General features: G+C 64.3%; 50 protein-coding genes (1 of these 50 only partly in view). 32 read left to right on the top strand and 18 right to left on the bottom strand.

Annotation, left to right across the window (positions count from 1 at the left end; translation table 11 throughout):
- The 3 genes in view from K3725_RS19715 to K3725_RS19705 are tightly spaced (at most 1 nt apart) and all read right to left on the bottom strand, a layout consistent with a single transcriptional unit that may run on beyond the window.
- On the bottom strand, window positions 1-1151 hold the 5' portion of the coding sequence (locus tag K3725_RS19715) for a chemotaxis protein CheA (RefSeq protein WP_260018654.1). Its footprint begins 1018 nt before the window's first position; 1151 of the gene's 2169 nt are visible here — the first part of the coding sequence; the start codon lies at window positions 1149-1151; its stop codon lies beyond the left edge, outside the window.
- Between the two features lies 1 nt (window position 1152).
- Window positions 1153-1527, bottom strand: coding sequence for a response regulator (locus K3725_RS19710; protein ID WP_019297430.1), 375 nt, complete (start codon window positions 1525-1527; stop codon window positions 1153-1155).
- Complete coding sequence (locus tag K3725_RS19705; RefSeq protein WP_039186441.1) at window positions 1524-1811, bottom strand: STAS domain-containing protein; 288 nt, start codon at window positions 1809-1811, stop codon at window positions 1524-1526. Before K3725_RS19705 ends, K3725_RS19710 begins: the two co-directional genes overlap by 4 nt.
- Window positions 1812-2224: 413 nt before the next feature.
- Between K3725_RS19705 and K3725_RS19700 the strand changes: the two genes are divergently transcribed.
- The 7 genes from K3725_RS19700 to K3725_RS19670 all read left to right on the top strand — a co-directional run bounded on the left by K3725_RS19700 (window position 2225) and on the right by K3725_RS19670 (window position 9933).
- Entirely contained in the window at window positions 2225-4591 is a 2367-nt protein-coding gene (locus K3725_RS19700; RefSeq protein WP_260018732.1) for a methyl-accepting chemotaxis protein, read from the top strand.
- Between the two features lie 164 nt (window positions 4592-4755).
- Entirely contained in the window at window positions 4756-5700 is a 945-nt protein-coding gene (locus tag K3725_RS19695; protein WP_260018731.1) for a CheB methylesterase domain-containing protein, read from the top strand.
- A 24-nt stretch (window positions 5701-5724) separates the two neighbouring features.
- The gene (locus K3725_RS19690) at window positions 5725-6288 is read left to right on the top strand and encodes a chemotaxis protein CheD (RefSeq protein ID WP_260018730.1); all 564 of its coding nucleotides are present in this window, start codon (window positions 5725-5727) and stop codon (window positions 6286-6288) included.
- 99 nt (window positions 6289-6387) lie between these two features.
- Window positions 6388-7191, top strand: coding sequence for a molybdate ABC transporter substrate-binding protein (gene modA / locus K3725_RS19685; protein ID WP_260018729.1), 804 nt, complete (start codon window positions 6388-6390; stop codon window positions 7189-7191).
- A complete protein-coding gene (gene modB / locus K3725_RS19680) occupies window positions 7188-7892 on the top strand; it encodes a molybdate ABC transporter permease subunit (protein WP_409201602.1) in 705 nt (234 codons plus the stop codon). Before modA ends, modB begins: the two co-directional genes overlap by 4 nt.
- A complete protein-coding gene (modC, locus tag K3725_RS19675; RefSeq protein WP_260018728.1) occupies window positions 7892-8977 on the top strand; it encodes a molybdenum ABC transporter ATP-binding protein in 1086 nt (361 codons plus the stop codon). Before modB ends, modC begins: the two co-directional genes overlap by 1 nt.
- A 125-nt stretch (window positions 8978-9102) precedes the next feature.
- The gene (locus K3725_RS19670) at window positions 9103-9933 is read left to right on the top strand and encodes a bifunctional allantoicase/(S)-ureidoglycine aminohydrolase (protein ID WP_260018727.1); all 831 of its coding nucleotides are present in this window, start codon (window positions 9103-9105) and stop codon (window positions 9931-9933) included.
- Between the two features lie 57 nt (window positions 9934-9990).
- Here the strand turns inward: K3725_RS19670 and K3725_RS19665 are convergent, their stop codons facing one another.
- A complete protein-coding gene (locus K3725_RS19665; RefSeq protein WP_260018726.1) occupies window positions 9991-10359 on the bottom strand; it encodes a helix-turn-helix domain-containing protein in 369 nt (122 codons plus the stop codon).
- A gap of 210 nt (window positions 10360-10569) precedes the next feature.
- Here K3725_RS19665 and K3725_RS19660 point away from each other — a divergent pair, with 210 nt between their 5' ends.
- Window positions 10570-11733 (top strand): glutathione S-transferase N-terminal domain-containing protein, encoded by a 1164-nt coding sequence (locus tag K3725_RS19660; RefSeq protein ID WP_260018725.1) that lies wholly within the window; start codon window positions 10570-10572, stop codon window positions 11731-11733.
- Between the two features lie 12 nt (window positions 11734-11745).
- Here the strand turns inward: K3725_RS19660 and bhcR are convergent, their stop codons facing one another.
- Complete coding sequence (bhcR, locus tag K3725_RS19655) at window positions 11746-12561, bottom strand: HTH-type transcriptional regulator BhcR (RefSeq protein ID WP_260018724.1); 816 nt, start codon at window positions 12559-12561, stop codon at window positions 11746-11748.
- A 198-nt stretch (window positions 12562-12759) separates the two neighbouring features.
- Here bhcR and bhcA point away from each other — a divergent pair, with 198 nt between their 5' ends.
- The 5 genes from bhcA (at window position 12760) to K3725_RS19630 (ending at window position 17745) form a co-directional block, all read left to right on the top strand.
- Window positions 12760-13950 (top strand): L-aspartate--glyoxylate aminotransferase BhcA, encoded by a 1191-nt coding sequence (gene bhcA, locus K3725_RS19650; protein ID WP_260018723.1) that lies wholly within the window; start codon window positions 12760-12762, stop codon window positions 13948-13950.
- Window positions 13950-14918 carry a beta-hydroxyaspartate dehydratase BhcB gene (bhcB, locus tag K3725_RS19645; protein WP_260018722.1) on the top strand — a complete coding sequence of 323 codons (969 nt, stop codon included), beginning with the start codon at window positions 13950-13952 and terminating at the stop codon, window positions 14916-14918. The genes bhcA and bhcB overlap by 1 nt, the downstream gene beginning before the upstream one ends.
- Before the next feature lie 16 nt (window positions 14919-14934).
- Entirely contained in the window at window positions 14935-16098 is a 1164-nt protein-coding gene (bhcC, locus tag K3725_RS19640) for a 3-hydroxy-D-aspartate aldolase BhcC (protein ID WP_260018721.1), read from the top strand.
- 73 nt (window positions 16099-16171) lie between these two features.
- A complete protein-coding gene (gene bhcD / locus K3725_RS19635; protein ID WP_260018720.1) occupies window positions 16172-17137 on the top strand; it encodes an iminosuccinate reductase BhcD in 966 nt (321 codons plus the stop codon).
- 95 nt (window positions 17138-17232) lie between these two features.
- On the top strand, window positions 17233-17745 hold the full coding sequence (locus K3725_RS19630) for an AmiS/UreI family transporter (protein WP_260018719.1): 513 nt from the start codon (window positions 17233-17235) through the stop codon (window positions 17743-17745).
- Window positions 17746-17808: 63 nt separating this feature from the next.
- On the opposite strand, the gene K3725_RS19625 is transcribed toward K3725_RS19630, so the two are convergent.
- The 3 genes from K3725_RS19625 to puuE all read right to left on the bottom strand — a co-directional run bounded on the left by K3725_RS19625 (window position 17809) and on the right by puuE (window position 21254).
- Window positions 17809-19281, bottom strand: coding sequence for a uracil-xanthine permease family protein (locus K3725_RS19625; RefSeq protein ID WP_260018718.1), 1473 nt, complete (start codon window positions 19279-19281; stop codon window positions 17809-17811).
- 69 nt (window positions 19282-19350) lie between these two features.
- Complete coding sequence (locus K3725_RS19620) at window positions 19351-19842, bottom strand: ureidoglycolate lyase (RefSeq protein WP_260018717.1); 492 nt, start codon at window positions 19840-19842, stop codon at window positions 19351-19353.
- Window positions 19839-21254 carry an allantoinase PuuE gene (gene puuE, locus K3725_RS19615; RefSeq protein WP_260018716.1) on the bottom strand — a complete coding sequence of 472 codons (1416 nt, stop codon included), beginning with the start codon at window positions 21252-21254 and terminating at the stop codon, window positions 19839-19841. Before puuE ends, K3725_RS19620 begins: the two co-directional genes overlap by 4 nt.
- 149 nt (window positions 21255-21403) lie before the next feature.
- On the opposite strand from puuE, the gene uraH reads away from it, so the two are divergent.
- The gene (gene uraH, locus K3725_RS19610; RefSeq protein WP_260018715.1) at window positions 21404-21760 is read left to right on the top strand and encodes a hydroxyisourate hydrolase; all 357 of its coding nucleotides are present in this window, start codon (window positions 21404-21406) and stop codon (window positions 21758-21760) included.
- A gap of 79 nt (window positions 21761-21839) precedes the next feature.
- On the opposite strand, the gene K3725_RS19605 is transcribed toward uraH, so the two are convergent.
- On the bottom strand, window positions 21840-22748 hold the full coding sequence (locus K3725_RS19605) for a LysR family transcriptional regulator (protein ID WP_260018714.1): 909 nt from the start codon (window positions 22746-22748) through the stop codon (window positions 21840-21842).
- Between the two features lie 104 nt (window positions 22749-22852).
- Here K3725_RS19605 and K3725_RS19600 point away from each other — a divergent pair, with 104 nt between their 5' ends.
- Both K3725_RS19600 and K3725_RS19595 read left to right on the top strand, forming a co-directional pair.
- A complete protein-coding gene (locus K3725_RS19600; RefSeq protein ID WP_260018713.1) occupies window positions 22853-24112 on the top strand; it encodes a urate hydroxylase PuuD in 1260 nt (419 codons plus the stop codon).
- 316 nt (window positions 24113-24428) lie between these two features.
- Entirely contained in the window at window positions 24429-24632 is a 204-nt protein-coding gene (locus K3725_RS19595; protein WP_260018712.1) for a hypothetical protein, read from the top strand.
- 59 nt (window positions 24633-24691) lie between these two features.
- Here K3725_RS19595 and K3725_RS19590 read toward each other — a convergent pair whose 3' ends face one another.
- Window positions 24692-25609 carry a LysR family transcriptional regulator gene (locus tag K3725_RS19590; RefSeq protein ID WP_260018711.1) on the bottom strand — a complete coding sequence of 306 codons (918 nt, stop codon included), beginning with the start codon at window positions 25607-25609 and terminating at the stop codon, window positions 24692-24694.
- Between the two features lie 206 nt (window positions 25610-25815).
- Here K3725_RS19590 and xdhA point away from each other — a divergent pair, with 206 nt between their 5' ends.
- The 6 genes from xdhA (at window position 25816) to K3725_RS19560 (ending at window position 36225) form a co-directional block, all read left to right on the top strand.
- Entirely contained in the window at window positions 25816-27279 is a 1464-nt protein-coding gene (gene xdhA, locus K3725_RS19585) for a xanthine dehydrogenase small subunit (protein ID WP_260018710.1), read from the top strand.
- A 12-nt stretch (window positions 27280-27291) separates the two neighbouring features.
- Window positions 27292-29610 (top strand): xanthine dehydrogenase molybdopterin binding subunit, encoded by a 2319-nt coding sequence (gene xdhB, locus K3725_RS19580; RefSeq protein WP_260018709.1) that lies wholly within the window; start codon window positions 27292-27294, stop codon window positions 29608-29610.
- Between the two features lie 3 nt (window positions 29611-29613).
- Window positions 29614-30507, top strand: coding sequence for a xanthine dehydrogenase accessory protein XdhC (gene xdhC / locus K3725_RS19575; RefSeq protein WP_260018708.1), 894 nt, complete (start codon window positions 29614-29616; stop codon window positions 30505-30507).
- Between the two features lie 31 nt (window positions 30508-30538).
- A complete protein-coding gene (locus tag K3725_RS19570; RefSeq protein WP_260018707.1) occupies window positions 30539-32131 on the top strand; it encodes a xanthine/uracil/vitamin C permease in 1593 nt (530 codons plus the stop codon).
- A 74-nt stretch (window positions 32132-32205) separates the two neighbouring features.
- A complete protein-coding gene (gene guaD, locus K3725_RS19565; RefSeq protein WP_260018706.1) occupies window positions 32206-33504 on the top strand; it encodes a guanine deaminase in 1299 nt (432 codons plus the stop codon).
- Between the two features lie 183 nt (window positions 33505-33687).
- Window positions 33688-36225 carry an AMP-binding protein gene (locus tag K3725_RS19560; protein ID WP_260018705.1) on the top strand — a complete coding sequence of 846 codons (2538 nt, stop codon included), beginning with the start codon at window positions 33688-33690 and terminating at the stop codon, window positions 36223-36225.
- Here K3725_RS19560 and K3725_RS19555 read toward each other — a convergent pair.
- The 3 genes from K3725_RS19555 to K3725_RS19545 all read right to left on the bottom strand — a co-directional run bounded on the left by K3725_RS19555 (window position 36222) and on the right by K3725_RS19545 (window position 39379).
- A complete protein-coding gene (locus K3725_RS19555; RefSeq protein WP_260018704.1) occupies window positions 36222-37430 on the bottom strand; it encodes a pyridoxal phosphate-dependent aminotransferase in 1209 nt (402 codons plus the stop codon). The genes K3725_RS19560 and K3725_RS19555 overlap by 4 nt on opposite strands.
- A gap of 169 nt (window positions 37431-37599) precedes the next feature.
- Window positions 37600-38487, bottom strand: a complete 888-nt coding sequence (locus K3725_RS19550; RefSeq protein WP_260018703.1) for a LysR substrate-binding domain-containing protein — start codon at window positions 38485-38487, stop codon at window positions 37600-37602.
- Between the two features lies 1 nt (window position 38488).
- Window positions 38489-39379: a LysR substrate-binding domain-containing protein gene (locus K3725_RS19545; protein ID WP_260018702.1), complete on the bottom strand. Its 891-nt coding sequence runs from the start codon at window positions 39377-39379 to the stop codon at window positions 38489-38491.
- Between the two features lie 153 nt (window positions 39380-39532).
- Between K3725_RS19545 and K3725_RS19540 the strand changes: the two genes are divergently transcribed.
- Window positions 39533-41035, top strand: a complete 1503-nt coding sequence (locus K3725_RS19540) for an aldehyde dehydrogenase family protein (protein WP_260018701.1) — start codon at window positions 39533-39535, stop codon at window positions 41033-41035.
- Window positions 41025-42296, top strand: a complete 1272-nt coding sequence (locus K3725_RS19535) for an FAD-binding oxidoreductase (RefSeq protein ID WP_260018700.1) — start codon at window positions 41025-41027, stop codon at window positions 42294-42296. Before K3725_RS19540 ends, K3725_RS19535 begins: the two co-directional genes overlap by 11 nt.
- A gap of 29 nt (window positions 42297-42325) precedes the next feature.
- Here K3725_RS19535 and K3725_RS19530 read toward each other — a convergent pair whose 3' ends face one another.
- A complete protein-coding gene (locus K3725_RS19530; protein ID WP_409201601.1) occupies window positions 42326-43447 on the bottom strand; it encodes a zinc ABC transporter substrate-binding protein in 1122 nt (373 codons plus the stop codon).
- A 100-nt stretch (window positions 43448-43547) separates the two neighbouring features.
- On the opposite strand from K3725_RS19530, the gene K3725_RS19525 reads away from it, so the two are divergent.
- From K3725_RS19525 to K3725_RS19515, 3 genes are read left to right on the top strand one after another with little or no spacing between them, the layout of a single operon-like run.
- Window positions 43548-44030 carry a Fur family transcriptional regulator gene (locus K3725_RS19525; RefSeq protein WP_260018699.1) on the top strand — a complete coding sequence of 161 codons (483 nt, stop codon included), beginning with the start codon at window positions 43548-43550 and terminating at the stop codon, window positions 44028-44030.
- Entirely contained in the window at window positions 44027-44779 is a 753-nt protein-coding gene (gene znuC, locus K3725_RS19520; protein ID WP_260018698.1) for a zinc ABC transporter ATP-binding protein ZnuC, read from the top strand. The genes K3725_RS19525 and znuC overlap by 4 nt, the downstream gene beginning before the upstream one ends.
- The gene (locus tag K3725_RS19515; RefSeq protein ID WP_260018697.1) at window positions 44776-45582 is read left to right on the top strand and encodes a metal ABC transporter permease; all 807 of its coding nucleotides are present in this window, start codon (window positions 44776-44778) and stop codon (window positions 45580-45582) included. The genes znuC and K3725_RS19515 overlap by 4 nt, the downstream gene beginning before the upstream one ends.
- Before the next feature lie 78 nt (window positions 45583-45660).
- Here K3725_RS19515 and K3725_RS19510 read toward each other — a convergent pair whose 3' ends face one another.
- Together K3725_RS19510 and K3725_RS19505 are read right to left on the bottom strand one after the other, a co-directional pair.
- A complete protein-coding gene (locus K3725_RS19510) occupies window positions 45661-47946 on the bottom strand; it encodes a response regulator (RefSeq protein ID WP_260018696.1) in 2286 nt (761 codons plus the stop codon).
- A gap of 17 nt (window positions 47947-47963) precedes the next feature.
- Window positions 47964-48860 (bottom strand): PhnD/SsuA/transferrin family substrate-binding protein, encoded by an 897-nt coding sequence (locus K3725_RS19505; RefSeq protein ID WP_260018695.1) that lies wholly within the window; start codon window positions 48858-48860, stop codon window positions 47964-47966.
- Window positions 48861-49270: 410 nt separating this feature from the next.
- Between K3725_RS19505 and K3725_RS19500 the strand changes: the two genes are divergently transcribed.
- The 5 genes from K3725_RS19500 (at window position 49271) to K3725_RS19480 (ending at window position 55276) form a co-directional block, all read left to right on the top strand.
- On the top strand, window positions 49271-53128 hold the full coding sequence (locus tag K3725_RS19500) for a PEP/pyruvate-binding domain-containing protein (RefSeq protein WP_409201603.1): 3858 nt from the start codon (window positions 49271-49273) through the stop codon (window positions 53126-53128).
- A gap of 142 nt (window positions 53129-53270) precedes the next feature.
- Window positions 53271-53507 carry a type II toxin-antitoxin system ParD family antitoxin gene (locus K3725_RS19495; protein WP_260018693.1) on the top strand — a complete coding sequence of 79 codons (237 nt, stop codon included), beginning with the start codon at window positions 53271-53273 and terminating at the stop codon, window positions 53505-53507.
- The gene (locus tag K3725_RS19490) at window positions 53500-53802 is read left to right on the top strand and encodes a type II toxin-antitoxin system RelE/ParE family toxin (protein ID WP_260018692.1); all 303 of its coding nucleotides are present in this window, start codon (window positions 53500-53502) and stop codon (window positions 53800-53802) included. Before K3725_RS19495 ends, K3725_RS19490 begins: the two co-directional genes overlap by 8 nt.
- A 49-nt stretch (window positions 53803-53851) precedes the next feature.
- Window positions 53852-54763, top strand: coding sequence for a MurR/RpiR family transcriptional regulator (locus tag K3725_RS19485; protein ID WP_260018691.1), 912 nt, complete (start codon window positions 53852-53854; stop codon window positions 54761-54763).
- Window positions 54764-54856: 93 nt separating this feature from the next.
- The gene (locus tag K3725_RS19480; protein WP_260018690.1) at window positions 54857-55276 is read left to right on the top strand and encodes a DUF3291 domain-containing protein; all 420 of its coding nucleotides are present in this window, start codon (window positions 54857-54859) and stop codon (window positions 55274-55276) included.
- A 17-nt stretch (window positions 55277-55293) separates the two neighbouring features.
- Here K3725_RS19480 and K3725_RS19475 read toward each other — a convergent pair whose 3' ends face one another.
- On the bottom strand, window positions 55294-55728 hold the full coding sequence (locus K3725_RS19475; protein ID WP_260018689.1) for a GFA family protein: 435 nt from the start codon (window positions 55726-55728) through the stop codon (window positions 55294-55296).
- A 66-nt stretch (window positions 55729-55794) separates the two neighbouring features.
- Window positions 55795-57069 (bottom strand): Vi polysaccharide biosynthesis UDP-N-acetylglucosamine C-6 dehydrogenase TviB, encoded by a 1275-nt coding sequence (gene tviB, locus K3725_RS19470; RefSeq protein ID WP_260018688.1) that lies wholly within the window; start codon window positions 57067-57069, stop codon window positions 55795-55797.

Genomic DNA, 57069 nt, shown 5'->3' with positions numbered 1-57069 from the left:
GCCATGACGCCCTCCTGGATGTCGCGTGCCAGGTTCTTGAAACCCTCCAGCTCAGTCTCGACGTCGCGGGTATCCGAAACATTGAGATTGGCGATCTGCTGGGCCAGCATCGAATGGTTGATGATAAGCTCCCCGACAGCGTTGATCAGCCGGTCCACCCGCTCGAGCTCGACGCGGAGCGTCGGCTTGGGACCGCCGCGCTGCTCCTGCTTGCCGCTCTCGGCTTTCGGGGCCGAGGCCTTTTCTTCGGCAACTGCCGGCTTGGCTTCGGGTTCAGGTGCGGGGACCGGCGGCTCAAAAGGGGCTGCAGGCGCCTCCCCCTCAGGGGCAGCTGCGGCATCTGCGGCTGGCGGTGCAGCGAACATCGCATCCAGCGCGGCCAACGCATTGGCTTCCGCCTCAGCATCGCCATCACCGTTGATCGACAGCTCGCACAGGCCCTCGACGAATTCGAACACGGCCTCAACCTTCGAACGCGTCTCCTTGGTGACCAGCACCAGATCCCAGGCCAGATAGGCTTCGCCCATGTCCATGGCATCAAAACCGGGCAGCTCATTCTCGTCCATTGTGACGGTCAGCTCACCCAGATCCTTGAGCGCCTGGAACAGGAAGAACGGCTCGTTGCCGGTGCCATACATTTCCTTCAGCGGCTGGAAGCGGATCCGGTAGGTCTCTTCCTGCGGTTCCGCCGGAGCGCCGCCCAGATCGCCCAGATCCATCATGGGCGCCGGGCCGCCGAGCCCCATCGGCTCGAAGGTGAGGTCTTCCTCTTCTTCCGGAATGTATTCATCCAGCGCCGCCAACAGCGTATCATTGTGCGCTTCGTCTATTTCGCCGCCGTCCCGGGCAGCCTCGACCAGTGCTGACAGTTGATCGCTGGAGCGCAGCAGCAGCTGGATCAGCTTCTCGTCCAGCTCCAGCCGGTTGGACCGCACTTCGTCAAAAACGGTTTCGAACCGGTGGGCGAAAGCCACCAGATCATCGAGGCCAAAGGCCCCCGCGCCACCCTTGATCGAGTGCACGGCGCGGAAGATCGCATTGACCACCTCAGAATCGTGATCGCCTCCTTCGATGGCGGTCAGACCCTCATCCGTTGCTTCAAGGAGTTCTTCGCACTCCTCAAAGAAGGTATCCTGAATAGACCCCGACATCTTAGGCCGCGGCTCCGGTCACGCGCTTGAGCGCAAAAATCAGCGAGGCATCGTCAAACGGCTTGGTGATCCAGCCGGTGGCGCCTGCACCGCGGGCGCGGGCCTTCAGTTCAGGCGCGCTTTCGGTGGTCAGAACCAGGATCGGCACCTTGGAATTGATGCCGGTGCCGCGCAGCTCCTCGATCACGCCGAACCCGTCCAGGTTGGGCATGTTGATGTCAGTGATCACCACATCGGGATCCACGTCGGGGTACATGTCCACACCCTCGCGGCCATCAACCGCGCAATGGTATTCAAAACCCGCTTCTTCCAGGGTCGCGGCCAGAAGATTCCTGATCGTGCGGGAATCGTCGATTGCCAGAACTTTGGTTTTCATGCTGTTTCCTCGTCTTCAAAACGGTTGGGCTCCAGCCCCAGAAGCGTCAGGGACTTGCGGCAGGATTCGGTGATATTGGTGACTGCGAAGCCCACCCCCTCGGACCGCCATTGCTGCTCTGCACCAAGCAGAAGCTGCAAGCAGCGCGAGGGCATCAGGGCGACACCGCTGCAGTCGATTTCGACCGCCTTGGCGCGGGCCCCTTGCAGGAAGGCGATCAGCGGATCCAGCTCCGCGAAGGCGTTCGGCAGATCCAGATTATGCTTTTGCGTTTCCGTAGTCATTGTCGGCGATTCGCACCCCCGTTGTCGGCGATCAGTTCGAGTTCGATGAGGCAATTCTTAGGGGGCGGGCCTTAACATTTGATTGCCGCCACGCCCGCGCAGAGGGGGATTCATAAGGAGACGGCCGGAATTTTCGCGGCAGAAATCCGATCAATTTTTATCTGTGTTCTGACGGTCGGAGAATCACCCGGCAGCTTGAGACCAAGCGTATTTTCAGCGTCTGAAACAACCTGTGGCCGCATCTTTACCCGGCCTTCAGAAAGTGACGCCGGATCGCAGCAGGTTTTGGCAGGAATCTGCTGCGAAATGCGGCAGAGCCCCTGCGCCGTAAGCGGCAAATTAACATCTGCGCCGCATTCTGACTGGCATCACTATTGCGGTGGCCTAGACCGCACTGCTCTTAGGAGGACGGAATGAAAGCGTTCAAATCGCTCAAGCTGGCACATAAATTGCCGCTGTTTGTTGTTGGGTTCGGTGTGCTTGTGACGGCGATTCTCGTCACCATCAGCACGATCAGCTTCCAGAAAAGCGCCGAAAAAACTGCGGAAGACCAGTTCCGCTCGATGGTGGCGGACCGGAAGTTCTCGGTGCAGACGCTGCTGGACGGCATTCACGCCGATGTGCAGACCCTGGCGGCGGTGCCATCGACGGCCACGGCCATCGAATGGCTGACGATGACCTGGAACGATCTCGACGGCAACCCGGGCCAGATTCTGCGCCAAGCCTATATCGACGACAATCCGAACCCGATCGGGCAGAAGCATCTGCTGCTGCGCGGCACAGGCGAATCACCCTACCATATGCATCACGAGACCTTTCATCCGGCCTATAAGACGCTGATCGAAAGCAAGGGCTACTATGATGCCTTCCTGATCAACCTGGCGGGCGACATCGTCTACTCGGTGTTCAAGGAAAACGACTACGGCACCAACATGATGACCGGCCCGTTCAAGGAGTCCGGCCTGGCCGATGTTTACCGTGCGGCGCTGGAAGGCAGCCGTGGAGAGGTGTTCTTTGCTGACATGGCGCCCTATGCGCCCTCCGGCGGCGCAGCCGCGGCCTTTGCCGCCTCGCCGGTGGTGAACGATGCCAATCTGACCGTCGGCGTGCTGGCCGTGCAGATCCCGGTGGACCTGCTGGGGGCCATCGTCAACAACGAGCAGGGCATGGGGCAAACCACACAGGTTTATCTGGCCGGCGCAGACATGCTGGCGCGGACCAATTCCCGGTTTGAGGGCGGTTTTGAGGTGCTTTCCCAGCTGCCTGAAACGGAACAGGTGCGAACTGCCTTTGACGGCGAATCACATGTTCTGCAGGGTGTAACCGGCCTCAATGGCCAGAAAGTGCTTGCCTACTCGGAGCCGCTGCCGCTGGCCTTTGCCAACTGGGCGATCATTGCCGAGCAGGACTGGGCGGAACTGATGGCGCCCGCAGCCGAGAAACGCAATATGCTGCTTCTGGCCTCTCTGATCTGCGCGGGCGGCATGTCCATCTTCGGCTGGCTTTTCGCGCGCTCTGTGACGCGTCCGATTGACCGGATCTGCGCCGACATGGAGGCCGTGTCCTCCGGCGATCTCGACACTGAGGTCGCGGCGGCCAGCCGCGGCGACGAGATCGGCAAGATCGGCAAGACGCTGGTTTCCATGCAGGACGACCTCAAGCTGGCCCGCGCTGCCGAAGAGGAACGCGCCGAAATGCAGCGCTTGCAGCAGCAGGTGGTGGAGAAACTGAGCAGCGGCCTGGTGCAGCTCGCCGACGGCGATTTCTCGCAGCCGATCACCTCTGCCTTCCCGGAGGAATACGAGCAGCTGCGGCAGAACTTCAACAGCACCGTCAGCAACCTCAGCACCACCGTGCAGCAGGTGATCGAAGCCTCCGGCAGCATCCGCAACGGCGCCGCCGAGATCAGCCAGGCTTCCGACGACCTGTCGCACCGCACCGAAAGCCAGGCGGCAACGCTGGAGGAAACCGCGGCGGCGCTGGATGAGCTGACGGCCTCGGTGAAATCCGCCGCCGACGGCGCCCGCAGCGTCGAGGCCACCATGGCCGAGGCCCGCACCGAGGCGGAGAACAACCGCGAAGTGGTGCAGAGCGCGGTCTCGGCGATGACCGAGATCGAGCAGTCCTCGAACCACATCAGCCAGATCATCAGCGTGATCGACGACATCGCCTTCCAGACCAATCTGCTGGCGCTCAATGCCGGCGTCGAGGCGGCGCGGGCGGGCGAGGCCGGCAAGGGCTTTGCAGTGGTCGCCAGCGAGGTGCGCGCCCTGGCGCAGCGCTCCTCGGATGCGGCGATGGAGATCAAGACGCTGATCTCCGACAGCTCCAAACAGGTGGAGCGCGGCGTCGATCTGGTCGGCAAGGCCGGCGAGGCGCTGCAGAGCATCGTCGAGCAGGTGACCCATATCTCGCAGCTGGTCTCCGGCATTGCCGAAGGCGCGGCGGAGCAATCCACCGGCCTCAACGAGATCAACACCGGCGTCACCCAGCTGGACCAGGTCACGCAGCAGAACGCGGCGATGGTCGAGGAGGCCACTGCGGCCGGCCACATGCTGAACACCGATGCCGGCAAGCTGGCCGAGCTGGTGGCGCATTTCCGGGTCTCCGGCGGTGCGGCCCCCGCCCGCCCGGCACCCGCGGCGGCCCCGGCTGCCAAGCCTGCCAAGCCCGCCCCTTCGGCGCATGGCGAGGACGACTGGCAGATCGAAGCCAGCCCGGCTCCTGCAGCGGCGGCCAGCAGCGGCAACGCCGCCCGCGACCTCTGGCAGGACTTCTGAGAACTCACCGGAGGCGCCGCAAAAAACCGCGGCGCCTTCAGACTATGGCAACCTGTGCCTGCAATCCTGCAGGCACTGCAAATTGACTGGGGAACCCATTGTCTTCGCGAAACTTATTGATCATCACCACGGACCGGAACTTTGCCCGCACGCTGCAGGGTTACATGGAGTCCGCCTATCCAGGCATGAAAGTGCTGTTGGCCAACAACCTGATGATGGCCTACAATCAGGCAGAGGCCGCTCAGCCGGTTTTTGCCTTTGTCGAGGACGGGTTCACCAAACTGCCCGAATTTGAAATGATGATGGCGCTGTTCTCTGCCATGGATACCCGCTGGGTTTCCGTGATGGATACCCAGGGCGCCACACCGGCCCGCAAATCCTCGCCGCTTCTGGATGTTGGCGCGGGTATTTTCGAACTGACGAAATCCGATCACCCCAGCCAGTTCGCCCAGTATCTGGACATGATGCTGAATGCGCCGCGCCGCAGTGCCCGGGCCACCGCAAGCGCAGCGCCGGCACGCCCGTCCGCCACCGCGGGAAGCGTCAAGAAGCTGATCCTGATCGGATCTTCGACCGGCGGTGTGGAAGCGCTGCGCAATGTTCTGGTCGGCTTTCCTTTTGACTGTCCGCCGACCCTGATCGTGCAGCACACCGGCAAGAATTTCGGTTCCGGCCTTGTATCCTTGCTGGACCGCATCTGCCCGGCCCGCGTGCGCGCGGCCGAAGACGGAATCACTCTGGAACCGGGCCATGTCTACATCGCTGCCGGCCAGCGCCGCCACATGGGGATAACCAGCCGCAAACCGCTGCGCCTGCGGATGAAGGAAGGCCCGGATATTTCTGGCCACACGCCCTCTGTTGACGCTCTGTTCACCTCTGCCGTGCCATATGGAAAGGACGTTGTTGCCACCATTCTGACCGGCATGGGCCAGGACGGGGCCAGGGGGCTCCTGGAGCTGCGCAAGGCCGGCGCCAAGACCTTTGCCCAGGATGAGAAATCCTCGGTGGTCTACGGCATGCCCCGGGTGGCCTGGGAAATGGGAGCTGCCCAGCAGCAGGTGCCTCTGACCCGGATGGCCAATACACTACTACAGGCCAGCAAGGTCTGATCGAACCGCAGGAAGGACCTGACTTTGACTACTGTTTTCGCCAATTCGAAATCCGTTACGGTTCTGCAAGGGGAATACCGGGTAAGCACGGATCCGAAGATCATGTTTTCCACGGTCCTTGGTTCGTGCATTGCTGCCTGTATTTACGATCCGGAAAATGGTGTGGGTGGAATGAATCATTTCCTGCTTGCCAATGCCCGTCAGGGCGGGGCGGCCAATGCCCGCTATGGCATCCATGCGATGGAGCTGCTGATCAACGGGATTCTCAAGAAAGGCGCGATCCGCTCCAATCTCAAGGCCAAGGTGTTCGGCGGCGCCAAGATGTCGGCGAACCTGTCGGACATTGGCGCTTCAAATGCTGATTTCGTGCAGCGCTTCCTGCGCGACGAAGGCATCCCGGTGATCTCTTCCAGCGTTGGCGGCACTTCGGCCCGCCGGGTGCGTTTTCACGCCTGTTCCGGCGCGGCCCAGCAAACCCATGTGAAGGACGACCGCAAGCTTGGCGAAATGGAGCTGCGCGCCGCGGCACGCCCTGCACCGGCCCCGGCACCCGCGGCCGCTGGCGCTGGCGCCGTCGATCTGTTCTGACCGGCAGCTTGGACCGGCACCCGGCCGGCAAAGCCGCTGACACCGGACGAGAATTTCCGTTTGCCCGTTCCGGCCGGCGGAGGTAGTCCCTTAGGGGACATGAGCGCAAACCTGGCTTCATTTTTGAACCCCCTGGCTTCGCCGGTATTCCGGCGGAGCCTTGCGGCTGCCGGGGTTTTCCTGCTTGCCCTGGCTGGTCAGTTGCAGGCCGGGATCACCGTCTTTGCCGCCGCCAGCACCAAAACCGCGTTGGATGAAGCAGCGGCATCCTACCAGGCAGGCACCGGCCGGAACGTCACGCTCTCTTATGCAGGCTCCCCCGCGCTGGCCCGCCAGATCCAGCTGGGCGCACCGGCGGACCTGTTCATCTCAGCCAATCCCGGCTGGATGGATGTGCTGCAGCACGAGGGCCTGATCGATGAAGCATCGCGCCGCGACTTGCTGGCAAACAGCCTGGTTCTGATCGCGCACGGGCCCAAGGCACCTCAGCTGGATCTGGAGACTGCAGACTTGGCCGGGCTGCTGGGCGAGGGCCGCCTTGCCATGGCGCTGGTGGATGCGGTGCCTGCGGGCATCTACGGCAAGGCCGCGCTGACCGCATTGGGGCTGTGGCCAGACCTTGCCCCTAAAGTGGCGCAAACCGCCAATGTGCGCGCGGCGCTGGCACTGGTCGCCTCCGGCGAAGCGCCGATCGGGGTGGTTTATGCCACCGATGCCCGTGCAGAGGCGCGCGTCTCGGTCATTGCCGTCTTTCCGGCGGACAGCCACCCGCCGATCCTTTACCCTGCTGCCGTGGTCGCGGATGGCAACATGACCGAAGCCAAGGCCTTTCTGGACTACTTGCAAAGCCAGCCAGCCAGAGAGATTTTCCTCCAGCACGGATTTGGGGTGCCGGGGCCGTGAGTGCTGAAACCGCATGGCTGGGCCCGGAGGAGTGGCAAGCGGTGATGCTGTCGCTGCGAGTTTCTGTCTGGGCAACATTGGCGGCGCTGCCGCTGGCGGTTTTTGTGGCTTACGCGCTGGCGCGATGGCAATTCCCCGGCAAGCAGATCGTCAACAGCCTGGTTCATTTGCCGCTGATCCTGCCGCCGGTGGTGACGGGATACCTGCTGCTGATGGTGTTCGGCACCAAGGGACCGGTTGGCGGCGCATTGCAGCAGATCGGCATCGTCTTTGCCTTCCGCTGGACCGGGGCCGCGCTGGCTGCGGCCATCATGGCCTTTCCGCTGATGGTGCGGGCGATCCGCCTGTCGGTTGAGGCAGTGGACCCCAGGCTGGAACAGGCCGCCGCTACCCTGGGCGCGTCGCGCCTGATGTGTTTTGCCACCATTACCCTGCCGATGATCCTGCCCGGGGTGATTGCCGGCGCGGTTCTGGGCTTTGCGAAGGCGATGGGCGAATTCGGCGCCACCATCACCTTTGTCTCCAGCATTCCCGGCCAGACCCAGACGCTGCCATCGGCGATCTATACATTCCTGCAGGTGCCGGGCGGCGAGACCGCAGCGCTGCGGCTGACGCTGGTGTCGATTGCAATCGCCCTGACCGCGCTGCTTCTGTCGGAACTGCTGGCGCGCCGGGCCGCAGACCGGACCGGGGGGCGCTGATGCTGACCGTGTCGCTGCAACATGCGCTGCCGGGGTTCGGTCTGGACGTGCAGTTCGAGGCGCCGCCGGGCGTTACCGTGCTGTTCGGCCGCTCCGGCACCGGCAAGACGACGGTGATCCAGGCGGTGGCCGGGCTGCTCAGGCCGGATCAGGGCCGGGTGGCGCTGGAGGGCGAGGTGCTGTGCGATACCTCCCTTGGCCAATGGCTGCCGCCGCACAAGCGCCGCATGGGCTATGTGTTTCAGGAGGGCCGGCTGTTCCCGCATCTGACAGTGCAGCAGAACCTGCTGTTCGGACAATGGTTTGCGCCGCGGGCTGCCAAGCGCGAAGGCCTGGACCGGGTGGTGGATCTGCTGGGCATTGGCCCGCTGCTGCAGCGGCGTCCCGGGCACTTGTCTGGCGGCGAGAAACAGCGGGTCGCTATCGGCCGGGCGCTGCTGTCTGCGCCGCGGATGATCCTGGCGGATGAACCGCTGTCGGCCCTGGATGAGGACCGCAAAGCAGAGATCCTGCCCTATTTCGAGCGACTGAGGGACGAGATCGGCATTCCGATGCTCTACGTCAGCCACTCCGCCGCCGAGGTCGCCCGGCTGGCAACAACCGTGGTTGTGCTGCAGGACGGCAAGGTGCAGCGGCAGGGCACTGCAGCAGAGGTTCTGGGCGATCCCGCGGTGATGCCCGCAGGCGTCCGCGCGGCAGGCGCCTTGCTGCAGGCGCGGGTGGCCCGGCATCACAGCGACGGGCTGACGGAACTCGATGCAGGCGGCGTGCCTCTATTCCTGCCGCAAATTGCCAAGGCGCCCGGCAGCCCGGTGCGGATCAGGATCTCGGCCCATGAGGTGATCCTGTCGCGCCAGCGCCCCGAAGGGCTGTCAGCGCTCAATATCCTGCCGGGCACGGTCGAACATATCCGCACCGGCGCAGGACCGGGCGCGATGGTCTCGCTGACGACGCCTGCGGGTCGGGTGCTGGCGCGCATCACCCGCCGTTCAGCCCGGGCGCTTGGGCTGGAACCGGGGGCGGACTGCCATGCGGTGGTCAAAACCGTATCCATCGCGCCAGAGGATATTGGCAGCGGCGGCTAGTGCCGGCCAGCCTGCCTTCAAAATTACCAAGATAATCCTTCAGGTATTCTTGATACGGAAATAAGTTCGGTTGCGCCGGGCAGGCGGGTATCAATGGGGCAGCACTTCAGCAGGAAAGGCAGCCGATGACCCAACGATCCTATTACGCACCGGAAGGCGGGCTGCCGCCGCAGACCCAATTGCTGACCGACCGCGCCATGTTCACTGAGGCCTATGCGGTAATCCCCAAGGGCACGATGAGCGATATCGTGGCGAGCCTCCTGCCGTTCTGGGACAAGGCCCGTTTCTGGGTGCTGTCGCGGCCCCTGTCCGGCTTTGCCGAGACTTTTTCCCAGTATATTGCAGAGGTGCAGCCCGGCGGCGGCAGCGACCGTCCGGAAACCGAACCGGGCACCGAGGCGGTGCTGTTCGTGGTCCAAGGCGCCATGACCCTGACCATCGACGGTACCGCGCATGAGATGGAAGAAGGCGGCTATGCCTTCCTGCCGCCGCAGGCGGAGTGGAGCCTGCGCAACAACGGCGATGCGCCGGTGCGTTTCCACTGGATCCGCAAGGCTTATCAGCCGGTTGCAGGTCTGGACGTACCAGAAGCCTTTGTCACCAGCGACAAACATGTCGAGCCGACCCCGATGCCGGAAACCGACGGCAAATGGGCGACCACGCGGTTCGTGGACCCCAATGACCTGCGCCATGACATGCATGTGACCATCGTCACCTTTGAACCCGGCGCGGTGATCCCCTTTGCCGAAACCCATGTGATGGAGCACGGGCTCTATGTGCTGGAGGGCAAGGCGGTCTACCGGCTGAACCAGGACTGGGTTGAGGTCGAGGCCGGTGATTACATGTGGCTGCGCGCCTTCTGCCCGCAGGCCTGTTACGCGGGTGGTCCGGGCAAATTCCGCTATCTGCTCTACAAGGACGTGAACCGTCACATGCCGCTGGCGCCGCTGCGCTGACGGGCAGGGGAGCACCCGCCGGTTCCGGCTGACGCTAAGGCTAGCTGACCTGAGAGGTCAGCTAGCCTGTTCTTCGTTGTGAAGAACCCACCATGCATGCATTGCATGGAACATATCTGTCAGGGCCAGCGCCTTGGCGGTCGCCGTGTATTCCACCCTCGGCGGAACCTCTGGGAAGATCTCCCGGCTGACAAGGCCGTCTTTCTCCAGCGCTCTCAGCTGGCTGGTGAGCATAGTCTGGGTGATGCCGTCCACTTCCCGCTTCAGCTCGCCAAACCGTTTCGTTCCCTGAAAGATCAGCACCTGAAGAATAATCAGCTTCCACTTGCCGCCAATGAGCTGGGCAATCTCCGGCATCGGGCAGCGCGTGCCAAATGCCCCGCCAGTTTGCGCGGTCTGGAAATTTTCCGGCGGCCCGGCGTTCATCGCAAATACTCCTTAGTACAAAAATCATACTAACATGAATTCAAGACGTTTCGCGGAAAATCAGAGTTGCGGATGCGCTTCAGCCGGAACCCGTTACCGGAGGCAGCTGGGCAATAGTATCGTTTTCCTGACTAAGTAAGAAATTTCTGCCTACTTTTCAATTATTTAACAGCCATTATCCTCCTCTGAGACAAATGAAGGAGGTTCAGTATGACACTCACGATTCACACGATCAGTGGCGCGCCTCGCGCCTGGCGGGTTCTTGTGGGAATGGCGCTCAAGGGTCTGAACTGGGAACAGAACGTGCTCTCAGCATCTGATGGCGCGCACAAGTCGGAACCCTTCCTGTCGCTCAACCCGCGCGGCACGGTTCCGGTGCTCCAGTCCGGCGGCTGCGTTATCCGGGATTCCATCGCCGCTCTTGCCTGGCTCGACCGAATCTATCCGGAGCGTCCGCTGTTTGGCGCAACCCCGGAAGAAGCCGCGGAAATCTGGCAGATCACGATGGAGGCCAGCAGCTATCTGCGCGATGCCTGCCATGATGTGCTGGCGCCTGTCCTGGTGCAGCGCATCGCTCCGGCCCCCGGCAGCCCCGAAGAAGCAGCGCTGAAGACCGCGGCAGAGACCCTGCACAAAGAGTGCCGCTGGCTGGAAGGGTTGCTTGACGGCAGGCCGTATTTGGCCGGAGCTGCGCCGAGTGCCGCAGACGCGGTGGCGTTTCCGGAAATCCGCCTGATCCAAAGGGCCGTCGAAACACGCCACGAGGTGATGGAGAGGCTCGGGTTCGGCTTCCCTCCCGATCAATATCCCCGTCTGGCGGACTGGAAGGACCGGATGAACGCGCTGCCCGGCATGGCCGAAACCCTGCCGCCGCACTGGAACGAGCAGGCCAGCAGCCCTGACGCTCGGAACTACAAGCGCAGCATTTCCGCCGCCGCCACGCCAGATCAGGCGTTTAAGGCCCTAACCCAAGGGTTTGGAGATTGGTGGACGGAACCGGACAATCCCATTCTGCAACCCGGCGACCGCGCCAAATTCACCTTCCCTCCGGGACGCTCCTTCTGGACCTTTGAAGCCAAACGCCTTGTCCCAGGCGAACTTGTCGAGCTGGAATGCGTCGAGGCGCTGCATCTGCACGAAGGGCAGCCCAGCGGGATCCAGACAGAGTGGCTCGGCACCCGCGCGATCTGGCGGATCTGCCCGGACCCGCTGGGCTGCCGCATCCGGTTCGAGCATGACGGCCTCCGGCCCAGCCTGCTTTGCTACGGCATCTGCGAGGCCGGCTGGGACCATTTCTTTGTTTCAAGCCTGAAGGCGTTCCTGGATACCGGTCAGGGCACTCCGCACCGCGCTGCAGAGACGATACAGCTCTAGGGGCAGGGGGCGTCAGGCTGCCGGCGCCCCCATCCCTTGCGACAGTTTCTGCGCGGCGTCCTTGACCAGGGCGCCGATACCGTCGATGCCGCCGTCGGGCATCCGTGCAGTGGGGCCAGAGATGGAGATCCCCGCCAGAACCTCGCCCTGCATGCCAAAGACCGGCGCCGCGACGCAGCGCATGCCCGGCGCCTTTTCTTCGTCATCAAACGACCAGCCGCGGCTGCGGATCTGCGCCAGATCTGCGCGCAAAGCATCTGCGGAGGTCAGGGTTTTTTCCGTGAACTGCTCCAGCCTGCGCCCGCGCAGGAAACGGGCCAGCTGATCCTCGCCGAAACAGCTGAGCAGCGCCTTGCCGATGCCGGAGGCGTGCATCGGGGACGTGGTGCCCGGGGGAAAGAAGGCGCGGATCGATTCATGGGTCTCCACCTGGCTCACGAACATCACATCACCGCCGCGTTCGATGCCGAGGTTCGATGTCTCGCCGGTGGCCTCCATCAATTCGCGCATAACCGGCCGTGCCCGCTCGATCACGCTGGAGCGGCGCAGGAAAGCAGAACCGAGCCGGAACGCCATCGCACCGATGTGCCAGGTCTGGCTTTGGGGCTCCATTTCGACAATCTGGCGCGCCTCCAGCGTCGCCAGCACCCGGTACATGGTGGCTGCGGATTGATCGAGCGCGGAGGAAAGCTCCGTCAGCGTCATGCCGCTGGCGCCAGCGAGCGCGTCCAGCACATCAAGTGCCCGGTCCAGAGACTGGATGGTGGCCGGCTGGCTGTTGGAATCAAAGCTTTTCGGGCGGCCCTTGCGGCGCGGCGGCTGGGACATTTTCAAGCCTTCCTTGGCAATTCAAGCAGCAGCTTATGGATAATTATGAAAATCACTTCTGTACAGTGAAAAAACTGAAGCACTTGAAATTAAGCCATAAATACGCTTTTCAGCAGTTTTTGAAATCTTTTTTCAAAAAAATTTATCTCCGGACGGCTTCCCCTTACAGTGGAGGAAATCGCCACAGGAGGGCACGACATGAGCTTTCAAAACCCGGTTTTCATCCCCGGTCCGACCAATATGCCCGAAGTGCTGCGCAAGGCAGTGGACATGCCGACGCTGGACCACCGCTCGCCGCTGTTCGGCCAGATCCTGCATCCGGCGCTGGCCGGAGTGAAGAAGGTTCTGAAAAGCGAAACCGCAGAGATCTTTGTGTTCCCGTCGACCGGCACCGGCGGCTGGGAAACCGCGATCACCAATACGCTGAACGCCGGCGATAAGATCCTGGCCGCCCGCAACGGCATGTTCAGCCACCGCTGGATCGACATGTGCCAGCGCCACGGGCTGGACGTTCAGATTGTCGAAACCCCCTGGGGCGAAGGCCTGCCTGCGGACCGCTACGAGGAAATCCTGACCGCCGACACCGCACATGAAATCAAAGTGGTTCTGGCGACCCATAACGAGACCGCCACCGGCGTCAAATCCGACATCGCCGCCGTCCGCCGCGCGCTGGACGCCGCAGGCCATCCAGCGCTGCTGTTCGTGGACGGTGTGTCCTCCATCGCCTCGATGGACTTCCGGATGGATGAGTGGGGCGTCGATATCGCCGTTACCGGCTCGCAGAAGGGTTTCATGCTGCCGCCGGGCCTGGCCATCGTCGGCTTCTCGCCCAAGGCGATGAAGGCGGCAGAGACCGCGACCCTGCCGCGCACTTTCTTTGACATCAAGGACATGGCGAACGGCTATGCCAACAGCGCCTATCCCTACACCCCCTCTGTCGGCCTTCTGAACGGTCTGAACATGGCCTGTGGTATGCTGCTGGATGAAGGGCTGGAGAATGTCTTTGCCCGCCACCACCGGATCGCCGAGGGCGTCCGCGCCGCGGTCCGCGCCTGGGGGCTGGAGCTGTGCGCCGTGTCGCCGGACGTCTACTCCGACAGCGTCAGCGCGATCCGCACGCCGGACGGGTTTGACGCCAACAAGTTCGTGAGCCTGGCAGCCGGGAAATACGGCGTCGCCTTCGGCACCGGCCTGGGCGAGGTCGCAGGCAAGGTGTTCCGCATCGGCCACCTGGGCAGCCTGACCGATGTGATGGCGCTGTCGGGCATTGCCACCGCCGAAATGGTCATGGCCGACCTCGGCCTGAACATCCAGCTGGGTTCCGGCGTTGCGGCGGCACAGAACTACTACCGCGGCAACACAGCCACCAGCGCCAAGGCTGCCGCCTGATGAAGGATACCGCAATGTATATCCCGACCTATGAGGACATGCTGGCTGCGCATGAGCGCATCCAGCCCCATATCCGCCGCACGCCAGTGCGCACCTCCAATTACCTGAATGAACTGACCGGGGCAGAGCTGTTCTTCAAATGCGAGAACTTCCAGGAGCCGGGCGCCTTCAAGGTGCGCGGCGCCACCAACGCGGTGTTCGGGCTGGATGAGGCGCAGGCCGCCAAGGGCGTCGCCACGCATTCCTCGGGCAACCATGCCTCCTGCCTGTCCTACGCGGCAATGCTGCGCGGCATTCCCTGCAACGTGGTCATGCCGCGCACCGCGCCGCAGGCCAAGAAGGACACCGTGCGCCGCTATGGCGGGCGGATCACCGAATGCGAGCCCTCGACCAGTTCGCGCGAGGAGACCTTTGCCAAGGTGCAGGCGGAGACCGGCGGCGATTTCGTGCATCCCTATAATGACCCGCGCGTGATTGCGGGGCAGGGTACCTGCGCCAAGGAGTTTGTGGAACAGACTGATGGCCTCGACATGGTCGTGGCCCCGATCGGCGGCGGCGGCATGATTTCGGGCACCTGCCTGACGCTGTCGACGCTGGCGCCGGAAACCCAGGTGATCGCGGCGGAGCCGGAACAGGCCGATGACGCCTTCCGCAGCTTCAAGGCGGGCTACATCATCGCCGACGATGCGCCCAAAACCATCGCCGACGGGCTGCTGGTGCCGCTCAAGGAGCTGACCTGGCATTTCGTCAGCAACCACGTCAGCGAGATCTACACCGCGTCCGATGCGGAAATCATCGACGCGATGAAACTGATCTGGAAGCACCTGCGCATCGTGATGGAGCCGTCCTCCGCGGTCCCGCTCGCCACCATTCTGAAAAACAAGGACGCCTTCGCGGGCAAACGCGTGGGCCTGATCGTCACCGGCGGCAATGTCGACCTCGACAAGCTGCCCTGGATGAACAGCTAAACTGGGGAATAGAAACATGAACGCACAGACCAAATTTGAAGAGCTTGAAGTCGGCTATGACGTCCCGGCGATCCCGGGCATGGACGAGGCTGACATCCAGACCCCGGCGCTGGTCCTCGACCTGGACGCGCTGGAGCGCAACATCAAGAAAATGGGCGATTATGCCAAGGCGCATGGCATGCGCCACCGGGTGCACGGCAAGATGCACAAATCGGTGGATGTGGCCAAGCTGCAGGAGGAACTGGGCGGCGCGGTTGGCGTTTGCTGCCAAAAGGTCTCCGAGGCTGAGGTGTTTGCCCGCGGCGGCATCAAGGACATTCTAGTGTCCAACCAGGTGCGCGACCCGCAGAAAATCGACCGTCTGGCCCGCCTGCCCAAGCTGGGCGCCCGCACCATCGTCTGCGTTGACGATCTGGCCAACGTGGCGGACCTGTCAGCAGCGGCGCAAAAGCACGGCACCGAGCTGGAAGTATTCGTCGAGATCGACTGCGGCGCCGGCCGCTGCGGCGTAACCACGACTGAGGCGGTTGTTGAGATCGCCAATGCGGTGAACGCAGCAGAGAACCTCAAGTTTTCCGGCATCCAGGCCTATCAGGGCGCGATGCAGCACATGGACAGCTACGAGGACCGCAAGGCCAAGCTGGACATCGCCATCGCGCAAGTGGCCGATGCGGTTGAGGGCCTGAAGGCCGAAGGCATCGCGTGCGAGCTGGTCTCCGGCGGCGGCACTGGTTCCTACTACTTTGAATCGAACTCCGGCGTGTACAATGAACTGCAGTGCGGCTCCTACGCCTTCATGGACGCGGATTACGGCCGCATCCTGGACAAGGACGGCAACCGGATCGACCAAGGCGAGTGGGAAAACGCCTTCTTCCTGCTGACCCAGGTGATGAGCCACGCCAAGGCCGACAAGGCGATCGTGGACGCGGGTCTCAAAGCGCAGTCGGTCGACAGCGGGTTGCCCTTCATCTTTGGCCGCGACGACGTGGATTACATCAAATGCTCGGACGAGCACGGTGTGGTCTCCGATCCCTCCGGCGCGCTGAAAGTGGGCGACAAGCTGCGCCTGGTGCCGGGCCACTGCGACCCTACCGCCAACGTGCACGACTGGTACGTCGGCGTGCGCAACGGCAAGGTCGAAACCGTCTGGCCCGTCTCGGCCCGCGGCAAGGCCTACTGACCCGAACCATCCCCGAACTGGCGGAGGTGCGCATGCCGCCCTCCGCCGGCTTTTTTGCTGAGGAGAAACAGACATGTATATCGTTCCGGAAAAGGCGATTGCGGACCTGGTGACCCGTGAAGCCTCGTTCGATGCGGTCGAGAAGGTCTTTGCCGCCATGGCCGCAGGCGATGCCTACAACTTCCCCGTGGTGCGCGAGGCAATCGGCCACGAGGATGCGCTTTACGGCTTCAAGGGCGGCTTTGACCGCGCGGGCCTGACCCTGGGCCTCAAGGCCGGCGGTTACTGGCCGAACAACCTGGAAAAACGCGGGCTGATCAACCACCAGTCCACCGTTTTCCTGTTCGACCCCGACACCGGCAAGGTGAAGGCGATGGTGGGCGGCAACCTGCTGACCGCACTGCGCACCGCCGCGGCGTCTTCGGTGTCGATCAAGCACTTGGCCCGCCAGGACGCCAAGGTGATCGGCATGATCGGCGCTGGCCACCAGGCCACCTTCCAGCTGCGCGCTGCCCTGGAGCAGCGCAGCTTCGAGAAGGTCATCGGCTGGAACTACCACCCGGAAATGCTGCCCAACATCGAGAAGGTCGCGGCAGAAGCAGGCGTGCCGTTTGAGGCGGTCGAGCTGGAAGGTATGCGCGAAGCGGATGTGATCATCTCGATCACCTCGGCTTTTGCCCCGTCACTGATGGCGGATCACGTCAGCCCCGGCACTCACATCGCCTGCATGGGCACCGATACCAAGGGCAAGCAGGAGGTCGAGGCCGAACTGCTGGTCAAGGCGACAGTGTTCACCGACGAGGTGGCGCAATCCATTTCCATCGGCGAGGCTCAGCACGCGGTGGCGCAGGGCCTGATCCAGGAGTCTGATGTCGCCCAGATCGGCGCGGTGATCAATGGCACCAACCCGGGCCGCACCTCGGGCAATCAGATCACCCTGTTCGACGGCACCGGCGTCGGCCTGCAGGATCTGGCCGTTGCGGCCTCTGTCGTGGAAGTGGCAGTCGAAAAGGGCATCGCCATTGAGGTCGATTTCTAAGCCCCAGCCAGAAACACATTCTGCAAATTTCCGCATAGCGGAGCGGCAGGAGAGAGGTGTACCTCTCTCCTGTTTTACTTTGAGGGGCGGCAAAAATGTTTCTGGGATTAAGCCTGCTGGTGGTCGGCGTGGTGCTGTGCCTGAACGGCATCTGGCAGATGGGCCGCATTCAGGACCGCGAGATCACCCTGATCAACGCGGTTGCGGCACTGGTGTTCTTTGCCGTCGTTCTGCTGATCGCACTGGCGGCACAGCAGCCGGCGGACCTGCTGGATGCCGGCATGACGCTGTTGTTCGGCACCACCTATCTGTGGGTCGCCTACAACCGCACCTTCGCCTCCAGCGGCGAGGGGCTGGGATGGTTCAGCGGTTTTGTGGCGCTGACCGCCGCGCCCATGGTGCTGCGGGTGCTGCTGCAGGCGGACGGGTTGTTCGATGTCTGGCTGGCCGGCTGCTGGGCCGCCTGGTCCGGACTGTGGTTTCTCTATTTCCTGAACCTCGCCCTCAAACGCGGCAATACCCGGCTGACGGCCTATGCAACGCTCCTTTGCGGTATCTTCACCGGCTGGATGCCCGGGCTTGCGGTTCTGCACGGGCTGGCGGGCTAAACAACAAAGTCGGCCTGAAACAGGCCGGCTTTTCTACTTTCACAGGCAGAACCAATACTAAGCTCAGGCGCGGTCCTCATGCGGCAGCGAACCCTTGCCGTGGCCGCTCATCCCGCCAGAGACTTCCTCGGTGGCCTCATCAGCCAGCTCTTCCGGCAGGATCAGGTTCAGCACAATGGCAATCAGCGCGGCGGGCAGGATGCCCGAAGCGGCCAGGATGCGCAGGGTATCGGGCAGGTACTGCAGCGCGTTGGGCGAGCCGGGCTTGAGGTTCATCACCTCCAGCTGCAGGCCAAAGCCGATCGACAGCGCAATGGCAAAGATCACCATGTTGCGGCGGTTCCAGACCACATCCGACAGCATCGAGACACCGGCGGAGACCACCATGCCGAACATCACGATCACGCCGCCGCCCAGCACCTCGATCGGGATTGTGCGGATCACCGCGCCGACCTTGGGGATCAGGCCGCAGACGATCAGGAAGATTGCACCGATGGTGACCACATGGCGGCTCATCACGCCGGTCATGGCAATCAGGCCAACATTCTGGCTGAAGGAGGTGTTCGGCAGCCCTCCGAACAGACCGGCGACAGCAGTGCCGACGCCATCGGCATAGGTCGCGCCCTGGATTTCCTTGTCAGTTGCCTCACGGCCTGCACCGCCCTTGGTGATGCCGCTGACATCGCCCACAGTTTCAACCGCGCTGACAAAGGACATCAGGCAGAAGCCGATCACGGCGGCCGTGGTGATTTCAATGCCGTATTTGAACGGGTTTGGCAGGCCGAAGGCAGCCGCGCGCTCCCAGCTCTGGCCGATGTTTTCAAAGGTAACGAGGCCAAAGAACATCGCGTAGACATAGCCGATCAGGATGCCGATCAGCACCGCCGAAACCGACAGCATGCCGCGGGCAAAGAACTTGAGCCCCAAGGTCGAGAAGATCACCACAAGCGCCACCGACCAGTTCAGCAGGCTGCCGTATTCTTCCTTGCCAAAGGCCTTGGCCGGCACGCCGCCTGCGGCGTATTCAATGCCGACGCGCACCAGATAGAGACCGATCATCAGGACCACGAGGCCGGTGACCAGCGGCGGCAGCGCAAAGCGGATGCGGCCGATCACGGTGCCAAGGGCTGCATGGAACAGGCCGCCCACCAGCACTCCGCCAAAGATCGCGGGCAGGGCTTCCACGCCTTTGCCGGCAACCAGCGGAATCATGATCGGGATAAAGGCAAAGCTGGTGCCCTGCACAATCGGCAGCCGGGCGCCCACGGGCCCCATGCCGATGGATTGGAGCAGCGTGGCGATACCGGCAAACAGCATCGACATCTGGATCAGATAGCTCATGTCCGGAAAGCCCTGCGCGCCTGCGTCAGAGCCAAAGCCGAACCCGGCGGCGCCGGAAATGATGATGGCAGGCGTGATGTTTGAAACGAACATTGCCAGCACATGCTGGATGCCCAGCGGCACTGCCGTCATCAGGGGCGGGGTGTAGTTCGGGTCGCGCAGCTGCGCTGGCGTCCCGATGGAAGTGTCAGCCATGAATATCTCCTGTTGGTCATGGGGATCTTGCCGCTTCTTGTTTTTTGCTGGCGGCTTCGGGATGTGCGGTCAGTCAGCGACCACGGTAAAAGGCTCCTTGAACCAGTGTTCTTCGAGGTTGAGGGAGGTGCCGATCCGGTCGACAACGATGTACTGGCCAGGCGCGCCAAGCGGGGCAAGCACCCCGTGCCATGTGCCGCGGTGCAGATTGATGGACTGGCCCGGCTGGCTGATGAAGGCCTGCAGGTTGACTGGCACACCGCCGTCGTCATCGGCCACCACCACCAGCATCGGCACGCCGCTCACTGGCACAAAGGCCTGGCTGCCCTCCGGGTGCCGCTCCACCATGTCGACTTTACAGGGCAGATGCCGGGCCTTGGCGTCAAACAGGCTGATGCCGGCCCGGCCATCCGGCCCGAAATCGAGGGAGGCGCGGTCGTGGTGACGCCCGCACATGCCCTGATTGATAATCTTGTCCGGTGCGCCGGTGACTTCAATGACGTCGCCAAAGGCAGCAAACGCCTCCGCCGTCAGCGGTGCGGCGGCCACCCAGCGGCTCATGGCAGCAGGTCCTGCAGCCGGAACTGGGCAATACGCTCCACCTGGCGGCAGGCCTCATCGAACTCGGTCTCCCGATCGTTATGGATACGGCGGTGGAACGCCTCCATGATCGACGCTTTGTTGTGGTCACGCACCGCGATGATGAAGGGGAAGCCGTGCTTCTCCACATACTCGATGTTGAGCCGGGTGAAACTCTCGCGCTCCTCGTCGGTCAGCATATCCAGGCCGGCGCTCGCCTGTTCCGAGGTGCTCTCAGCCGTCAGGCGGCCCGCAGCGGCCAGCTTGCCCGCCAGATCAGGGTGCGCGGTCAGCACGCCCAGGCGCTCGTCCTCACTGGCGGTGCGGAAGATCCGGCACAGCGCGTTGTGCACGCCAGCCGCGCAGTCATGCGCCGGGCCCAGCTCCAGGTCAAAGGCGCGGTCGGCGATCCAGGGCGAATGCTCGAAGATCGAGCCAAAGGCAGAGACAAACGCTTCGCGCTCCATTTGGCTTGGGCGCTCGCGCTTGACCGGCGGGTGGGTTTCCGCCCAATGCTCGGCAATGTCGATCCGGCGCGGGCACCAGACGCCCTCGAACCCCTGGATATACTCAATGAACCGTTTGAGCCCTGCAATCTTGCCAGGACGCCCGACCAGCCGGCAATGCAGGCCGATGGTCATCATCTTGGGCGCCCCGGCCTCACCCTCGGCATAGATAACGTCAAAGGCATCCTTCAGATACTGGAAGAAATGCTCGCCGGTGATCCAGCCCGGCGAATTGGCGAACCGCATGTCGTTGGCTTCCAGCGTATAAGGAATGATCAGCTGATCCCGCCCGCCGGTTTCCAGCCAATAGGGCAGGTCGTCGTCGTAGGTGTCGGAGATGTAGTCAAACCCACCCTCCTCAGCCACCAAACGCACGGTGCTGGCACTGCAGCGCCCGGTGTACCAGCCGCGCGGGCGGGTGCCCGTCACCTCGGTATGCAGGCGCACCGCCTCGGCGATGGCGGCGCGTTCCTCATCCTCGGCCATGTCCTTGTGCTCGACCCATTTCAGGCCGTGGCTGGCGATCTCCCAGCCGGCATCCTTCATCGCCTGCACCTGTTCAGGGCTGCGGGCCAGCGCAGTGGCAACGCCATAGATCGTCAGCGGAATGCCCGCGCCGGTGAACAGCCGGTGCAGCCGCCAGAAGCCGGCGCGCGACCCGTATTCATAGATCGACTCCATGTTCCAATGGCGCTGCCCGGGCCATTGCGCGGCACCCGGAATGTCGGAAAGAAAAGCCTCAGAGGCCGCATCCCCGTGCAGGATGCAGTTCTCGCCGCCTTCTTCATAGTTCAGAACAAATTGCACGGCGGCCTTGGCCCCATTGGGCCACTGCGGGTCAGGTGCGGCAGCACCGTATCCGCGCAAGTCACGGGGATAGCGCGTCACGTCAGGTCTCCTGTCTTTTGCTCCTTATAGAACAGAATAATCCCGCCAGGCTTTCAGTAAATTTTTGAAAGAACTTTTTGACTCTTGCCGCTGTATGGGGCGGGCTGAACCAAGCATACCTAAGGAAACGGATTTGACAGGAGGCTGAGATGGCCGGATTTCTGACCACCCATGTGCTGGACACCGCCCGCGGCTGCCCGGCGGAAGGGCTGAAGATCGACCTTTACCGGATTGAAGGCAATGAGCGCATCCATCTGCGCAGCCTGACCACCAATGACGACGGGCGCACCGACGAGCAGATCCTGCCGGCAGGCGAATTTGCCACCGGCACCTATGAGCTGGTGTTCCACGCAGGCGGCTATCTGCGCGCCACCGGCCAGGCCGGCGCTGACCCGCTGTTCCTGGACGAGGTGCCGCTGCGGTTCGGCATGAGCCAGGCAGACAACCACTACCACGTGCCGCTTCTGCTTTCGCCCTACGGCTACTCCACCTACCGCGGCAGCTGAGCCGCACGCCCCAATATACCTCTCCTCCCGCTTGGCATCTGCCGGCGGTTCCCGTCCCAGGCAACTGGGGCGGGCTTTTTCATTCTGGGGGGAGGGACGCCTGAATGTGATCCACCATGAAATCCATGAACAGCCGCACCTTGGGGTCCTGGTGGCGGCGGTGAACATAGAGGCAGGCCATCTGGATCGGAACCGGCGGCTCCTCTGCCAGAACGGGCACCAGCCTACCGGAGGCGAGGTGTTCCGAGATCTCGAACACCGGTTTCAGGATGATCCCGTGCCCGTCCAGCGCCCAACTGGTCAGCACATCGCCGTGATCCGATTCAAACGGTCCCGTTACGGTCACCCGCTTCACCCCGTCCTGGCTGCGCAGCGGCCATTGGAACTCCGGCGCGCCGGGATAGCGCAGGTTCAGGCAGTCATGCGCCTCCGTCTTCAGCTCCTCGCTGGTCTTCGGCTGGCCGCGCTGCCGGATGTACTCCGGCGCCGCACACAGCACCCGCGGGCAGTCGGCGATCTTGCGGATGCGCAGGTTTGAATCCTCCGGCACGCCCAGGAAAAACGCCGCATCCAACCCCTCAGCCGCCAGATCCAGCTTGCGGTCCGACAGCCGCAGCCGGATCGAGATCAGCGGATAGGCTTCCTTGAATTTCGGCACCGCCGGCGCGATCAGCCGCTGCCCCAGCCCCAAAGGCGCCGCCACATAGAGCGTTCCGCGCGGGGTTTGGGTGACGCTGCTGATATCGGCCTCCGCCTCGTCAACCGCTTCCAAAATCTTGACCGCCCCGTGATAGAACAGATTGCCCTGTTCGGTCGGATTGAGCAGCCGGGTGGTGCGCTGGAACAGCCGCACGTTCAGGTGATCCTCCAGCTGCGAGATCCGCGACGACGCCACCGCGGCCGAGATCCGCATGTCCCGCGCAGCGGCAGACATGTTGCCAAGTTCATAGACACGGACAAAGGTGCGGATGTTGTCGAGATAGGCCATTCGCGTATTCTTTGTGTTATTTTGAAACAGCTTGGGTTTTTTACCCAATACATGAAAATAACACCATGCTCTAGTCTCGGGTCAAAGCTTATGAGGAGAGAACAATGGAAGAGCTTGTGATCATGTGGGACTGGCTGGGCTTTGCGGTCCGCTGGCTTCACGTCATCACCGCCATTGCCTGGATCGGATCGTCCTTCTACTTCGTCGCGCTCGACCTTGGCCTGCGGAAGGTTCCGCATCTGCCGGTCGGCGCGCATGGCGAGGAATGGCAGGTCCACGGCGGCGGTTTTTATCACATTCAGAAATACCTGGTGGCGCCGGAAAACATGCCGGACCATCTGATCTGGTTCAAATGGGAAAGCTACGCCACCTGGCTGTCGGGCGCGGGCCTCTTGATGATCGTCTACTGGGCAGGCGGGGAACTGTACCTGATCGACTCCAGCAAGGCCGATCTGGCCCTGTGGCAGGGCATCCTGATCTCCGGCGCATCGCTCAGCATCGGCTGGCTGGTCTATGATGCCTTGTGCAAATCGCCGCTGGGGGAAAAGCCGACCTTCCTGATGGTGCTGCTGTTCGTGCTGCTGGTCGCCATGGGCTGGGGCTACAACCAGATCTTCACCGGCCGCGCGGTGATGCTGCATCTGGGTGCCTTTACGGCTACCATAATGACAGCAAACGTTTTTTTCATCATCATGCCAAACCAGCGTATCGTGGTGAAGGACCTGCAGGAAGGCCGCACGCCGGATGCCAAATACGGCAAGATCGCCAAGCTGCGCTCGACCCACAACAACTACCTGACGCTGCCGGTGGTGTTCCTGATGCTGTCGAACCACTACCCGCTGGCCTTTGCCACCGAGTACAACTGGCTGATCGCGGCGCTGGTGTTCCTGATGGGCGTGACCATCCGCCACTACTTCAACAGCAACCACGCGGGCACCAGCAACCCGACCTGGACCTGGCCGGTGACCGCCATCCTGTTCATCGGCATCATGATCCTGAGCCAGGCACCGCTGCAGCAGGACACCTATGAAGAATCCGAGGCGCGGGAGCTAACCAAGTCCGAGCAAGTCTTTGCCGGCAATCAGCATTTCGAGGACGTGATGAATGTGGTGCCGGGCCGCTGCGCCATGTGCCATTCGCGGGAGCCCTACTATGACGGCATCCGCCGCGCGCCCAAGAACGTGCTGCTGGAAACCCCGGCGGATGTGGCGAAATACGCCAAGGAGATTTACCTGCAGGCCGGTGCCACCCATGCGATGCCGCCCGCCAACGTCACCTTCATGGAGGACGAGGAGCGCGCCCTGATCCGCCGCTGGTACGGCGGCGCCTCCAAGGATCTGCCGCTGACGCTGGCCGCGAACTGACACTGTCAGACACTTTCAAACCGGATGGCTCCGCCCCCATGGCGGGGCCATTTTTTGTCCGGCACCCCGCGTGCACCCCCTGTACACCCCCTGTGCACCGGCCATGCAGCGAAACCCCGGGAACCTTTCTCCGCCGCCGTGCGTTATACCTGCACAGGGTGCGCCCAGTTGCGCCGGATCCCCAGGGCTTCCGGCCTGTTCAGCCACAGCGCCAATCCCTTTCGGGCACCCTTCACCCCGGCGGCACATGCCGGGGGCCGGCCGTTTGGGACCGCGGCAATACCGCGGGGGTTTGGACGTTGAAGGAGGAAACACGATGCTTAGGAAACCCATCGCCATCGGACTTGCACTCTGCGCGGCTTTGGCCGCCTGCGGCGACACCACGGGCGAGCGGCTGGTCTACGGCGCTGGTGCCGGCGCTGCCGGTGCCGCCGTTCTGGACGGCAGCCTGGTGACGGGGGCCGCCGTCGGGGCCGCAGCAAACCTGATCTACTGCCAGGAAAATCCGCACCGCTGCTAAGGCGAGAACCCTGGAAACTGAAAAGGCGGGCCAGCGGTGCCCGCCTTTTGCTGCTGTCTTCAGTTCCCCGCCTCGCTGCGCCGGAAGGCGGCGAGGCCGTGTTTCACCGCGTAATCCACAAACAGGCGGATCTTGGGGTCCTGCAGTTTCCGGTGCGGGTAGAGACAGCCAAAGATGGTTGCCTCTGGCGGCGTGTCCGGCAGCACCTCAACCAGCGCGCCGCTCTGCAGATGGGCGGCGACGTCAAACCGCGGCTTGTTGACGATACCGCGCCCGTCCAGCGCCCAATTGGTCAGCACGTCGCTGTCATCGGCGTCGTATCTGCCTGAGACTTCCAGCTTGCGCGGGCCTTCCGGCGTGGTCAGCGTCCAGTAATACTCAGGTGAGCGCGGATAGCGCAACAGGAGGCAGTTGTGGCCGCTCAGCAGGTCCTCCGGCATCTGAGGGGTGCCGTGGCGTTCCAGATATTCCGGCGCGGCGCAAAGCACCCGGGCGCAATCGGCGATCTTGCGCATCTTCAGGGTGGAATCATGCGGGGTGCCGATAAAGAACGCCACATCCAGCCCGTCCGCCAGGATATCGACCTTGCGGTCCGACATCCGCATCCGGATTTCGGTGGCCGGGTAGTCCTCGACAAAACCCGGCACCAGCGGCGCGATGATGCGGCGGCCCACACCCAAGGGCGCGGTCACCCGGATCACCCCGCGCGGCGCGGCGGAGAACTGCGAGACCACCGCCTCGGCGTCCTCAATCGATTCGAGCACCTTCTTGGCTTCTGCGTAAAACAGCTGCCCAACCTCTGTCGGGGTCAGCGATCTCGTGGTACGGTTGAACAGACGCACCCCTAGGTGCTTTTCAAGTTCCTTGATCCTTTTGCTGGCCACCGCCGGAGTCAGCCGCAGATCCCGCCCGCCAGAGGTGATGCTGCCTAGTTCGACGACTCGGGTAAAGACCCGCAGGGATTCCAGATAAGACATGTTTCACAGACCTTTACGGGGCGCATTCCCCTCCGGCCTGTCAGGCAAGCAGGCGGCAAAGCACCGGTTCCGGCACCTATTACCGTAACCATTTTCAACAGGGTGTTGAAAGCCTTTCACGATTGCAGCCGTTAACCGTGGCAGTCAGACAAGGTAAAAATGACATAAGCGGGCCAGCACGGCCCCAGAGACACTCGGGAGGCCCCATGGCACATCAAACCGGCATACGCTTTCTTCTGAACGGCAAGGACATTGTGCTGGACGACGTGAAGGCGACCACCACCCTGCTGGATTTCCTGCGGCTGGAGCAGCGCCTGACCGGCACCAAGGAAGGCTGCGCCGAGGGCGACTGCGGCGCCTGCACCGTGCTGGTGGGCCGCCTGCACAATGGCGCCCTGCGCTATGAGGCGGTAAACGCCTGCATCCGTTTCCTGGCATCGCTCAACGGCTGCCACGTTGTGACGGTTGAACACCTGTCCGGCCCGAACGGGCGTCTGCACCCGGTGCAGCAGGCGATGGTCGAATACCACGGCAGCCAGTGCGGCTTCTGCACCCCCGGTTTCGTGATGTCGCTCTATGCGCTGTGGATGGAAAACCCGCAGCCCACCGAGGCCGAAGTTGAAACCGCCGTTCAAGGCAACCTGTGCCGCTGCACCGGCTATGAGCCGATCGTGAAGGCCGCCCTGGCGGTGAACCAGTACGGCACCCCGGCCAATGACTACCTGACCACCGAACGCGACAACCTGACCGCCAAGCTGAAGGCGATCCAGCCCGAGGCCCGCGTCGTGACCGGCCCCGAGGATGACCGCGCCATCCTGCCGCTGGATGCGGCGGATCTGGCAGAGGTGCTGGCCGGGAACCCCAAGGCGACTATTGTGGCAGGCTCCACCGATGTGGGCCTCTGGGTCACCAAATTCATGAAGCCGATCTCTCCGGTGGTGTTTGTTGCCCACCTGGAAGAGCTGAAAGCGGTGGAGCTGACCGACGAGGCGCTGATCATCGGTGCCGGCGTCACCTATACCGAGAGCGAAGCGGCAATCCGCGATGCCTTCCCGCATCTGCGCGCATACTGGGACCGGATCGCCGGCTGGCAGGTGCGCAACATGGGCACCATCGGCGGCAATATCGCCAACGGCTCGCCCATCGGGGACACCCCGCCGGTGCTGATCTCGCTGGGCGCCGAGGTGACGCTGCAGAAGAAGGGCGGTTCGCGCACCCTGCCGCTGGAGGAGTTCTTCATCGACTACGGCAAGCAGGACCGCGAGCCGGGCGACTTTGTTGCCTCGATCCGCATTCCGCGCCCGGCAGAGGGCCAGATCGACGCCGCCTACAAGATTTCTAAGCGCCGGGATGAGGATATCTCCTCAGTCGCCGCCGGGGTCAGCGTCACCGTGACGGATGGCGTGATCACCGCTGCGCGCATCGCCTTCGGCGGCATGGCGGCGACGCCCAAGCGCGCTGCTGGTGCCGAGGCCGCGCTGGTTGGCCAGTCCTGGGGCGAGGCCGCGTTTGACGCCGCAGCGGAAGCGGTGAAGCAGGACTTCACCCCGCTCAGCGACTGGCGCGCCTCTGCGGAGTACCGCACGCTCACGGCCAGCAACCTGCTGCGCCGCTTCTACCTGGAACATGATGCGGGAACCGCCGGTGCTGTCCGGCTGGCCGTCGCCTGAGGAGGATTTGAGATGAAAGACCATCAGACCATCAGCGGCGCCGTGCACCATGACCGCCAGCACGACAGTGCCATCAAGCATGTGACCGGCCGCGCCGAATACACCGACGATATCGCCGAGCCTTATGGCACGCTGCACGCTTACCTGGGCGTCTCCACCGTCGCCCACGCCAATATAAAGGGCATCGACCTGTCAGCGGTGCGCGCCGCGCCCGGCGTGGTGGATGTGCTGACCGCCGATGACATTCCCGGCGTCAACGACATCAGCCCCACCGGCAAGCATGACGAGCCGGTGTTTCCGACCGGGAAGGTCGAATTCCACGGCCAGCCGATGTTTGCGGTCATTGCCGAAACCCGCGATGCCGCCCGCCGTGCGGCCGAGCTGGCGCAGGTGGATTACGAAGTGCTGCCGCACGCCCTGGACCCGGTTCAGGCGCAGGAGGCAGGCTATCCGATGATCACCGACCCGCTGAAGCTGGAGCGCGGCGATGTGGAGGCGGGCCGCAAGGACGCCCCCCACCGCATCCGGGCGCAGATGACCGTCGGCGGCCAGGACCACATGTATCTGGAAGGCCATATCGCCTTTGCCATCCCCGGCGAGGACGAAGACGTGACCGTGCATTGCTCCACCCAGCACCCCAGCGAGGCGCAGCATATGGTGGCGCATGTTCTGGGCGTGGCGAACAACGCGGTCACCGTCAACGTGCGCCGGATGGGCGGCGGATTTGGCGGCAAGGAAAGCCAGATGAACCTGTTCTGCGCGGTGGCTGCGATTGCCGCGAAGAAGCATAACCGCCCCGTCAAGATCCGCCCGGACCGCGACCAGGACATGACCGCCACCGGCAAGCGCCATGACTTCGTGATCGACTATGACGTGGCTTTTGACGGCGAGGGCCGCATCCAGGCGGTCGAGGGCAGCTTTGCCGCGCGCTGCGGCTACTCCTCGGACCTGTCGGGGCCGGTCACCGACCGCGCGCTGTTTCATGCGGATAACGCCTATTTCTACCCGAACGTGCTGCTGAAAAGCCGTCCGATGAAAACCAACACCGTCTCCAACACCGCCTTCCGCGGCTTTGGCGGCCCGCAGGGTGTGGTCGCGGCGGAGCGGATGATCGAAGAAATAGCCTATGCCCTCGGCAAGGACCCTCTGGATGTGCGCAAGGTCAATTTTTATGGCGACGAGGGCCGCGATCTGACGCCTTACCATCAGAAGGTGGAGGACAATATCCTCGACCGGCTGATCACAGAGCTCGAGGAAAACGCCGAGTACCGCAAGCGCCGCGAGGAGATCATCGCCTTCAACAAGGCATCAAAGATCATCAAGAAGGGCATTGCGCTCACCCCGGTGAAATTCGGCATCTCCTTTACTGCGACCTGGTACAATCAGGCGGGCTCGCTGATCCATGTCTACAATGACGGCTCGATCCACCTGAACCACGGCGGCACCGAGATGGGGCAGGGCCTGAATACCAAGGTCGCGCAAGTGGTGGCCGACGCCTTCCAGGTCGATTTCGAGCGCATCAAGATCACCAAGACAACCACCGAGAAGGTGCCGAACACCTCTGCCACCGCGGCCTCTTCGGGGTCGGACCTCAATGGCATGGCGGCACTGGATGCGGCGGAGCAGATCATTGCCCGGCTGACCAAATTTGCGGCGGAAAAATATGAAGTCTCCGAGGCGGAAGTTGAATTCCTGCCCAACCGCGTGCGCGTCGGCAGCGAGGAGATCCCTTTCGACACGCTGGTGAAGGAGGCCTACATGGCCCGCGTCCACCTGTCGGCGGCGGGCTTCTACAAGACGCCTGAGATCCACTGGGACCGCGCGGCGGGCAAGGGGCAGCCGTTCTTCTATTACGCCTATGGCGCGTCCTGCTCGGAAGTGTCCGTCGACACGCTGACCGGCGAATACCGGGTGGAGCGCACCGACATCCTGCATGACGTAGGCCGCTCGCTGAACCCGGTCCTGGACAAGGGCCAGGTGGAGGGCGCGTTCATCCAGGGCATGGGCTGGCTCACCACCGAGGAGCTGTGGTGGGACGGCGAGGGCCGGTTGCGCACTCATGCGCCCTCGACCTACAAGATCCCGCTGGCCTCTGACCGGCCGCGCATCTTCAACACGCAGCTGGCCGAATGGTCGGTGAACAAGAAGCGCACCATCAAGCGGTCCAAAGCCGTGGGCGAGCCGCCGTTCATGCTGGGCATCTCGGTGTTCGAAGCGCTGTCGATGGCGGTTGCCAGTACTGGAGATTACAAGGTCTGCCCCCGTCTGGATGCGCCGGCCACGCCCGAGTGCGTGCTGATGGCGATCGAAACCCTCAAAGGGCAGGGCTGAGCCATGGCCCGCCGCCTTTCCCTCCAGGACTTTCTGGCCAGCCGCAAACATGTGGTGCAGGTCGCTCTGACCCGCGTCCGAGGGTCCTCCCCGCGCGAAGCCGGCACCTGCATGTTTGTGGCGGCGGACGGCCTTTGGGGGACCATCGGCGGCGGCCAGCTGGAATATATCGCCATCGACCACGCCCGGCGGATGCTGAAGCAGGGTGTGATCAGCGACACGCTGGATGTGCCGCTGGGGCCGGAAATCGGCCAGTGCTGCGGCGGCCGGGTGGAGATGTCGCTGGCGCAGATGCGCCAGGCCGGCCGCGACGATGCCATTGCCCGCCAGCAGGCCGAGGAACAGGCCCTGCCGCATGTCTATGTGATAGGCGCAGGCCATGTGGGCCGAGCCTTGGCGGATCTGTTCCAGCATATGCCGGTGCGCTGCATTCTGATCGACCAGCGCGCCGAAGAACTGGCCTTGTGCAACGCGGATGTGGAAATCCGCCAAAGTGCAATTCCTGAGATCGACATTGCTGCCGCCCCGGCGGGCAGCGCGTTCATCGTTCTCACCCATGATCACGCGCTCGACTTCCTGCTTGCCTCCGCTGCCCTGCAGCGCGGCGATGCGGGCTATGTCGGCCTGATCGGATCGGCCACCAAGCGGGAGAAGTTCCGCCGCTGGTGCCGGGACCATTGCGACGGTCTTGCAATCGACCGTCTCATCTGCCCCATCGGGGCAAGCGGTAGCCGCGACAAGCGGCCCAGCGTCATTGCGGCCTTCGTGGCGGCGGAAGTGATCGCTGATCTGACCTCTGAAACTGCCGCGTCCGCTCCATCTCGGAGCACTGACCTGCCCCAGGCGGGTAAGCAACCGGACGCAGAGGGAGACACGGCTGGAGCAAACAGCCGTTAAGACTGCGTCCTCTTGACAGGAGGAGGCCGCCATGACCGGGCGGAGCTACACGTACAAACTGTTCGCGCGGAATGACTTCAGTGCATTCTGGGCGCTGTTCACCGACAATCTGATCAACCTGATCGTGCTTTCGGGCATCTGTCAGTTTGTCTTCAACATGCCTGCCGACATCGTGTTCGGCCGCATCGTGCCCGGCGCCGCAGTGGCGATCCTGGCCGGTATCGCGGTCTACACCTGGCTGGCCAAGCACACCGCCGAGAAAGAAGGGCGCGACGTGACCGCGCTGCCCTATGGCATCTCGACGCCGGTGATGTTCGTCTATCTGTTCGGTGTGATCGGGCCGATCTACTGGTCCACCAATGACGCCATGCTGGCCTGGCAGGTGGGTATCGGCGCGGGCTTCATGGGCGGCATCGTGGCCGGTCTTGGCGCCATCGTCGGCCCCTGGCTCAAGCGGGTGACGCCGCGCGCCGGCATGCTGGGCACGCTCTGCGGCATCGCGCTGGTGTTCATCGGCACCGTGCCTTTGGCGACGATTTTCGAGGATCCATTCATCGGCTTTGCCTCGATGATCATCATCCTTTGGGGCCTGGTGGGCCGCCACCGGCTGCCGTTCAACATCCCCGCGGGCCTCTTGGCACTGATCGTCGGCACCGTTGTGGCGCTGGCAATGGGCAAGGCGTCGGTCTCGATCGAGGGCGTGGGCGTCTACCTTCCGGTTCCCTATTTCGGTGACCTGGTTGCGGGCATCCAGCATCTGTTTGCCAACCCGGAGCTGTTCCTGGTGCTGGTGCCGGTGCAGATCTACAACTTCATCGAAACCATGAACAACGTCGAAAGCGCCGAAGCGGCAGGCGACCACTACCCGGTGGCCCTGTGCCAGGTCACGGATGGCGTCGGCACCATGATCGGTGCAGTCTTCGGCTCGCCGTTCCCGACCACCGCCTATATCGGCCACCCGGCCTACAAGCGGATGGGCGCGCGCTCCGGCTATATCATCGGCGTTGGCATCGTGATCCCCTTTGCCGCCTTCTTTGGCCTTCTGGCGTTCCTCAACACCCTGATCCCCGTGGCCGCTGCCGCGCCGGTGCTCGTGTTCGTGGCGCTCAGCCTGGTGACCAATACCGCGCATTCGGTGAAAACCGACCACATCGCCGCGGTGACCATCGCAATGATGCCGCATGTGTCGGCCTTTCTGGTGATCAAATGGGGCGCACTGGCCGGCGCATTGGGCGCATTGGGTGCCACCGGCATGGCCCAGCTGGGCGATCCGGAGCTGACCGCCGCGCTGCTGCAGCAGGGCGCGCATTACGAAGGCCATCTGGCGCTGAGCCAGGGAGCAATCCTGACCGGCCTGATCTGGGGCGCCATCGTGGCCAGCGTGATCGACGGCGATTTCCGCAACGCGGGCGGCTTTGCCCTGGCGGCGGCACTGATGTCGCTGATCGGCGTGATCCACTCCGCCAGCCTGCATTGGCCGGAGTTCAGCGGCGTCGCCATGGGCTACCTGATCGCCGCAGCCTTCCTGTTCATCTACCCGGTCTTCCACAAGGCGGATGAACATGAAGAAGCCGAAGACGACGGTATCAAACCGCATGTGCCGCACCTGCCGGCCGGCGAGTAATCCCAAATGCCACCCAAATGACATGGGGCAGGGGGCCGCGCGCCCCCTGCCTGCGAACCAAGGACAACACAGACATGACATCGAAACAGACGCTGCTGCGCGGCCGGGTGCTTTCCTTCACCGCCGAGCCGCAAGACCCCCAGGACACCAGCGCCTATGAGTTCATCGAGGACGGCGCCCTGCTGGTTGCCGACGGCATGATCCTGGCCAAAGGCAGCTATGGCGATCTGGCCCAGCAGGCCGCAGAGGCGGAGGTGATCGACCACCGCCCGCATATCCTGATGGCCGGCTTCATCGACACCCATCTGCATTTCCCGCAGGTGCAGGTGATCGCTTCTTGGGGCTCGCAGCTCCTGGAGTGGCTCAACAACTACACTTTCCCCGAAGAAGTCCGCTTTGCCGATGCCGGCCACAGCGCTGAGATGGCCGGGCATTTCTTCGACCTCTTGACCAGCCATGGCACCACCACCGCCGTTGCCTATTGCTCGGTCCACAAAACCTCAGCCGAGGCCTATTTCACCGAGGCCGCGCGCCGCAACATGCGGATGATCGGCGGCAAGGTTCTGATGGACCGCAACGCGCCCGAGGGCCTGCTGGATACCCCGGTCAGCGGCTATGACGACACCAAGGACCTGATTGAAAAATACCACGGCAAGGGCCGCGGCCTGTACGCGATCACCCCCCGCTTTGCCATCACCTCCACCCCCGATCAGATGGAGATGGCAGGTGCCCTGGTGCAGGAGCACCCGGACTGCTACGTGCAGACCCATCTGTCGGAAAACCACGACGAAATCGCCTTTACCGCGGAACTGTACCCGCAAGCGCGCGACTATCTGGATGTCTATCAGTCCTACGGGCTGCTGACAGAAAAGATGCTGCTGGGCCACTCGATCCACTTGCAGCCGCGCGAGATTGATGCCCTGGCCGAAACCAAGGCCAAGCCGGTGTTCTGCCCGACCTCAAACCTGTTCCTTGGCAGCGGATTGTTCGACGACGCAGGCCTGCGCGAGCGCGGCATCACCAATGCCATTGCCACCGACATCGGCGCGGGCACCAGCTATTCGATGCTGCAGACTCTGAACGAGGGCTACAAGGTCCTGCAGCTGCAGAACCAGAAGCTTCACCCGCTGCGCGCCTTCCACTGGATCACCCGCGGCAACGCCGTGGCCCTGGGGCTGGAGGACAAGATCGGGACGCTGGAGGCAGGCACAGAGGCCGACATCGTGGTGCTTGATTCCTGCGCCACCCATGCAATGGACTTGCGGATGCAGCGCGCCGAGACGCTGTCAGAGGAGCTGTTCATCCTGCAGACCCTGGGCGACGACCGCTCCATCGCGCAGACCTATGTGGCCGGACAGCCGATGAAGGCCTGACACTGCAGCCGCGGGCATCGGCCCGCGGCATTTCCTGCACGTCATTTATTACCATAATCCCTATTACACTCATCTTCGTAATCCGCTCCCCATGCTCTCCTTCCAAAGACGGCAACAAGCCGCCCAGGAATAATTGACAAAATTAGTAAATTAAATTACCCGCCGCGCTCGAAGGAGTTGCGGATGTTTTATGACCTGGCCCAATTGCGCGCATTCGGCGCCCGTCCCTGCCTGATTGCGGCGGATGGACGCCAGATGTCCTATGCCGCTTTGGCGGACGCTGCCGAACAGTTTGCCCGCCAATTGCCGCAAAACCGGCGGCTGATTGCGGTTGAGGCTGCCAGCGATCCGAAAGCCATCACTGCCTATCTCGGCGCCCTGGCCGCGGGCCATGCCGTCATGCCGCTGCCCGCCGGGGATCAGGACACCGCCGAAAGCCTCACAGACCGTTTCCGCCCCGCCGCCAGCTTCCGCTGCATCGGCGGCATCTGGCAGCTGCTGACCCATGCGCATGAACCGGCGGAGATCCACCCGGACCTTGCCCTGCTGCTGCAAACCTCCGGCAGCACCGGCCATGGCCGCGGCGTGCGCCTGTCCGCGGCAGCCCTGGACAGCAACGCCCGCGCCATTGCGGAGTATCTGGAAATCCAGCCCAGGGACCGCGCCGCGCTGATCCTGCCGCTGCATTACTCCTACGGCCTGTCGGTGCTGCAGTCGCATCTGGCCGCCGGCGCCAGCCTGTGGCTGGCCCCCGGTTCGGTTCTGGATGCCGGTTTTGCCGCTGCGCTGACGGCCTCCGGCGCCACCAGCCTCGCCGGCGTGCCGCATCACTTCCGGCTGCTGGACAGCGCAGGCCTGTCTCAGGCGCTACCGGATACCATCAGGACCCTGACCGTTGCAGGCGGTGCGATGGAAGCAGAACAGGTCCGTTCATGGGCCGCCCGGATGCTGGCCCGGGCGGGCCGGTTCTTTGTCATGTACGGCCAGACAGAGGCGACTGCACGGATCAGCTATCTGCCGCATGATCAGGCTTTGGACCACCCCGGCGCCGCAGGCCGCGCCATTCCCGGGGGCCAGCTGCTGCTGCGCGATGCGGGCGGCAATGAAATCACCGCACCCGAAGGCGAGGGCGAGCTGGTCTACAAAGGCCCGAATGTGATGATGGGCTATGCCAAAGGCCACGCCGATCTGGCCAAAGGCGCAGAGCTCAGCGAACTGGCCACCGGCGACCTGGCCCGGCGCGATGCCAGCGGCCTTTACCACATCACCGGGCGGCTGTCGCGCATGTCCAAGATCGCGGGCCTGCGCATCGGCCATGACGCCATCGAACGCGCCCTGGCGGCCCAGGGGCATGAGGCCGCGGTCTGGGGCGATGACAGCCGCATCTCCATCGCCGTCTGCGGGCCAGAGGACGGCATCGCCGCGCTGGCTGCCAAGCTGACGGGCGTCGGCCAGCAGCATTTCACCGTGCTGCCGCGCAAATCCCTGCCGCGCAGGGCCAATGGCAAGATCGACTACCCGGCGCTGAAGGCGCAAGCCGCCAAACCCGCACGCTCCAAGGGCGTGCTGGCCGCCTATCAGGCCGCCTTTGCGCCGCAGACCGTGGGCCGCAACGACAGTTTTGCCTCGCTCGGCGGCGATTCCCTGCGTCATGTGGAGCTGTCGCTGGCACTGGACGAGGCCCTAGGCGGCGCCCCGGCCGGCTGGGAAACCATGCCCATCAAGGCGCTGGAGACCACCGCCCCGGCCCGCGGCAGCAGCCTGCCGTTTGAACTGGTCGCGCGGGTGATTGCGATCCTCGCCGTGGTCATCGCGCACCAGACCCATTGGCCCACCTACGGCGGCGCCGCCGCGATGGTGATCCTGATGGGGATGAGCGTTGCCGGCTACCGCTGGGAGGCGCTGAGCGCGGGGGACATGCGCAGCTTCTTCAAGCCTGTGGCCGCGGTGCTGATCCCCTATTACCTGGTGCTGGCCGGCTATGCCGTGGCCTGGGAACAGGTGCCCTGGGTCTCGGTCCTCCTGGCCGGGAACCTGGCGCTGACCACGCCGGAAACCCATCTGATGCTGCCGTATCTGTATTGGTTCGTGGAGGCCTATTGGCAGATCACCCTGCTGATCGCCCTTCCCTTTGCGCTGCCGCCGGTGCGGCGCTGGCTGGCGCACCAGGGCGCCTACCGCACAGGGCTTTGCCTGCTGGGGTTTGCCGTGGCGCTGCGCCTGATCGCGCCGGAGATCTGGCACATCGGCGGACGCGCGCAGTTCACCGTGCCTTGGGTCCTCTATCTGTTTGCCATCGGGTGGTGCATCACCGCCGCCCGCGGGCTGCGCCAGCGGCTGGTGCTGCTGGGTGCCGCCTGCGTGATCATGCCCGGGGCCGCCTATCTCGGCGGCAACTGGTACGGCGGCTGGATCAAATACATGTGGCTGCTGGCGCTGATTGCCGGGCTGATCTTTGTCCAGCGAATGCCGCTGCCCCGCCTCGTTTCCCGCGCCGTCATGCGGCTGGCGCAGGCGGCCTTCCCGATCTACCTGCTGCACCGGCTGGTGCCGGAGATCCTGATGCCGGTGATCGGGCTGGAGGGCCGCAGCGCGCTGGTCAACACGCTGGGCATCCTCGGCGGCATCGCCCTGGGGCTGGCGGTGGCCTCCCTGCAGCGCCAGCTGGTGCGGGCCTGGGCCAATGCACGCGCCCGCCAGCCGTCGCTTGCGGAAGCCTAGGCCAGCGCGGCAACGGCGGAACTGATCCGGCTCAGCGCCTCGCGCAGCTCCGCCTCGGAGGTCGCATAGGAAATCCGGAAATAGGGCGAGATGCCAAAGGCGCGGCCCGGCACCACCGCCACATGGTGCTGGTCCAGCAGGTGGGCACAGAAATCCGCGTCCGTCTCCAGCACTGCACCCTCCGGCGTGCGCTTGCCCAGCACGCCTGCGCAATTGGCAAATGTATAGAACGCCCCTTCCGGCACCGGGCAGCTGATCCCCTCCATGCCGTTCAGCGCCTCAACCACCAGGTCGCGCCGCGCCTGGAAACTCTTCCGCCGCTCTGCCAGCACTTCCTGCGGGCCATTGAGCGCCGCCACTGCCGCCGCCTGCGACACCGAGGACGGATGCGAGGTCGATTGCGACTGCACCACCTTCATCGCATCAATCAGCGCCTTCGGCCCGCCGGCATAGCCCAGCCGCCAGCCGGTCATCGCATAGGCCTTGGAGACGCCGTTGATGGTCAGCACCCGGTCCTTCAGCCGCGGCTCCACCTGCGCGGGCGTGGCAAACTCAAAGCCGCCATAGGTGATGTGCTCATACATGTCATCGGCCATCAGCCAGATATCCGGGTGCCGCAGCAGCACGTCCAAAAGCGGCTGGTAATCCGCGGCGCTGTAGCCCGCGCCCGCCGGGTTCGACGGCGAGTTCAGCAGAAGCCAGCGGGTGCGCGTCGTGATCGCCGCCTCCAGCTTCTCCGCGGTCAAGCGAAAACCTGTATCATCACCGCAGGGCACCAGCACCGGCTCGCCGCCGGCAATGCGGATGATGTCGGAGTAAGATGTCCAATAAGGCGCCGCCACAATCACCTCATCGCCGGGGTTGAGGCTGGCCATGAAGGCATCGAACAGGATCTCCTTGGCGCCGGTGCCGGCGATGATCTCTTCCAGCGCATAGTCCAGCCCGTTATCGCGCTTGAACTTGGCCTGGATCGCCTGCCGCAGCGCCAATGTGCCGCCGAGCGCGGTGTATTTCGTCTCCCCCGCCCGCATCGCGGCAGCGGCGGCCTCCTTGATGTGGTCCGGCGTGTCGAAATCCGGCTCCCCCGCGCCCAGGATGATCACCGGTGCGCCCTGCCGCTTCATTTCCGCGGCCTTGGCACCGATGGTGAGGATTTCCGAGACTTCAATCGGGTCAAGACGGCTGGCGCGGCGGAACTGGGCCATGGCAAAGGCTCCCTGGTGGTTTTGTCCCGCCAGGATGGAACGACAGCAGCATGCAGGAAAACCGCCCGATTGCGACAGATACCATTCCTGTTTGGCATCTATCGCTGAGGGCGGCGCCCGCCCGTGGGGGCGGACGGGCGCTGCCCGGCCTTCGGCCAGGCGGAAAACCTCAAATTGGCCTGCCCTTTAACTGCTTGCGCATCCAGGTCTCCAGCTTCTGCACCGCCTCTGGCACCGGCCCATGCGGGCGCACCAGGAAGTAACGCTTGCGGGATTCCAGCGCAGGACCCGGAATCTGCAGCAGATCCCCGGCGGCAATCTCCCGCGCCACCATGTCATAGGGCACGATCGCCGCGCCCAGCCCCGCCGTGGCGGCTGCAATCACCATCGAGTGCTGGTCGAAATACCGCCCGTCCTGCCGCGGCGCGCCCGCCAGCCCTGCGCGCTCGAACCACTCCGCCCAGGAGCCCGCGCGGCTTTCCAGATGCAGCAGCGGCGCCTGTGCCAGGTTGCCCGCCTGCTCCAGCTGATGCGCGGCAAAGAAGCCGGGCGCACAGACCGGCACCATTTCCTCGCCAAACAAGGGGGCCATATGGGTGCCGGGCCAGTTATCCAGCCCGTAATGCACCGCCAGGTCGAAGTTTTCCCGCGCAAAATCAAACGGCTCCAGCCGGGTGGAAAAGCTCAGCTCCACCTCCGGGTGGCGGGCAAAGAAATCCGGCAGCCGCGGGATCAGCCAGAGGTTGGCGAACGCCGGCAGCACCGCAATCCGCAGGGCCGACCGCCCGGCCCCGGCCGCGGCAGCCTTTTGCAAGGTGGCCCGCAGCCCCGCAAGATCCAGCTCCAGATCGGCGGCCAGCCCCTGCCCCGCCGGTGTCAGCACCACACCGCGGCCCGCCCGCTGGAACAGGTCGAAGCCCAGGTCCGCCTCCAGCTCCTTCACCTTCTTGCTGACCGCACTTTGCGTGAGGCCCAGCTCCTCGCCCGCAGCGGTGAAGTTCTGGTGCCGCGCGGCGCTCTCGAAACAGCGCAGATGGGTCAGGCTTGGCAATCTCATGTCAGGTCTCCTCCAGCTGAGCCATCAGCCACTCGCGGAACTTGATCAGCGGATAGTCCTCCGCCTGATCCGCCGGCCAGACCAGGAAATACTCGCCCAGACTCACCGCATCGCCCTCCATCGCCAGCGCCAGCCGCCCCTGCGCAATCTCGTTTTCGGCCAGAAAATCCGGCAGCAGCGCCACCCCCAGCCCATGCACCGCGCCCTGCGTCATCGCAGACGACTGGTCAAACAGCATCCCCCGCAGCTTCACCGCCGGCACATCGTGCAGGTGAAACCACTGCTCCCAGCAGTCGGGATGGGTTTCAAGGTGCAGCAGCGGATAATCCAGCAGCTCCGCCGGGCTGGCCACCGGCCCCGCCATCAGCCCCGGCGCGCAGACCGGCAGCACATGTTTCGGCATCAGCGGCAGATACTCCACCCCCGGCCAGTCCCGGGTGCCGTAGTGGATCGCCGCCTGCGCCGTCCCCGCGTCAAAGCTGAACGGCAGGTTGTGGGTGTGCAGGTTCACGGTGATGCCGGGATGGGACGCGGCAAAATCCTTCAGCCGCGGCGCCAGCCAATGCAGGCCAAAGGACGGCAGGATCGACAGGGTGAAACTGCCGCCGTCCGGGTTGGCCCGCAGCTTGACCGAGGCCTGCGCCAGCCGGGTCAGGATCGCCCGCGCCTCCTTGGCAAATCCCGTGCCAGCCGGTGTCAGCTGCATCCGCATCTGATCGCGGGCAATCAGATCGACCCCCATCTGCTCCTCCAGCTGCTTCAGCTGGCGGCTGATGGCGCTTTGCGTCAGCGACAGATCCTCTGCCGCCGCCGAGGCGCTGCCCAGCCGGTCCACGGCCTCCAGCGCCAAGAGCGACGGGATCGAGGGCAGAAAGCGGCGCGGGGCAATCATATGATCTTAGCTCATAGCTTCAGGATTTAGTTTCAATAGCAATCCGGAACGCAGGGTGCAATTTCTATATCAGACCGACGCCCGGCAGGACATCGGCGCAAATCAGGCTAAAGTTTTGCTCATGCCCTGCCCTCGCATCAAAAGGATTTCGACATGCCCCATTCCGCCATCCTCGCCGCCGCTGGCCTCACCCAATCCGAACTATCCGGCGGCAGCCTCTCTGTCACCACGCCGGTAGACGGCAGCGAAATCGCCCGCCTGAAAACCCACTCCGCGGCAGAAGCCCAAGCGCAGATCGCCGCTGCCAAGGCTGCCTTCAAGTCCTGGCGCCTGGTGCCGGCCCCGCGCCGCGGTGAACTGGTGCGCCTGCTGGGTGAGGAGCTGCGCCGCGAAAAGGAAAACCTGGGCCGCCTTGTCACCCTGGAATGCGGCAAGATCTACCAGGAGGGCCTGGGCGAAGTGCAGGAGATGATCGACATCTGCGACTTCGCGGTGGGCCTGTCGCGCCAGCTCTACGGCCTCACCATCGCGTCCGAACGCCCCGGCCACGCCATGCGCGAGAGCTGGCATCCGATGGGCACCTGCGGCATCATCACCGCCTTCAACTTCCCCGTCGCCCCCTGGTGCTGGAACGCCGCGCTGGCACTGGTCTGCGGCGATCCGGTGATCTGGAAACCGTCAGAGAAAACCCCGCTCACCGCGCTGGCCGTGCAGAAAATCTGCGACCGCGCCATGGCGGCCTTTGGCGGGGACGCGCCCGAGGGCCTGATCCAGGTGCTGATCGGCGAGCGTGATCTGGGCGAGGCGCTGACCGCCTCCAAGGACGTCGCCATCATCTCCGCCACCGGCTCTGTTCCAATGGGCAAGGCGGTTGCGGGGGATATGTCGAAACGCCTCGGCCGCACCATTCTGGAACTGGGCGGCAACAACGCAATGATCGTGGCGCCCTCCGCCGATCTGGAAATGGCCCTGCGCGCCATCGTGTTCTCCGCCGTCGGCACCGCCGGCCAGCGCTGCACGTCGCTCCGCCGCCTGATTGTGCATGAAGGTATTTATGACGCGCTGATCCCGCGCCTGATCAAGGCCTACGAGGGCCTGCCCATCGGCGATCCGCTGGCCGATGGAACCCTGGTCGGCCCGCTGATCGACCGCGCCGCGCTGGATGCGATGACCAGCGCACTGGGCCGCGCCAAGGCCGAAGGCGGCACCGTTCACGGCGGCACCCGCGCGCTGGCGGACAGCCACGGGGATGCGGCCTATGTGCACCCGGCGATTGTCGAAATGCCCGCCCAGACGGCGATCATGCACACCGAAACCTTCGCCCCGATCCTCTATGTGGTGAAGTATTCAGACCTCGGCCAAGCCATTGAAATGCAGAACGAAGTGCCGCAGGGCCTCTCCTCCTGCATCTTCTCCACCGACGTGCGCGAAACCGAATATTTCCTCTCGGCAGCGGGCTCCGACTGCGGTATTGCCAATGTGAACATCGGCCCCTCCGGCGCGGAAATCGGCGGCGCTTTCGGGGGCGAGAAGGAGACGGGCGGCGGCCGTGAAAGCGGCTCCGACGCCTGGAAAGGGTACATGCGCCGGCAGACCAACACCGTGAACTATTCACGCGCGCTGCCGCTTGCTCAGGGGATCAAGTTTGACATCTGACCTGGCGTCCGGCCTCTGGCACCAAACCTGCCAGGAAAACCCCGCCTTCCCGGAACTCATCGGGGAGGTTACGGCCGACCTCGTGGTGATCGGCGGCGGCTACACCGGCTGCGCCGCGGCGCTGAAGGCCGCGGAACTGGGTGCCTCGGCCATCCTCATTGAAGCGGAGGAGATCGGCAGCGGCGGGTCGGGGCGCAATGTGGGGCTGGCCAATGCCGGCCTCTGGCTGCCGCCCGAGGACATCAACGCCGCATTGGGCGCCGAGACCGGCAGCCGCCTGTCAGAACTGCTGGCAGGCGCCCCGGAGATGGTGTTCTCGCTGATCAAAAAACACGCCATCCGATGCGAGGCGGAAAACAGCGGCACCCTGCACTGCGCCCACGCGCCCGCCGGCATGAAAGACCTGCAGCGCCGCCACGCGCAGCTCACCGCCATCGGCGCCCCGGTCGAACTGCTGCCGCGCGAAGACGCCATTCAGCGCACCGGATCCGAGGCCGTGCACGGCGCCCTGTTCGACCCGCGCGCGGGCACCATCCAGCCGCTGGCCTATGCGCGCGGCCTTGCCCGCGCTGCCGCCGCGGCGGGCGCGAAGATCCACGCGCAATCGCCTGCCACCGCCATAAGCCGTGAAGGCCCCACTTGGCATGTGGCAACGCCCAAGGGCAGCCTCCGCGCCAAGCATCTGATCATGGCCACCAATGCCTACGCCCGCGAGATCTCCGGCTACAGCACGCCGCAGGTCATCCCGGTGCATTATTTCCAGGCCGCCACCGATCCGCTGCCCGGCCCGCTGCTGGACAAGATCCTGCCAATGAAGGAAGGCTGCTGGGACACCGCGCTGGTGATGTCGTCCTGGCGGCTGGATCAGGCCGGGCGGCTGGTGATCGGCGGCATGGGCGCGCTCAGCCATTTCGGCAGCGCCCTGCACCGCAGCTGGCTGCCCCGCAAACTGGCCGCGCTGTACCCGGAGCTCAAAGACGCAGCCCTGCGCAGCCACTGGCATGGCCGCATCGCCATGACCTCCGAACACCTGCCCAAGATCCTGGACCTGCAGGGCGGCTATGCCTGTTTCGGCTATTCCGGCCGCGGCATCGGCCCCGGCACTTTGTTTGGCGCGCGCCTCGCTGAGGCGCTGCTGAGCGCGGACAGCGCCTGCCTGCCTGTGCCGCCGGCCACAGGCCACAGCCTGTCATTCGCTGGCCTGCGCAGCGCCTACTATGAGACCGGCGCCACGCTCACCCATCTGATCAGCGACAGATAAAAAAGGCGGACCCGGCGGCCCGCCCTCATTTACTCGCAACCGGCAATCGCCGCGCCGATGTCCTGCAGCAGCGCCGGATAAAAGCCAGCCCCCGGCTCCAGCCCTGCCCCCAGCGGATCCAGCACCGCAGTTCCAGCCCCAGTGCCTTCCAGCACGGTGGCAACCAGCCCCGGGTTGAACTGCGGCTCCGAGAACACGCAGGCCACTTTCCGATCCGCCACCACATCCCGGATTTCAGCAACCCGCGCCGGGCTCGGCTTCACCGCATCGCTCAGCGAGATCGCCCCGGCGGCCTGCAGGCCAAAGCCCTGCTCGAAATACTGGTAGGCATCGTGGAACACGATGAACGGCTTGTCCTGGAACGGCGCCAGCTGGGCCGAGACGGTTGCAACGGTTTCCGCGATCTCCTGCTTGCCGGCCTCGGCATTGGCCCGGTAGGCCGCCGCATTATCCGGGTCATGCTCTGCCAGCTCTTCTGCGATCACGTCCAGCCACACCTGCGCATTGGCCGGCAGCAGCCAGGCATGCGGATCAGCGCCCTCATGGTGATGGCCATGGGCATGCTCTTCGTGGCCTTCACGGCCGCCGTGGCCTTCTGCGCTGGTATGCGCCCCGTGATCATGGCCGTCATGATCCGCATGACCCTCATGGCCATCACCATGCCCGTCATGATCCTCATGCCCCTCGGCGTGATCGCCATGTTCACCGTGTTCCGCATGACCCTCATGGCCGCCGGCGTGCTCCTGATGACCGTGATTGTCATGCTCACCATGATCATGCGCCTCAAACCGTGCGCCCTCGCGGAACGGCAGCACCGTGGTGCCCCTAGCCTCCAGCAGTTCAATCCTGTGCGCATCGCCGGCCAGCTCTTCCAGCGGGGCTTCCAGCCAGGGGGTCAGCGCCTCGCCCAGCCAGAACACAAGATCCGCCTGATCCAGCGCCCGCGCTTCCGAGGGGCGCATCGCATAGCCATGCGGCGAGGCCCCGGGCGGCACCACCAGCGCTGGCTCACCCAGCCCCTGCATCACCCGCGCCACCAGCCCGTGCACCGGCGCAATATCCGCCGCGACACGCGGCACTTCTGCCGCCACGGCCCCTGCCCCGGCCAGCAAGGCCGCCGCGCTGGCTGTCCACATCCCCGGTTTCCGCATGACACACTCCATGTAATCTTATAACATCACGCGGCTTGATAAACGTCATAACATAACATATCAAGCGGTAAATCCGCCGCCGCCTCAAAGGACCCCGGACATGGACTCCATCGGCTTTGCCCCGCACGACCACAGCAGCTGCATCCAGGACGGCATCGCCGCCGTGGACGCCCAGTGCCGGGCCGAAGGCCTGCAGTTCACCCCGGTCCGCCGCCGGGTGCTGGAGATCCTGCTGCAGGAACACCGCGCGCTGGGGGCCTATGAAATCCTCGACCGGCTGCGCGAAGAGGGTCTTGGCTCGCAACCGCCCGTCGCCTACCGCGCGCTGGATTTCCTGGTCAAAAACGGCTTTGCCCATAAGATCGAGCGCTTGAACGCCTTCATCGCCTGCACCCATCCGGGCGAGAGCCACGCGCCGGTCTTCCTGATCTGCCGCGCTTGCGACGCCGTGGCCGAAGCGCAGCGCGAACCCACCCAGGGCCAGCTCGGCCAGGCCGCCCGCGACGCAGGTTTCGTGATCGAACGCGCGGTAATCGAGGCCGAGGGCCTGTGCCCCAAATGCCAAGAGAAGCCCGCCGCATGAGCAGCCTGATTTCCCTGGACGGCCTCACCGTCGCCCATGGCGGCAACACGGTACTGTCCGGTGTCAGCCTGTCGATTGCCCCGGGTGAGATCGTCACTGTTGTCGGCCCCAACGGCTCCGGCAAGTCCACCCTCTTGCGCAGCGTGATCGGGGCGCTGAAACCCTCCCGCGGCAGCGTCACCCGGGCGCCGGGGCTGCGCATCGGCTATGTGCCGCAGAAATTGCACATCGACCCCACCCTGCCGCTGACGGTGCGCCGCTTCCTCAGCCTGCCGGACCGTGTGTCTGACGCCCGCGCCGCGGAGGCATTGCAGCAGGCCGGCGCCGGCGATCTGGCGGCACGGCAGATGGCCAGCCTGTCGGGCGGCCAGTTCCAGCGGGTGCTGCTGGCCCGCGCGCTGCTGTGCAATCCGCAGCTGCTGATCCTGGACGAGGCGACCCAAGGCCTCGATCAGCCCGGCTCTGCCGCTTTTTACCAGCGCATCGAGAAGGTCCGCCAGGACCTGGGCTGCGCTGTGCTGATGGTCAGCCACGAGCTGCATGTGGTGATGGCGGCCTCCGACCGGGTGATCTGCCTCAATGGCCATGTCTGCTGCGAGGGCGCCCCGGAGCATGTTGCCTCTGCCCCGGAATACCGGGCGCTGTTCGGCACCGGAACCCAAGGCGCCCTGGCGCTCTACCGGCATGAGCACAACCACAGCCATGACCACGACTGCAAACACGATCACCACCATGAGGCGGCGGAATGACCCTGCTTGACGATTTCCTGATCCGCGCCGCGCTGGCGGGCATCGGCGTGGCCCTGGCCGCCGCCCCCTTGGGCTGTTTCGTGGTCTGGCGCCGGATGGCCTATTTCGGCGACGCCACCGCGCATGCCTCGATCCTCGGCGTGGCGCTGGCGCTCAGCTTTGATGTCTCGGTTTTTGCCGGTGTGCTGGCCACCGCGCTGGCGATGGCCACCACGGTATCGGCTCTTGCAGGGCGCGGCTATGCCATGGACACGCTCCTGGGGGTGCTGGCGCATTCCTCGCTCGCCTTCGGCCTGGTTGCGGTTTCCTTTCTGCAGGGGGTGCGGATCGACCTGATGGCCTATCTGTTCGGCGACATCCTGGCCGTGGGCCGGGCAGACCTGGCAGTGATCTGGGGCGGTGCGGTGCTGGTGCTGGCGCTGCTGTGGTGGCGCTGGTCGGCGCTGCTGACCGCCACCCTGAACCCGGATCTGGCCCATGCCGCCGGCATTGACCCCCGGCGCGAGCAGATGGTGCTGACCATCGCGCTGGCGCTGGTGGTGGCGGTGGCGATCAAGGTGGTGGGCGTGCTGCTGATTGCCGCGATGCTGCTGATCCCGGCGGCCGCGGCCCGCCCCTTTGCCGCAACACCGGAACGCATGGCGGCCGTTGCCGGTCTGCTGGGGATGCTGGCGGCCACCGGCGGGCTGCAGCTGGCCTTTGTGCTGGATACGCCCGCAGGCCCCAGCATCGTCTGCTTTGCTGCCGGGCTGTTCGCAGCTTCCAGCCTGACCGGGCTGCTGCTGCAGCGCCGCCGCGGCTAGGGCCGGACGCAGAACCCTCCGCCGGCACCCTGCCGCACGGTTTCCATCAGACGCTCCGCCGCCCGGCTGCCGCAGAGGTCAGCTGCCCGTGCGCTGCAGGTCCGGGGCCCCCGTCCATTTGCTGATCGCATCTGTCAGGGCTTTCTTGTTGATCGGCTTGCTCAGGAAGTCGTCCATGCCCGCCTGCAGGCACTTTTCCCGGTGCGCCTGCAGCGCGTTGGCGGTCAGCGCAACGATCGGGCATTTGCCCCCGCCTGCGGCCTCGATCCGGCGCATCTGGGTGGTGGCTTCCAGCCCGTCCATCTCCGGCATCATCATGTCCATCAGCACGATATCGGGCCGTTCGGCGCGGAACTGCGCCACCGCCTCAATGCCGTTCCTGGCAATTGTGATATCCAGCGGCGCATCCTTCAGCATCTTGGTCACCACCAGCTGATTGGTGCGGTTGTCCTCGGCAAGCAGCAGCTTCAGGCGGCGTTCCGGCAACCCCGGCCCGGCGTTGCGGCCCGGACCCGGGTCCGCATTGCGGGCGGGCGGCAGGCTCAGCACCCGTTCAAGCACCTGCCGCAGCTGCACAGACCGCACCGGTTTCAGCGCGAATTCGCAGGTTCCGATTGCCTCGCAGTCGGCCCGGCTCAGCGCGTGCTCCACGGACGACAGGATGATCAGCGGCACCGCCTCAAAGCCTGGCATCGACCGGATCCGCGCCGCAAGGGCGCGCCCGTCCATGGCCGGCATCTGGTAGTCCAGAACAATAAAATCGAACCGGCGCCCGTCCAGCTGCGCATCCGCCAGGATTTCCAGCCCCTCATGCGCAGATGCCGCCAGGGTGCAGGACACCCCCCAGGTGCTCAGCCGTTCCGACAGGATCACCCGGTTCAGCTCCAGATCATCCACTAGCAGGCCCTGCAGCCCGGCGAAATTCTGCGGGCGTCCCGCCGGCGCGGCTTCAGGGCGGCCGCCGGCCCGCAGCGGAACGCGGATTGTGAACACGGACCCTTTGCCGGGCTCCGACTCCACCTGCACCGATCCGCCCATCAGCGCCAGCAGCCGGGAGGTGATCGCCAGCCCCAGACCGGTGCCCTCAAAGTTCCGGGTGGCGGCGTTGTCGGCCTGCTCGAAGGCCCGGAAGATCTTGCCCACACGGGCCGGCTCAATGCCAATGCCGGTGTCGCGCACCTGCAGCTGCAGCATGTGGCTGCCGGAGTCCTGCAGCTGCCCGGTCACCTCGATATAAACATACCCCTCGCGGGTGAACTTGACGGCATTGCCCGCCACATTGGTGATCACCTGCCGGATCCGGCCGGCATCGCCTTCAAACACTTCGGGCAAGGCCGGGTCATAGCGCATGGTGATCTCGACCCCCTTCTCCGCCGCCTTCGGCGACAGCAGGGTGACCACGTCTTCGACCGCAGTCTGCAGGTTGAAGGCTTCGATGCTGAATTCGACCTTGCCGGCCTCGATCTTGGAGAAATTCAGGATATCGTTGATGATTGTCAGCAGGGCGGACCCCGACTTGGAGATCGTCTCCGCATACATCTGCTGGTCTTCGTCCAGCCTGGTTTCCTGCAGCAGTTCCGCCATGCCGATGACCCCGTTCATCGGCGTGCGGATCTCATGGCTCATATTGGCAAGGAATTCCGATTTCGCCCGGTTGGCGATATCCGCCGTCTCGCGCGCCTGCTCCAGCGCAAATTCGCGCTCGTCCCGCTCGGCAAAGGTTTCCTCCAGCACGCCAACCGAGAAATCCAACGCCCGGAACTCCCGCGAGGCGTACCACGGCAGCCTTTCCGCCGGGCTGCGCAAGCCGGAAATCGCATCCGACATCCGCTTGTGGATCATCTGCAGCGGCCGCAGGGCCAGCCCATGCACCAGCAGCAGCACCATAAAGGACAGAACCAGCACCGGCACCACCGTCCAGATGATGATCTGGCGCACCGAGGCCGCCACCAGCGCCTCGCCTTCCCGGGTCGACCACTCGACCACCATGGTGCCGAAGACCGCGCCTTCCAGCTCGATCGGCCGCTCATACATGACCCGGCCGCCGTCAGGCGGCGTGCCGGCCGCTTCAGCCGACGCCAGCAGTTTGCCTGCCGGGCTGCGGATCTGGATGGACACGATCTGCGGCTTGCGGGTGACGGCCTCGATCAGGCCGGTTTCCAGCACCGGCACATCCTCGACGATGATCGATTCCAGCATCAGCCCGCTCAGCAGCGAAACGGTGAGATCCGCCTGTTCCGCCAGCTGCTCTTCCAGCCGCTGCGCCTCCTGGCGCTGCGCCAGATCGCCGACCACCAAGCCGACAGCCGAAGCCGCCAGCAGCAGCGACAGCACGATCTGGAAAAGAATGCTTGTCCGTTTCATTCGACCAACGCGGTGCTCTAAAAGGCCAGGCTGCGCTCCATCGCCCGGCGGATGATGTCATAATCGTGATCGTCCCCCAGCAGGAAGCCGTTCTTTGAAATCCGGCGCACGATCTCCTCGTTTTCCGAGGACAGCATCACCTTGCGCATCGCTTCCAGCACCTCTGCCGGCATCTCCGGCGACGCCAGCCAGGGCTTGGTCACATTGTCAAAGGACGCCAGCACCCGGATCGGCACCCCCTTGGCGACCAGCTTCTTGTAGGTGCTTTCCTTCAGGGCGCCCGCAGTGTACCGGCCCGCGCCCACCGCCTCGCCCACCAGGTCGTGGCGGCCGAGATAGGCAAATTCCAGCAGATCGGCACTGCTGATGCCGGCGTCCAGCAGATATTCCTGCGCCAGGTAGCGGCCGATGGTCGACAGCTCATCGCCAAAGGCGAAGCTGAGGCCCGCCAGGTCCGCGACCGACTGCACCGTGCTGTCGCTGTGAACCACGATCACCCCCTTGAACCGCTTCTGTCCGTTCTGCGATTCCATGGCGATGATCCGGACGTCCGGGTTTTCCTTCATCACATGCACATAAGACGCCGGGCCGAACCTTGAGAAATCCACCTCGCCGCTGGCCAGCTGGCGGATGCCTTCCTCGTATTCCTTGGCGATCTTCAGCCGGATGGTGACCGGCTCCCTCAGCTCCTCGCTCATCCGCTTGGCCAGGAAGGCCAGAAACGGCTGGTACTTTTTGACCGTTGCGGTTGGTTTATCCGCTGCGTAGGTGCCGAATACCAATTCGGTTCCGGCCATGGAACCGCCGGGCAGCAGTGCCGCAAGCCAAGCCGCCAGAATCGCACCTGGGACGGCACGCCGCAGCCGCGTCCCGAAAATCGCAATGATACCAAAGGTCCACTTAAACAGTTTCACGAGTCTAGCCTCCTGACTGACATCGGCTGGCACGGCAGGCAGGCCGCGCTCCTTGGTTACATGGCAGAAAGATCAGAATACAATGTTAACGCACCTGCAATTCTCGGAAAAATTTTGCGGTTCTTTTATTCTTCGGCCTCTATATTAACCCTTCAGTAAGGTTTTCGTAATCTTTTAGGCGAATTCGCCATAAATTCAGAAGAACAGACTCAGCTGGCCCGACAGGAACCACCGTGAAGCAAACCTCTATTTCCTCCAGGACCATCCGGTCCGTCCGCCGCTCAGCACAAGCCGTTGTGCTGGCATCGCTTTTATCCGCGCTTCCGGTTGCGGCCCTTGCCATTCCCTCGCCGGAACTGGTGATCGGTTCGGTCTCTTCGCTGTCCCAGGTTCTCGCCGTGGGAATTGCCATGATTTCCGGTTTGGGCGCAGTCATTGCGGCAAAACTTGGTTTTACTCCCAAGCCGGGCAACTCACCGCGCCGCTACCCGGTCAAGCTGATCTCCGTCCTTGCGCTGGCAGCCGTGGCACTGGCCGCAGGCAACTACTGGCAGTATTCCTCGCACGAGCAGGCCGAGCTGGCAAGACTGCAGGCCACTTTGACGCGGCCGGCGCAGTTTGACGGCACCACCATCAAGGATGCCTCTCTCAAGGAGACCAGCTTTTCCAAGCAGGAGGACCACCCGCTGGCGATGAGCACGGCAGACGCCGCAGCGGCGCTGGAGGACGGCTCCACCCTGTTCTATGACATCCGCGAAACCGGCGAAAACGCCATGGGCACCCTGCCCGGCGCCACCCATATCCGTTTCCCCGATTTCGTAGAGAGCCAGCCGGTTCAGCCCGGCCAGAAGGTCGTGCTGTTCTGCCACAACGGCAACCGCAGCTCGGAAACCTGCGCCAAGCTGGCGGCAATGGGCATCGACTGCAGCTTCATCGCGGGCGGTATCGAGAAATGGATCGTCGAGGGGCGCGACTTCTCCGACAAGGACGTGAAAACCCTCTCTGACCTGCGCGCGATCCCGGACTACCCCGGCAAGGACGTATTGCTCAGCACCGTAGACTTTGAAACCCTGCTGACCACCGAAGACCTGCAAATCGTCGACACCCGCTATCCCGGCGACTTTGAAACCGGCCACCTCCCCGGCGCCGTCAACATCCCGATCCGCAAGATGACCACCGCCGACCTCATGGCACGCATCGCGGAGCTTGACCCCTCAAAACCCACCATCGCCGCCTGCTACGACCGCCGCAGCTGCTTCATGAGCCAGGTGCTGGGGCTGGAGCTGTCGCAGCAGGGCATCGACTTCCGCGGCCGCTACACCCTGCCATGGGAATACTTCGTCGCACCCAAGCCCAAGCCGCATGTGCAGGACTGGCTGGCCGGCCAGCAGACCACCCTCTGGGACAAGGCGATCTCGGCGCTGGCAACCGCCCTGCTGTGGGTGCATGAGCGCAGCCATATCCTGCTGGGCCTGCTGGTGCTGTCGATCGTGACCCGCATCCTGGTGCTGCCGGTGGCGCTGAAATCCGAACGCGACCAGATCATCACCAATGAGACCGCGGATGAGATGAAGGCGCTGAAGGCGAAACTGGCCCATGACCCGGTGCGCAAGGCGCGCGCGGTGCAGGCGTTCTACAAGGACAAGGGCCTGACCCCGATGAAGAACCTCACCGCGCTGCTGTTCCTGCCGGTGATGATGCTGGGCGTCTCTGCCGCGCAGGAGGCCAGCGCCAGCCTGCAGACCCCGTTCCTGTGGATGGCCGACCTCGGCCTGCCCGACCCGCTGTTCATCATGCCGGTGCTGTTCTGCGCGCTCGCCGCCGTCTATCTGCTCTGGGCCGTGGCCAAGACGCCGCGCCAGAAAACCCTGTGGATGGTGCTGGGCATGCCTGCGCTCTTTGCCATGGTGTTCAGCCTGTCGGGCGCCGCCAATGCCTATCTCTGCTTCAGCCTGACGCTCCTGCTGGTGCAGCGCGCCTATGTGACAGGCCTGCATGTCAAACTGGGCGAAGCCATCGCCCTGCGCGCCCACAAACGCCGCCTTGCCAAACTGCCGCGCGGGGTGATCCCTATGGGCTACACCGAGGAGCTGGAGCACGCCGGCAACAAGGCCCTGCGCCTGTCGATCCTGCGCAATGCCGGCCTGCCGGTGCCGGGCGGCGTGATCGTGCGCTCCGACGCGATCCACGACTACCGCGAAATGTCCGACGCGAAAAAGGACGCCTTTGCCGCCAAGGTCTTTGCCCTTGCTGGCGGCAAACCGGTTGCCGTGCGCTCCTCTGCCAGCAACGAGGACGGCCACGACCAGAGCTTTGCCGGCGTCTTTGAATCGGTATTGGACGTGACAGCGGACACCATGCGCGCCGGCTTGGATGAAGTTGTGACCAGCTTCTCCTCTGAGCGCGCGGCCAGCTACTCCGGCGAGGGCGACAGCACCGATCAGGGCAATATCGTGGTGCAGGAAATGGTGCAGGCGGAATACGCCGGCGTCCTCTTCACCCAGGACCCGATGGCCCCCGGCATGGCGATGATCGAATGGGTCGAGGGCTGCGGCGAGGATCTGGTGTCCGGCCGCGTCACACCGACCAGCTTGCGCTTTGGCCGCTATACCGGCTTGCCCGCGTCCGAGGATCAGGACCAGACGCTGGACATGGCGCCGCTGCTGGCGCTTGGAAAGCAGATCGAGGAGACCTTCGGCTGCCCGCAGGACGTCGAATGGGCCTATGCAAACGGCCAGTTCCAGATCGTCCAGAGCCGCGATATCACCACGCTGTCCTTGGGCACCGCAGAGGAGCAGACGCGGCTGGCCGAATGGCGCGGCCTGCTGGACCGCTACGCCGGCGCAGACCCGGATCAGACGATCCTGGAACAGGACGAGATGTCCGAAGTCCTGCCCCGCCCCACCCCGCTCTCCTTCTCGCTGATGAGCGAGCTGTGGGCGCCGGGCGGCAGCGTCGACCTCGCCTGCCGTGCTCTCGGCGTGCCCTATGGCCTGCCCGAGGGGCGCGACGGCCATCTGGTCAACCTGTTCGGCAAGACCTACGTCGATGTGGCGCTGAAACAGGGCATGACGCTCAAGCTCACCGCCGCCAAGGCCAAGCAGCTGCGCAAGCAGGCGCATCCGATGATCACCCGCTTCCGGACCGAGGTGATGCCTTCCCTGCGCGACAAGCTGGCGATCTGGCAGGCCGTGGACTACACCGCGCTGCCTCAGGACAAGCTGCTGGAAGCGGTCTCCACCCTCAAGGACATGTTCATCCAGGAGGTCTATCTGGAGGCCGAAAAGATCAACATCCTGGCAGGCTTCACCATGGGCGAGGCCGGCACGGCGGCGGCCGGCGACCCGGCCCTGCGCGCGCATCTGATGCACGCGGAACTGCCCAATGCGCCCTCCAGCCTGCTCGCCTCCTGCACCGGCAAGGATGCCCAGGCCCGCGCGCTGCAGCTGATGGGCCACCGCTCGATCTTCGATTACGAGCTGTCCTCGCCCCGCTACAGCGAGGCCCCGGCGCTGCTGCAGTCGCTGCTTGGCAGCACGGTCGAACCGATCGGCGCGGTACCGGTCCCGGCCAACCTGCCGGATGAGCTGGACGATACCATCGGCATCGCCATTGCCTATCAGGACCTCAAGGAGCAGGCCAAGCACGAGGCGCTGCGCGTGGTCGCCGAATTGCGCCGCGCCCTCCTGGCCCTGGGTCAGGTAAGCGGGCTGGAGGATCTGGTATTCAGCCTGACCTTCACCGAAGTTCTGGACAGCAACTGGTCCAACCCGGCGCCTCTCCGCGAACTGGCAGAGGCCCGCGCAGAAAAAGAAGCCCTGCGCAAGAAATCCGCCCCCACCGACGTCAGCCTCACCCTGCGCGAATGCGAACTGCTGTCGCTCGGCGCCCAGGCCCGGGCAGGTGACGGCACCATGGGCGGCACCTGCGTCGCGGGCAGCGGCAGCGCCACCGCCCGGGTGTTCTGGATGGAGGACGACAGCTGCATCGACCCGGCTGCCTTTGCAGACTTCCAGGACGGCGATATCCTGGTCTGCCGCATGGTGAACCCGGCCTGGCTGCCATACGTCCAGCGCTCCGGCGCGGTTCTGTCCGAGGTCGGCGGCTGGCTCAGCCACATGGCCATCGTCGCCCGCGAAAAGGACGTGCTGATGCTGGTCGCCTGCAAGGGCCTCGACAGCCTGGAGCATGGCGAGCAGGTAACCGTCAGCGAAGACGGCACCATCCAGCCGCTGGAGGAAAAGGGCCTCAAAGTGGTTTCCGCCTGATCCACCCGGACACGTTAGAAAAGCCCGCAACGACTGGTTGCGGGCTTTTTTACGTAGGGTGGGCGATTCCGCCCGCCATTCCGCTCCTCTTGCAAGTATGGCAAAGATTGCCATATCCTGTTTCAGCGAAAGGAGCCTGCCAATGGCCACCATGAACGTCTCCCTGCCGGAGCAGATGAAAACGTGGGTCGAAGAACAGGCCCGCGCCGGCACCTATGCCAATTCCAGCGATTACGTCCGCGACCTGATCCGCCGCGACCAGGCCCGCACCGCCGCCATTGCCGAATTGCAATCCGCCATCGGCGCGGGCCTTGCCAGCGGCCCTGCCGAGGCGCTGAGCGCCGAAGATTTCAAGGCCGCCATGCGCCGCAATGGCTGAGCCGCGCTGGCGGATCCGCCCCGCCGCGCGCGACGACCTTGCCGCGATCTGGCGCTATGGCATGGAAACCTGGGGCGAGGTGCAGGCCGACGCCTATGCCGACAGCCTGTTTGCCCTGTTCGACCTGCTGGCGGATTTCCCTGAAATGGCTCGTGAACGGCCTGAGTTCACACCCCCGGTCCGCATCCACCCCACCGGCGCGCATCTGGTGATCTACCGCCTGGAACAGGGCCGCCCGGAACTCATCCGCATCCTGCACGCCCGCCAGGACCTGATGGCGTTCCTTTCGGAATAACGCCCGTTCCAGCCTTGCCATTTTCCGCACATCTGCTCTGATACGGCACATGGACCCGCATCTCGACCCCCGGAAAACCGCCCGGCTGATCCAGCATCTGAAGGACCGGATGGATACCCTGCCGCCCAAGCTCAAGGCGGCGGCGAAATACGTGATCGACAACCCCGGCGACTTCGGCCTCGATACCGTGCGCACCTCGGCCCAAAGGACCGGCATCAGCGCCAATGGCTTTGTCCGCCTTGCCCAGCACCTGGGCTATGACACGTTCGAGGCCTTCCGCGCCCCCTTCCGCGCCGCCCTCACCACCACCCAGGAGGCCGGCCTCGGCCAGGACTGGCTTGACCGGATGCAGGACGAAGGCCCCGCAGGCAGGCTGCAGGCGGCGGCCGCGCGCAACCAGCTCAACATCACCTCCCGCTCCCTGCGGCTGATGACGGCAGAACGGACCCAGGCCATCGTGGACACGCTGCTGACGGCCCGCCGCAGCTATGTCACCGCCACCAGGTCGTCTTACGCGCTGGCCTACTACTTCCACTACGTGGGTCGCATGGCCCTGCCCTCGCTGGACCTCGTCCCCCGCCACATGGGCGCGGCACTGGACGATCTCCTCGACATAGGCCCCGAGGACTGCCTGATCGCCCTCACCTTCGCCCCCTACTCTGCCGGCACCATCCAGGCGCTGCGGCTGGCCGGCGAACGCGGGGCAAAGGTGATCCTGATCTCCGACAGCGAGGTGATTGCCCCCGGCATCCGCACCGATCATGTGCTGGCCGTCGCCGCCAATTCGCTGCACCCGTTCGGTGCCATCGGCGGCGCGATGGCGGTGCTGGAATGCCTGCTCACCCACTTGATTGATGCCGGCGGCGAAGACGCCAAACGCCGCATCAAGGCCTATGACGCCCTGCGCCAGGACAGCGGCGCCTATTGGAGCGGCCCGAAACTGCCGCGGACCAGCCGCTGATGCCGAATTTGCAGCAATCCGTACCGCAAGAACCGTACGGCGGGAATGCTCCTCTCTGTACCATGCCCCTGCACAGAAGCGGGGACGCACGTCATGGCCATTGCGCAAATGAACTGGGGACAGATGCTCCATCCGCTGGACCATCCGGACATGGCGGAATTCAATGCCGCCCTTGACCGTGTTTATGCTCAGGCAGAGGCACATTCCGGATTTCTCTGGCGCATCGGAGAGGAGGAGGCCGCCGCCCAGCTGCAGGCGCTAGGCTGCGGCAGCCTGATCTCGGCCACAGTTTCGGTCTGGGACAATCTGGACAGCTTGCGCGACTACACGTTCAACAGCGAGCACGGCCTCTTTCTGGACCGCAAAAGCAGCTGGTTTGATACTGTCGAAGGGCCGCAGCTGGTGATTTGGGATGTGGCGGCTGACGCGCGTCCAACATTCCGCGAGGCATTTGAACGGCTCGAGGCCCTCAAAGCCAACGGGCCATCCCCGGCAGCTTACGGCTGGACCTAAAAGCGGCATCCCCGCCCTCAGACATCACCGCCGATAAACGGGTTCTGAGCCTCCCATTCATCCCGCGTGGCCCGCTTGTGATCCCCTTCCAGCCGCACCGCGGCCATCGCCCGGTCGGCATAGATCTCAGACCGCAGCGGCCAGGACAGCGCATCCTCAAACAGTCCCGGCATCAGGTCATAAGGGCCGCCCTCCCTGTCCACGTCCCGCATCCACAGATGCGACCCGCAGGTGCTGCAGAACGCCCGCTCGGCAAAGGCAGAGGACTGGTAGCGCGTCACTTCCCCCTCCACCGTTACCGCCGCCGCATCGGCCTCAAAGCACAGGAACAGCCCGCCGCTCCAGCGCTGGCACATGCGGCAATGGCAGGCCCCGGGGCGCGGATCATGCGCGCCTTCGACACGGATTTTCACTGCGCCGCACAGGCAGCGGCCTTCCAGAACATCACTCATACCCCAGCTCCTTGCTGACACCATCAGGATACAGCAATTTGGAGCAGCGCGGGAGCTTTCCCCGGTTCAGAGCCGCAAATCCGCCTCGTCCGGCGCCAGAACATACTTCAGGTCATAGACCAGTGCGCCGTCGGACCCCAGGGCGCGCACCGCTGCCGCGCCCATGGCGCGGAACTCGGAATGCGCCACCGCCAGCACCACCCCGGCATAGGCCCCCTGCCCCGGTTCCGGCACAAGGGAAATCCCGTATTCCTCCCGCGCCTCTTCCGGGTCGGCATGGGGGTCGTGCACATCCACCACCGCGCCGTATTGCTGCAGCTCGCGCACCACGTCGATCACCCGCGTGTTGCGCAGGTCCGGGCAGTTCTCCTTGAACGTCAGCCCCATCACCAGGATCCGCGCACCCGCGACCGGCAGGCCGCGCTTCAGCATCGCCTTGACCATCTCACCGGCAACATAGGCGCCCATGCCGTCATTCAGCCGCCGGCCCGCCAGCAGGATCTCCGGGTGATAGCCCAGCTGCTCCGCCTTGTGGGTCAGGTAATAGGGGTCCACGCCGATGCAGTGCCCGCCCACCAGCCCGGGGCGGAACGGCAGGAAATTCCACTTGGTGCCAGCGGCTTCCAGCACCGCCTGGGTATCGATCCCCATCTTGTTGAAAATCTTGGCCAGCTCATTCACCAGCGCGATGTTGATGTCCCGCTGGCTGTTCTCGATCACCTTGGCCGCCTCTGCCACCCGGATGCTGGCAGCCTTGTGGGTACCCGCCGCCACCACCTCGCGGTAAAGTGCATCCACCCGCTCCGCCACCTCGGGGGTGGAGCCTGAGGTCACCTTCACCACATCCTTCAGCCGCCGCTGCTTATCGCCCGGGTTGATCCGCTCCGGGCTATAGCCCGCAAAGAAATCCCGGTTGAACGTCAGCCCCGAGCGCGCCTCCAAGACCGGCACGCAGTCTTCCTCGGTGGCGCCGGGATAGACGGTGGATTCATAGATCACCAGATCGCCGGGTTTCAGCACCCCGCCCACAATCGCGGAGGCCGACAGCAGCGGCCCAAGGTCCGGCGTGTGATTGGCATCCACCGGCGTCGGCACGGTGACGATGTAGATGGAGCAATCCGCAATCTCCGCCGGATCGGAGGTAAAGCGCAGGAACTCCGCCGCCGCCAGCTCCTCGGGTTCCAGCTCCCGGGTGCGGTCCGCGCCTTTGCGCAGTTCGGCAATGCGCGAGGGATCAATATCGAACCCCATAACCGTCCGGTGCTGCCCAAAGGCCGCCGCCAGCGGCAGCCCGACATAGCCAAGGCCAATGACACAGATCTTGTCTTGCGCACCGCTCAT

It is taken from the genome of Leisingera sp. S132, assembly GCF_025144465.1.
GTDB lineage: Bacteria > Pseudomonadota > Alphaproteobacteria > Rhodobacterales > Rhodobacteraceae > Leisingera.
Note: the sequence above shows the minus strand (reverse complement) of the source record. Positions and strands in the feature narration are given on the sequence as shown.

What these genes read in the sequence shown, in the direction of transcription:
- K3725_RS19570 (WP_260018707.1), top strand. Translation starts at nt 30,539, where the DNA reads ATGACCGGGCGGAGCTACACGTACAAACTGTTCGCGCGGAATGACTTC.
- xdhA (WP_260018710.1), top strand. Translation starts at nt 25,816, where the DNA reads ATGGCACATCAAACCGGCATACGCTTTCTTCTGAACGGCAAGGACATT.
- K3725_RS19630 (WP_260018719.1), top strand. Translation starts at nt 17,233, where the DNA reads ATGTTTCTGGGATTAAGCCTGCTGGTGGTCGGCGTGGTGCTGTGCCTG.
- K3725_RS19665 (WP_260018726.1), bottom strand. Translation starts at nt 10,359, where the DNA reads ATGAACGCCGGGCCGCCGGAAAATTTCCAGACCGCGCAAACTGGCGGG.
- modA (WP_260018729.1), top strand. Translation starts at nt 6,388, where the DNA reads ATGAGCGCAAACCTGGCTTCATTTTTGAACCCCCTGGCTTCGCCGGTA.
- xdhC (WP_260018708.1), top strand. Translation starts at nt 29,614, where the DNA reads ATGGCCCGCCGCCTTTCCCTCCAGGACTTTCTGGCCAGCCGCAAACAT.
- K3725_RS19475 (WP_260018689.1), bottom strand. Translation starts at nt 55,728, where the DNA reads ATGAGTGATGTTCTGGAAGGCCGCTGCCTGTGCGGCGCAGTGAAAATC.
- K3725_RS19670 (WP_260018727.1), top strand. Translation starts at nt 9,103, where the DNA reads ATGACCCAACGATCCTATTACGCACCGGAAGGCGGGCTGCCGCCGCAG.
- bhcD (WP_260018720.1), top strand. Translation starts at nt 16,172, where the DNA reads ATGTATATCGTTCCGGAAAAGGCGATTGCGGACCTGGTGACCCGTGAA.
- K3725_RS19500 (WP_409201603.1), top strand. Translation starts at nt 49,271, where the DNA reads ATGATTTCCGGTTTGGGCGCAGTCATTGCGGCAAAACTTGGTTTTACT.
- K3725_RS19700 (WP_260018732.1), top strand. Translation starts at nt 2,225, where the DNA reads ATGAAAGCGTTCAAATCGCTCAAGCTGGCACATAAATTGCCGCTGTTT.
- K3725_RS19530 (WP_409201601.1), bottom strand. Translation starts at nt 43,447, where the DNA reads ATGCGGAAACCGGGGATGTGGACAGCCAGCGCGGCGGCCTTGCTGGCC.
- K3725_RS19525 (WP_260018699.1), top strand. Translation starts at nt 43,548, where the DNA reads ATGGACTCCATCGGCTTTGCCCCGCACGACCACAGCAGCTGCATCCAG.
- K3725_RS19705 (WP_039186441.1), bottom strand. Translation starts at nt 1,811, where the DNA reads ATGACTACGGAAACGCAAAAGCATAATCTGGATCTGCCGAACGCCTTC.
- K3725_RS19695 (WP_260018731.1), top strand. Translation starts at nt 4,756, where the DNA reads ATGGAGTCCGCCTATCCAGGCATGAAAGTGCTGTTGGCCAACAACCTG.
- K3725_RS19480 (WP_260018690.1), top strand. Translation starts at nt 54,857, where the DNA reads ATGGCCATTGCGCAAATGAACTGGGGACAGATGCTCCATCCGCTGGAC.
- K3725_RS19540 (WP_260018701.1), top strand. Translation starts at nt 39,533, where the DNA reads ATGCCCCATTCCGCCATCCTCGCCGCCGCTGGCCTCACCCAATCCGAA.
- K3725_RS19590 (WP_260018711.1), bottom strand. Translation starts at nt 25,609, where the DNA reads ATGTCTTATCTGGAATCCCTGCGGGTCTTTACCCGAGTCGTCGAACTA.
- K3725_RS19600 (WP_260018713.1), top strand. Translation starts at nt 22,853, where the DNA reads ATGGAAGAGCTTGTGATCATGTGGGACTGGCTGGGCTTTGCGGTCCGC.
- K3725_RS19510 (WP_260018696.1), bottom strand. Translation starts at nt 47,946, where the DNA reads ATGAAACGGACAAGCATTCTTTTCCAGATCGTGCTGTCGCTGCTGCTG.
- K3725_RS19490 (WP_260018692.1), top strand. Translation starts at nt 53,500, where the DNA reads ATGGCTGAGCCGCGCTGGCGGATCCGCCCCGCCGCGCGCGACGACCTT.
- guaD (WP_260018706.1), top strand. Translation starts at nt 32,206, where the DNA reads ATGACATCGAAACAGACGCTGCTGCGCGGCCGGGTGCTTTCCTTCACC.
- uraH (WP_260018715.1), top strand. Translation starts at nt 21,404, where the DNA reads ATGGCCGGATTTCTGACCACCCATGTGCTGGACACCGCCCGCGGCTGC.
- K3725_RS19495 (WP_260018693.1), top strand. Translation starts at nt 53,271, where the DNA reads ATGGCCACCATGAACGTCTCCCTGCCGGAGCAGATGAAAACGTGGGTC.
- K3725_RS19485 (WP_260018691.1), top strand. Translation starts at nt 53,852, where the DNA reads ATGGACCCGCATCTCGACCCCCGGAAAACCGCCCGGCTGATCCAGCAT.
- K3725_RS19620 (WP_260018717.1), bottom strand. Translation starts at nt 19,842, where the DNA reads ATGAGCCGCTGGGTGGCCGCCGCACCGCTGACGGCGGAGGCGTTTGCT.
- K3725_RS19550 (WP_260018703.1), bottom strand. Translation starts at nt 38,487, where the DNA reads ATGAGATTGCCAAGCCTGACCCATCTGCGCTGTTTCGAGAGCGCCGCG.
- bhcR (WP_260018724.1), bottom strand. Translation starts at nt 12,561, where the DNA reads ATGTCCCAGCCGCCGCGCCGCAAGGGCCGCCCGAAAAGCTTTGATTCC.
- K3725_RS19555 (WP_260018704.1), bottom strand. Translation starts at nt 37,430, where the DNA reads ATGGCCCAGTTCCGCCGCGCCAGCCGTCTTGACCCGATTGAAGTCTCG.
- bhcB (WP_260018722.1), top strand. Translation starts at nt 13,950, where the DNA reads ATGAAGGATACCGCAATGTATATCCCGACCTATGAGGACATGCTGGCT.
- K3725_RS19545 (WP_260018702.1), bottom strand. Translation starts at nt 39,379, where the DNA reads ATGATTGCCCCGCGCCGCTTTCTGCCCTCGATCCCGTCGCTCTTGGCG.
- tviB (WP_260018688.1), bottom strand. Translation starts at nt 57,069, where the DNA reads ATGAGCGGTGCGCAAGACAAGATCTGTGTCATTGGCCTTGGCTATGTC.
- bhcC (WP_260018721.1), top strand. Translation starts at nt 14,935, where the DNA reads ATGAACGCACAGACCAAATTTGAAGAGCTTGAAGTCGGCTATGACGTC.
- bhcA (WP_260018723.1), top strand. Translation starts at nt 12,760, where the DNA reads ATGAGCTTTCAAAACCCGGTTTTCATCCCCGGTCCGACCAATATGCCC.
- K3725_RS19710 (WP_019297430.1), bottom strand. Translation starts at nt 1,527, where the DNA reads ATGAAAACCAAAGTTCTGGCAATCGACGATTCCCGCACGATCAGGAAT.
- K3725_RS19560 (WP_260018705.1), top strand. Translation starts at nt 33,688, where the DNA reads ATGTTTTATGACCTGGCCCAATTGCGCGCATTCGGCGCCCGTCCCTGC.
- K3725_RS19515 (WP_260018697.1), top strand. Translation starts at nt 44,776, where the DNA reads ATGACCCTGCTTGACGATTTCCTGATCCGCGCCGCGCTGGCGGGCATC.
- znuC (WP_260018698.1), top strand. Translation starts at nt 44,027, where the DNA reads ATGAGCAGCCTGATTTCCCTGGACGGCCTCACCGTCGCCCATGGCGGC.
- xdhB (WP_260018709.1), top strand. Translation starts at nt 27,292, where the DNA reads ATGAAAGACCATCAGACCATCAGCGGCGCCGTGCACCATGACCGCCAG.
- K3725_RS19660 (WP_260018725.1), top strand. Translation starts at nt 10,570, where the DNA reads ATGACACTCACGATTCACACGATCAGTGGCGCGCCTCGCGCCTGGCGG.
- K3725_RS19605 (WP_260018714.1), bottom strand. Translation starts at nt 22,748, where the DNA reads ATGGCCTATCTCGACAACATCCGCACCTTTGTCCGTGTCTATGAACTT.
- K3725_RS19595 (WP_260018712.1), top strand. Translation starts at nt 24,429, where the DNA reads ATGCTTAGGAAACCCATCGCCATCGGACTTGCACTCTGCGCGGCTTTG.
- modC (WP_260018728.1), top strand. Translation starts at nt 7,892, where the DNA reads ATGCTGACCGTGTCGCTGCAACATGCGCTGCCGGGGTTCGGTCTGGAC.
- K3725_RS19625 (WP_260018718.1), bottom strand. Translation starts at nt 19,281, where the DNA reads ATGGCTGACACTTCCATCGGGACGCCAGCGCAGCTGCGCGACCCGAAC.